The 57671-nt window shown below is 63.3% G+C and carries 51 protein-coding genes and 1 pseudogene (1 of these 52 running past the window's edge); 28 read left to right on the top strand and 24 right to left on the bottom strand.

Going from position 1 to position 57671, the window contains the following annotated elements:
- Positions 1–1040: the final stretch of a TonB-dependent receptor gene (locus APH25_RS22505; protein WP_060483455.1), read on the top strand. 1408 nt of this gene lie to the left of the window's left edge; 1040 of the gene's 2448 nt are visible here — the last part of the coding sequence; the start codon falls outside the window, past its left edge; it ends in the stop codon at positions 1038–1040.
- A gap of 38 nt (positions 1041–1078) precedes the next feature.
- Here APH25_RS22505 and APH25_RS22500 read toward each other — a convergent pair whose 3' ends face one another.
- Positions 1079–1621 (bottom strand): GNAT family N-acetyltransferase, encoded by a 543-nt coding sequence (locus tag APH25_RS22500; RefSeq protein ID WP_060483454.1) that lies wholly within the window; start codon positions 1619–1621, stop codon positions 1079–1081.
- 110 nt (positions 1622–1731) lie between these two features.
- On the opposite strand from APH25_RS22500, the gene APH25_RS22495 reads away from it, so the two are divergent.
- Positions 1732–2331 carry a TetR/AcrR family transcriptional regulator gene (locus tag APH25_RS22495; protein ID WP_060483453.1) on the top strand — a complete coding sequence of 200 codons (600 nt, stop codon included), beginning with the start codon at positions 1732–1734 and terminating at the stop codon, positions 2329–2331.
- A gap of 24 nt (positions 2332–2355) precedes the next feature.
- Positions 2356–2934 (top strand): cytochrome b, encoded by a 579-nt coding sequence (locus tag APH25_RS22490; protein ID WP_060483452.1) that lies wholly within the window; start codon positions 2356–2358, stop codon positions 2932–2934.
- Between the two features lie 79 nt (positions 2935–3013).
- On the opposite strand, the gene APH25_RS22485 is transcribed toward APH25_RS22490, so the two are convergent.
- On the bottom strand, positions 3014–3448 hold the full coding sequence (locus APH25_RS22485; RefSeq protein WP_060483451.1) for a hypothetical protein: 435 nt from the start codon (positions 3446–3448) through the stop codon (positions 3014–3016).
- Between the two features lie 174 nt (positions 3449–3622).
- On the opposite strand from APH25_RS22485, the gene APH25_RS22480 reads away from it, so the two are divergent.
- Positions 3623–4570 carry an AraC family transcriptional regulator gene (locus APH25_RS22480; protein ID WP_060483450.1) on the top strand — a complete coding sequence of 316 codons (948 nt, stop codon included), beginning with the start codon at positions 3623–3625 and terminating at the stop codon, positions 4568–4570.
- A gap of 22 nt (positions 4571–4592) precedes the next feature.
- On the opposite strand, the gene aceE is transcribed toward APH25_RS22480, so the two are convergent.
- Positions 4593–7262 (bottom strand): pyruvate dehydrogenase (acetyl-transferring), homodimeric type, encoded by a 2670-nt coding sequence (gene aceE / locus APH25_RS22475; protein ID WP_060483449.1) that lies wholly within the window; start codon positions 7260–7262, stop codon positions 4593–4595.
- A 128-nt stretch (positions 7263–7390) separates the two neighbouring features.
- On the opposite strand from aceE, the gene APH25_RS22470 reads away from it, so the two are divergent.
- On the top strand, positions 7391–7855 hold the full coding sequence (locus tag APH25_RS22470) for a MarR family winged helix-turn-helix transcriptional regulator (RefSeq protein WP_028634817.1): 465 nt from the start codon (positions 7391–7393) through the stop codon (positions 7853–7855).
- Here APH25_RS22470 and APH25_RS22465 read toward each other — a convergent pair.
- Positions 7840–8913, bottom strand: coding sequence for a hypothetical protein (locus APH25_RS22465; RefSeq protein WP_060483448.1), 1074 nt, complete (start codon positions 8911–8913; stop codon positions 7840–7842). The two genes, APH25_RS22470 and APH25_RS22465, sit on opposite strands and share 16 nt — an antisense overlap.
- A gap of 85 nt (positions 8914–8998) precedes the next feature.
- Here APH25_RS22465 and APH25_RS22460 point away from each other — a divergent pair, with 85 nt between their 5' ends.
- The 4 genes and pseudogenes from APH25_RS22460 to APH25_RS22445 all read left to right on the top strand — a co-directional run bounded on the left by APH25_RS22460 (position 8999) and on the right by APH25_RS22445 (position 11413).
- Entirely contained in the window at positions 8999–9631 is a 633-nt protein-coding gene (locus APH25_RS22460) for a glutathione S-transferase family protein (RefSeq protein WP_060483447.1), read from the top strand.
- Positions 9632–9666: 35 nt separating this feature from the next.
- Positions 9667–10365, top strand: a complete 699-nt coding sequence (locus APH25_RS25580) for a LuxR family transcriptional regulator (RefSeq protein ID WP_256217607.1) — start codon at positions 9667–9669, stop codon at positions 10363–10365.
- 54 nt (positions 10366–10419) lie between these two features.
- Positions 10420–11181 (top strand): annotated as a pseudogene (locus APH25_RS25575) (iron-containing redox enzyme family protein); the annotation flags it as partial.
- A complete protein-coding gene (locus APH25_RS22445; protein ID WP_060483445.1) occupies positions 11174–11413 on the top strand; it encodes a Rieske 2Fe-2S domain-containing protein in 240 nt (79 codons plus the stop codon). The pseudogene APH25_RS25575 and the gene APH25_RS22445, both read left to right, overlap by 8 nt.
- A 141-nt stretch (positions 11414–11554) precedes the next feature.
- Here the strand turns inward: APH25_RS22445 and guaA are convergent, their stop codons facing one another.
- The 4 genes from guaA to APH25_RS22425 form a co-directional block, all read right to left on the bottom strand.
- The gene (gene guaA / locus APH25_RS22440; protein WP_028631457.1) at positions 11555–13132 is read right to left on the bottom strand and encodes a glutamine-hydrolyzing GMP synthase; all 1578 of its coding nucleotides are present in this window, start codon (positions 13130–13132) and stop codon (positions 11555–11557) included.
- 126 nt (positions 13133–13258) lie between these two features.
- On the bottom strand, positions 13259–14728 hold the full coding sequence (guaB, locus tag APH25_RS22435; RefSeq protein ID WP_028631458.1) for an IMP dehydrogenase: 1470 nt from the start codon (positions 14726–14728) through the stop codon (positions 13259–13261).
- Positions 14729–14878: 150 nt separating this feature from the next.
- A complete protein-coding gene (locus tag APH25_RS22430) occupies positions 14879–15433 on the bottom strand; it encodes a hypothetical protein (RefSeq protein WP_060483444.1) in 555 nt (184 codons plus the stop codon).
- Between the two features lie 51 nt (positions 15434–15484).
- Positions 15485–16240, bottom strand: coding sequence for a sulfite exporter TauE/SafE family protein (locus APH25_RS22425; RefSeq protein ID WP_060483461.1), 756 nt, complete (start codon positions 16238–16240; stop codon positions 15485–15487).
- 114 nt (positions 16241–16354) lie between these two features.
- Between APH25_RS22425 and APH25_RS22420 the strand changes: the two genes are divergently transcribed.
- From APH25_RS22420 to leuA, 5 genes are all read left to right on the top strand, one after another.
- The gene (locus APH25_RS22420; RefSeq protein ID WP_060483443.1) at positions 16355–17242 is read left to right on the top strand and encodes a LysR family transcriptional regulator; all 888 of its coding nucleotides are present in this window, start codon (positions 16355–16357) and stop codon (positions 17240–17242) included.
- 50 nt (positions 17243–17292) lie between these two features.
- Positions 17293–18039 (top strand): transglutaminase family protein, encoded by a 747-nt coding sequence (locus APH25_RS22415; protein ID WP_060483442.1) that lies wholly within the window; start codon positions 17293–17295, stop codon positions 18037–18039.
- 79 nt (positions 18040–18118) lie between these two features.
- A complete protein-coding gene (gene xseA / locus APH25_RS22410) occupies positions 18119–19498 on the top strand; it encodes an exodeoxyribonuclease VII large subunit (protein WP_060483441.1) in 1380 nt (459 codons plus the stop codon).
- 3 nt (positions 19499–19501) lie between these two features.
- A complete protein-coding gene (locus tag APH25_RS22405) occupies positions 19502–20329 on the top strand; it encodes a M23 family metallopeptidase (RefSeq protein ID WP_060483440.1) in 828 nt (275 codons plus the stop codon).
- 340 nt (positions 20330–20669) lie between these two features.
- Positions 20670–22343 (top strand): 2-isopropylmalate synthase, encoded by a 1674-nt coding sequence (leuA, locus tag APH25_RS22400; protein WP_028631465.1) that lies wholly within the window; start codon positions 20670–20672, stop codon positions 22341–22343.
- 154 nt (positions 22344–22497) lie between these two features.
- On the opposite strand, the gene APH25_RS22395 is transcribed toward leuA, so the two are convergent.
- Genes APH25_RS22395 through zwf form a run of 3 tightly spaced genes read right to left on the bottom strand, consistent with a single transcriptional unit; the run spans position 22498 to position 25377 of the window.
- Positions 22498–23178, bottom strand: a complete 681-nt coding sequence (locus APH25_RS22395; RefSeq protein ID WP_060483439.1) for a bifunctional 4-hydroxy-2-oxoglutarate aldolase/2-dehydro-3-deoxy-phosphogluconate aldolase — start codon at positions 23176–23178, stop codon at positions 22498–22500.
- 17 nt (positions 23179–23195) lie between these two features.
- Positions 23196–23936, bottom strand: coding sequence for a 6-phosphogluconolactonase (pgl, locus tag APH25_RS22390; protein WP_060483438.1), 741 nt, complete (start codon positions 23934–23936; stop codon positions 23196–23198).
- Positions 23908–25377: a glucose-6-phosphate dehydrogenase gene (zwf, locus tag APH25_RS22385; protein WP_028631468.1), complete on the bottom strand. Its 1470-nt coding sequence runs from the start codon at positions 25375–25377 to the stop codon at positions 23908–23910. Before zwf ends, pgl begins: the two co-directional genes overlap by 29 nt.
- A 210-nt stretch (positions 25378–25587) precedes the next feature.
- Between zwf and hexR the strand changes: the two genes are divergently transcribed.
- Entirely contained in the window at positions 25588–26451 is an 864-nt protein-coding gene (gene hexR, locus APH25_RS22380; protein WP_169774905.1) for a DNA-binding transcriptional regulator HexR, read from the top strand.
- On the opposite strand, the gene APH25_RS22375 is transcribed toward hexR, so the two are convergent.
- The 11 genes from APH25_RS22375 to edd all read right to left on the bottom strand — a co-directional run bounded on the left by APH25_RS22375 (position 26444) and on the right by edd (position 39548).
- Positions 26444–27298, bottom strand: coding sequence for a D-hexose-6-phosphate mutarotase (locus tag APH25_RS22375; protein WP_060483437.1), 855 nt, complete (start codon positions 27296–27298; stop codon positions 26444–26446). The two genes, hexR and APH25_RS22375, sit on opposite strands and share 8 nt — an antisense overlap.
- A 117-nt stretch (positions 27299–27415) precedes the next feature.
- Positions 27416–28708 (bottom strand): carbohydrate porin, encoded by a 1293-nt coding sequence (locus tag APH25_RS22370; RefSeq protein WP_236403184.1) that lies wholly within the window; start codon positions 28706–28708, stop codon positions 27416–27418.
- Positions 28709–28810: 102 nt separating this feature from the next.
- Entirely contained in the window at positions 28811–29965 is a 1155-nt protein-coding gene (locus APH25_RS22365) for an ABC transporter ATP-binding protein (RefSeq protein WP_060483435.1), read from the bottom strand.
- A 3-nt stretch (positions 29966–29968) separates the two neighbouring features.
- Positions 29969–30814 (bottom strand): carbohydrate ABC transporter permease, encoded by an 846-nt coding sequence (locus APH25_RS22360; RefSeq protein ID WP_060483434.1) that lies wholly within the window; start codon positions 30812–30814, stop codon positions 29969–29971.
- Positions 30807–31715 carry a carbohydrate ABC transporter permease gene (locus tag APH25_RS22355; protein ID WP_028631474.1) on the bottom strand — a complete coding sequence of 303 codons (909 nt, stop codon included), beginning with the start codon at positions 31713–31715 and terminating at the stop codon, positions 30807–30809. Before APH25_RS22355 ends, APH25_RS22360 begins: the two co-directional genes overlap by 8 nt.
- 125 nt (positions 31716–31840) lie before the next feature.
- On the bottom strand, positions 31841–33127 hold the full coding sequence (locus APH25_RS22350) for an ABC transporter substrate-binding protein (protein WP_060483433.1): 1287 nt from the start codon (positions 33125–33127) through the stop codon (positions 31841–31843).
- 103 nt (positions 33128–33230) lie between these two features.
- Positions 33231–34481: an AGE family epimerase/isomerase gene (locus APH25_RS22345; RefSeq protein WP_060483432.1), complete on the bottom strand. Its 1251-nt coding sequence runs from the start codon at positions 34479–34481 to the stop codon at positions 33231–33233.
- 122 nt (positions 34482–34603) lie between these two features.
- Positions 34604–36058 carry an ATP-binding protein gene (locus APH25_RS22340; protein WP_060483431.1) on the bottom strand — a complete coding sequence of 485 codons (1455 nt, stop codon included), beginning with the start codon at positions 36056–36058 and terminating at the stop codon, positions 34604–34606.
- The gene (gene gltR / locus APH25_RS22335) at positions 36039–36764 is read right to left on the bottom strand and encodes a two-component system response regulator GltR (protein ID WP_028631478.1); all 726 of its coding nucleotides are present in this window, start codon (positions 36762–36764) and stop codon (positions 36039–36041) included. The genes APH25_RS22340 and gltR overlap by 20 nt, the downstream gene beginning before the upstream one ends.
- A gap of 1 nt (position 36765) precedes the next feature.
- Complete coding sequence (locus tag APH25_RS22330) at positions 36766–37725, bottom strand: glucokinase (RefSeq protein WP_060483430.1); 960 nt, start codon at positions 37723–37725, stop codon at positions 36766–36768.
- Complete coding sequence (gene edd / locus APH25_RS22325) at positions 37722–39548, bottom strand: phosphogluconate dehydratase (RefSeq protein WP_060483429.1); 1827 nt, start codon at positions 39546–39548, stop codon at positions 37722–37724. Before edd ends, APH25_RS22330 begins: the two co-directional genes overlap by 4 nt.
- Positions 39549–39811: 263 nt before the next feature.
- On the opposite strand from edd, the gene gap reads away from it, so the two are divergent.
- From gap to APH25_RS22295, 6 genes are all read left to right on the top strand, one after another.
- Positions 39812–40813, top strand: a complete 1002-nt coding sequence (gene gap / locus APH25_RS22320) for a type I glyceraldehyde-3-phosphate dehydrogenase (RefSeq protein ID WP_028631481.1) — start codon at positions 39812–39814, stop codon at positions 40811–40813.
- Positions 40814–40926: 113 nt separating this feature from the next.
- Complete coding sequence (locus tag APH25_RS22315; protein WP_060483428.1) at positions 40927–41439, top strand: RNA polymerase sigma factor; 513 nt, start codon at positions 40927–40929, stop codon at positions 41437–41439.
- Positions 41440–41525: 86 nt separating this feature from the next.
- Entirely contained in the window at positions 41526–42488 is a 963-nt protein-coding gene (locus APH25_RS22310; RefSeq protein WP_060483427.1) for a FecR domain-containing protein, read from the top strand.
- A 151-nt stretch (positions 42489–42639) separates the two neighbouring features.
- Positions 42640–45231 carry a TonB-dependent receptor gene (locus tag APH25_RS22305; RefSeq protein ID WP_060483426.1) on the top strand — a complete coding sequence of 864 codons (2592 nt, stop codon included), beginning with the start codon at positions 42640–42642 and terminating at the stop codon, positions 45229–45231.
- A gap of 137 nt (positions 45232–45368) precedes the next feature.
- Entirely contained in the window at positions 45369–45962 is a 594-nt protein-coding gene (locus tag APH25_RS22300; protein WP_060483425.1) for a biliverdin-producing heme oxygenase, read from the top strand.
- A gap of 52 nt (positions 45963–46014) precedes the next feature.
- Positions 46015–46428: a YbaN family protein gene (locus APH25_RS22295; RefSeq protein ID WP_060483424.1), complete on the top strand. Its 414-nt coding sequence runs from the start codon at positions 46015–46017 to the stop codon at positions 46426–46428.
- On the opposite strand, the gene arcD (APH25_RS22290) is transcribed toward APH25_RS22295, so the two are convergent.
- Entirely contained in the window at positions 46408–47835 is a 1428-nt protein-coding gene (gene arcD / locus APH25_RS22290) for an arginine-ornithine antiporter (RefSeq protein WP_060483423.1), read from the bottom strand. The genes APH25_RS22295 and arcD (APH25_RS22290) overlap by 21 nt on opposite strands.
- A gap of 439 nt (positions 47836–48274) precedes the next feature.
- Here arcD (APH25_RS22290) and arcD (APH25_RS22285) point away from each other — a divergent pair, with 439 nt between their 5' ends.
- The 7 genes from arcD (APH25_RS22285) to gltS all read left to right on the top strand — a co-directional run bounded on the left by arcD (APH25_RS22285) (position 48275) and on the right by gltS (position 56483).
- Positions 48275–49702: an arginine-ornithine antiporter gene (gene arcD / locus APH25_RS22285; RefSeq protein WP_060483422.1), complete on the top strand. Its 1428-nt coding sequence runs from the start codon at positions 48275–48277 to the stop codon at positions 49700–49702.
- Between the two features lie 33 nt (positions 49703–49735).
- The gene (gene arcA / locus APH25_RS22280; RefSeq protein ID WP_028631489.1) at positions 49736–50989 is read left to right on the top strand and encodes an arginine deiminase; all 1254 of its coding nucleotides are present in this window, start codon (positions 49736–49738) and stop codon (positions 50987–50989) included.
- A 65-nt stretch (positions 50990–51054) separates the two neighbouring features.
- On the top strand, positions 51055–52065 hold the full coding sequence (locus APH25_RS22275) for an ornithine carbamoyltransferase (RefSeq protein ID WP_028631490.1): 1011 nt from the start codon (positions 51055–51057) through the stop codon (positions 52063–52065).
- A gap of 121 nt (positions 52066–52186) precedes the next feature.
- Entirely contained in the window at positions 52187–53116 is a 930-nt protein-coding gene (gene arcC, locus APH25_RS22270; RefSeq protein ID WP_060483421.1) for a carbamate kinase, read from the top strand.
- 53 nt (positions 53117–53169) lie between these two features.
- Entirely contained in the window at positions 53170–53538 is a 369-nt protein-coding gene (locus tag APH25_RS22265) for a DUF5064 family protein (protein ID WP_060483420.1), read from the top strand.
- 71 nt (positions 53539–53609) lie between these two features.
- Positions 53610–55118 carry a sigma-54-dependent transcriptional regulator gene (locus APH25_RS22260; protein WP_060483419.1) on the top strand — a complete coding sequence of 503 codons (1509 nt, stop codon included), beginning with the start codon at positions 53610–53612 and terminating at the stop codon, positions 55116–55118.
- A gap of 165 nt (positions 55119–55283) precedes the next feature.
- Positions 55284–56483, top strand: a complete 1200-nt coding sequence (gene gltS, locus APH25_RS22255; protein WP_060483418.1) for a sodium/glutamate symporter — start codon at positions 55284–55286, stop codon at positions 56481–56483.
- A 117-nt stretch (positions 56484–56600) separates the two neighbouring features.
- Here gltS and APH25_RS22250 read toward each other — a convergent pair.
- Positions 56601–57671, bottom strand: a 1071-nt coding sequence (locus APH25_RS22250) for an acyltransferase (protein ID WP_156333255.1), incomplete at its 5' end; no start/stop codon positions are given.

The raw sequence follows: 57671 nt of genomic DNA, 5'->3' as shown, positions 1-57671 counted from the left end.
ACCCTGTCAGTGTTGACAACATCTTCAGCTTCAACCCGCACGATTATCCAAGCCTCAAGGGCCAGGGGTTCTATGACGGCAGCAACAAACTGCACCGGCGCAGTGACGGCTTCTATACCAACCTTCGCGTGCAACTGGCTGAACCACTGCACGTATTCATCGGCGCCAGCCTCACCCACTACCTTGATACCTACGCGTACACCACCCGGGAATCGGACGAATTCATCCCCACCCGCTACGAAGACCGCAATGTGCTGGTGCCCTACACCGGCCTCACCTATGCGCTCACGCCCGAGTGGACCGCCTATGGCAGCATCAGTGAAATCTACAAGTCCCAGGCCGATCGCCTGGCCGGCCCATTGCCAGGCAGCGGAGCGCTGGACCCGATCACCGGTCGCAGCCACGAACTGGGCCTCAAAGGCGCCCTGTGGGACGGCCAGGTCAACACCTACGTGGCGCTGTACGCCATCAAGCGCGAAGGCGAAGCGGTACGCGACCCGAACAGCGGCGCAGCCAGCGACCCCAATACCGGGGCCAGTTGCTGCTATGTGCGTGAAGGCGAGGTCACCAGCAAAGGCATTGATTTCGAAATCAGTGGCCAGGTGCTGGAGCGCCTGCAAGCGACGTTCGGCTACACCTACAACCACCTGGAAAAAAGCAGCAGCGCGCTGAGCTACACCTCGCTGACGCCCAGGCACCTGGCCAAGCTGTTTGCTACCTACCAGCTACCCGGGCAGTGGTCGGCGCTCAAGCTGGGCGGTGGCGTAACCACCCAGAGCGCGACTTACGTCGAGGGCACTGCATTGGTGCGCGGCAGCGACGGCAACCTGAGCCAAGGCCAAGACTACAGTTTCAGCCAGGCCGGTTACACGCTGTGGAACGCGTTCGCCAACTATAAAATCGACAAGCACTGGGATGTCGCTGTCAACGTGGAGAACCTGTTCGACAAACGCTACTACTCCACGGTGGGCTACTCGGATTACGCCAACTTCTACGGCGAACCCCGACGTTACATGGTGACGCTCAGCGGGCGCTTCTAACGGTTGCAGCGCGCCCATGCAAAGCGCGCTACAGGCCCTTAAAGCCCTGTGCGCGCCGCTGCCCATTCGTGGCGCAGCAAGGCGTACTGCTGGGTGTTTTCGTAGATCGGCAGCCCGTTCTGGTCGTTCATGAACGTCACGAACTCTTTGAAGATGCCTTCGCGGCGCATGCCGAGCTTCTCGCACAGACGCTCGGATGACCTGTTGGTGTCTTCCACATAGGCGTACAGCCGGCGCGCCGCGCGCTGCTCGAACAGGTGGGCGAACAACCGGGCAGCGGCCTCATAGGCATAGCCTTGGCCGCCGAAGGCTGGGTTGAAGTTCCAGCCCACCGAGAACGTATCGTCCTCCGCTTCAGCGAACAGATCGCCAATCAGCTTGCCGGAGGTACGCAAGCAGACCGCCAGGTACTTGCTGCCGGATGCCCGGTCCTGCGCTTCGCACTCGGCCGCCTGCAGGTTCGCGAGGGCGAGCGACAGGAAGCAGCTGGAGACGGGTTGATGCAGATACTCGAAAAGATCAGCCGCATCTTCCTTGGCGAATGGCCTCAAGATCAGCCGCTCGGTTGCAATGACTTCCATCTGCGTCTCCTGGCGCTCAACGGCGCACTGGGTGAGCTGACGATTATATTGACATGCGCCGCGTATGCAAATTAACGTACGCGGCGTATGCGATTTATTCAGGAAAGCCCATGACCCAGCCACAACGGCGCACCCGCTCCAGCATGATCGAGGAAACCCGTGCCAAGCTGGTGGCGATCGCGCGGCAGGTGTTTGCCAGCCAAGGTTTCGCCAATACCTCAATGGACGACTTCACGGCGCAGGTGTGCCTGACCCGTGGGGCGCTGTACCACCATTTCGGCAGCAAAGAGGGGCTGCTGATCGCGGTCATCGAGCAAATCGAAGCGGAAGTGGGCGAACGCCTGCAAGCTGTCTCCGACGCGGCCCCTACGCCCTGGGAGGGTTTCCGCCGCCGCTGCCGCACGTACCTGGAGCTGGCGCTGGAGCCGGAAATACGCCGGATCATTCTGCAAGATGCACGCGCGGTGTTTGGCGATGTGCCCCCCGCTGCGCGCTCGGTCGGCGTTGCCGCTTTGCAGCAGGCGCTGGACGGGTTGGTCGCCGAGGGCAGCGTGGCGCCCCTGCACACCGGGGTGACTGCGCGGATGATCTATGGCGCGGTCACCGAAGCGTCATTCTGGATCGCCGAGCCGGACGCCGAAATCGAAACACGCCTGGGCGAGGCCCTCGACAGCCTGGATCGCCTGTTGGGCAACCTGCTTACCCGCTGACGCCACCCTGCCAGGAGAAACACAATGCAATGGCGCAACACCGCCACCCGTTTTGGCGCCCTCGCCAAGTTCTTCCACTGGACCACCGCCGCCGCGTTCATCGCCGCCTACATCGTGGTCTATTACGTCATCTGGTTCATGGACGACACCTCGCCAGAGTCCTGGCCCGTGCTGAACGTGCATTGGGCGCTGGGTTTGCTGGTGGGCTTCCTGGTGCTGCCGCGGCTGCTGTGGCGCCTGCTGCAGGTACAGCCACACAGCCCGCCTGGCTCGAAGCTCGAGCACCGGCTGGCGCAGGTAGCCCATTGGGGGCTCTACGGGTTGCTGATCGTCATGCCGCTGACCGGCTACCTGGGCACAGGGGCGCCTACGGACTACGGCGTGTTCAGCGTGACAGGCTTCAACGAGACAGCCGCGTTTGCGTGGATCAGTGCCACGTATGGGGTGAGCTATGAAGCGTTCGAAGTCCCCATCGACGATATTCACCATTTCATCGGCAAATGGGTGGCGTGGGGGGTGGTCGGGCTGCACGTAGTGGCGGCGGTGTTCCACCATCGGGTACGGCGTGACGATGTACTGGTGCGTATGCTACCGGGTCACTGAGCCACAGGGCGTACAGGGGTGGCCTCTTCGCGAGCAGGATGCAGGCTTTCGAAGCAGGCATTACCCCTGCAAAGATTACTTATTTCTTGGCAGCCAGGTAATCGGTGAGGAAGGCTTCGGCATTACCCTGCTGTGACAGGCCTTCCGAATAGCCCACCGGGCGCGGCTGCGCTTCGCCGGGCAGGTACAGCTCGCCGCCCCATGTGCCCTGCACGATCAGCGCGACGAATTTCTTGCCGTCAACGGTGGTCCAGTAGCGCGTGTCCTTGCTGGTCTTTTCAACGTGCATTTTCTGAATGCGCATATCCCAGTCGTGGTCGATGCCTTCTACCTGCACCAACGCCTCGTTGGCGGTGCGGTCGCCAATACGCAGCGTCCAGACCTTGGCACCTTCAGTGCCCAGGTAAGCGACAACATGCTTTGCCACTTCAGGGCGCTCCTCGGCCTGAGCCTGGCTGAACCAAAAGCTGAAGCAAGCAGCCAGCAAAGCTGGCCATTTAAGATAACCGGTCATGATTTTGTTTCCTGATCTGCAACAAACGCGTATTGAAAGCCTCAATATGCACGCTGCCAAGTCACCTGCCCGACCCTCACAACAATCAGCCGGCTGATCACAACGGCCATTACCGAAAATGGGCGCGCGGTCCCATTTCTGCCCTACGCAACCCTAACGAGAACCACTGCCGCCATGCAATCGCTGACACCTTACCTGGACACCACCTTCAGTTTCGACAGCCCCGGCTCGCTGGCCCAGGCTGGCGTGCTGGATACGCGTGCAGCGCAGGTAATGGGCAGCGCCACAGGGCATTATCGGGCGCAGACGGTGCGGGAGGGTTTGCAGTACTTCGATTGCCATCTGCATTTTGCAGAACCGCTGCGCATCGACAAGGTGCTACCCGAAAGCCTGTGCATCGTGCAGGTGTTCGACGGGGTATGGCAGCACAAGGTAGATGGCACGCTGAACCAGTACGATGCCGGCCGTTTGCATGTGCTGGGCTTGAGCGAAAGCCTGGAAGCTCAAGACCAGTTGCCGGCCCACAGCCATGCGCGCATGGCGGGTGTGCGTATTGCCGGCGATGCGCTGCGCGAGCTGGCCCAGGACGATGAGCAGTTCAAGCCGCTGCTGGCGCTGATGGGCAACGGCATGCAGTTCAACCAACTGCCCCAAAGCCCCTCATTGAGCCGTCTGTTCCAGCAACTCTACCGCTCGCCCTACCACGGCAGCTTGAGGCGCTTGCACTATGAAAGCCTCAGCCTGGGGATCGTTGTGGAATTGGCCAGCCATCTGTCTGGCCTGATCCCAAAACCCACGCTGCACGAAGACCGCAGCCGCAGTGACCTTGCACTGGAAACACGCCGTTTGCTCGACAGCAGCCCTACTGCCCCGCCAACCGTCGCCCAGCTTGCCCGCCAGTTGAACGTGAGCGAAACCACCCTGCGCCGTACGTTCAACCAGCAGTTCGGGTATTCCATCCTGCAGCACGTACGGCGGCAGCGCCTGGAGCTCGCGCGGCTGCTCGTGCTGGAGCGCAAGTGGCAGATCTCGCAGATTGCCTACCATGTCGGCTATGCCAACCCGGCCAATTTCTGCCATGCGTACAAGGCCTATTTCGGGCACACCCCGGGCTCCGAATAAGGCCTTGCTCGCCGCGACAGCCTCACACGGTAACGGGGTCGACCTTATCCACGTCGATTTCCATGTCCGCCAGCGCCTTGGCTACCACATCGCGGCCAAGCACGCCGTCGTCCGCCAAGGCCTTCAGCGCTGCCAGCACCACAAATTGCCGGTCCACCTCAAAATGCCGACGTAGCGCCTCGCGGGTGTCGGACTGACCGAAGCCGTCGGTACCCAGCGCCACGAAGCGACGGTTGCCCACCCACGGCCGGATTTGATCGGCATGGATCTTCATGTAATCCGTAGCCACCACCACCGGGCCAGGGTGGCCTTCAAGCACTTGGGTCAGGTAAGGCACTTTGGGCTCATCCAGCGGGTGCAACAGGTTCCAGCGCTCGGCCTGCTGGGCATCGCGCCGCACCTCGGTGAGGCTGGTCGCGCTCCAGATCTCGCTGCTGACCCCGTAATCACGTGCCAGGATATCGGCCGCCGCGATGACCTCGGGCAGAATCGAGCCGCTGCCCATCAGCTGGACATGGCGCTTTTCGTTGCTGACGTGCTCGATGGGCAACCGGTACAGGCCCTTGAGAATGCCCGCCTCGCTACCCTGCGGCAGGTCGGGGTGCGGGTAGTTCTCGTTGAGCACGGTGATGTAGTAGTAGATGTCTTCCTGCTCGACGTACATGCGGCGCATGCCGTCGTGCACGATCACTGCCAGCTCATAGGCGTAGGTGGGGTCGTACGACACGCAGCAAGGCACGGTAGCCGACATCACATGGCTGTGGCCGTCGTCGTGCTGCAAGCCTTCGCCCATCAGCGTGGTGCGCCCCGACGTAGCGCCCAGCAGGAAACCACGGGCGCGCGCATCACCTGCGGCCCACAGCAGGTCGCCAACACGCTGGAAGCCGAACATCGAGTAGAAAATGTAGAACGGCAGCGTCATGACGCCGTGGTTGGCATACGAGGTACTGGCGGCAATCCACGAGGACGTGGCACCCGACTCGTTAAGGCCCTCCTGCATGATCTGGCCGTCTACGCTCTCTTTGTAGTACGACAGCGTACCGGCGTCCTGTGGGGTGTAGAGCTGGCCCACATGGGAGTGGATGCCGATCTGGCGGAACAGGTTTTCCATGCCGAAGGTACGTGACTCGTCCGGCACGATGGGCACCACAAGCTTGCCGATGTTCGGGTCCTTCAACAAGGTGCTGAGGATGCGCACAAAGGCCATGGTGGTGGAAATGGAGCGCTCGCCCGTGCCCTTGAGCTGAGCGTCGAGCGTGGACAACGGCGGGATTAGCAGCGGCTCCACCTGAGCGTGACGCGCCGGCACCTGGCCACCCAGGCTGTCGCGGCGGCCTTTGAGGTAGCGGGCCTCTACGCTGTCATCCGCTGGGCGCAGGTAAGGCAGCTCACCCAGTTGGTCGTCAGTCAGTTCCAGGCCAAAGCGGTGGCTGAATGCCTTCACCGCATCGGCGCCCATCTTCTTCAGCTGGTGGTTGATGTTCTGCCCTTCACCCGCCTCCCCCATACCGAACCCTTTGACCGTTTTGGCCAGGATCACCGTGGGCCTGCCTTTATGACGGGTGGCCGAGGCATAGGCGTTGTAGACCTTGACCGGGTCGTGGCCGCCGCGCGACAGCTTCCAGATCTGCTCATCGCTCAGGTCGCTGACCAGCTCCAGCAGCTCAGGGTACTTGCCAAAGAAGTGCTCACGCACGTAGGCGCCGTTCTGCGACTTGTAGGTCTGGTACTCGCCATCCACGCATTCCATCATGCGCTGGCGCAGCAAGCCGGTTTTGTCCTTGGCCAGCAGTGCGTCCCAGCCACTGCCCCAGATCACCTTGATAACGTTCCAGCCAGCGGCGCGGTACAGGCTCTCGAACTCCTGGATCACTTTGCCGTTGCCGCGCACCGGGCCATCCAGGCGTTGCAGGTTGCAGTTGACCACGAAGATGATGTTATCGAGCTTCTCGCGGCCGGCCAGCGAGATGGCGGCCAGCGACTCGGGCTGGTCCATCTCGCCATCGCCGAGAAACGCCCAGACCTTGCGGCCCTGATGCTCCTTCAGCCCACGGCTTTCGAGGTAGCGCATGAAGCGCGCCTGGTACGCCGCAGTGATCGGGCCCAGGCCCATGGATACCGTCGGGAACTGCCAGAAGTCCGGCATCAGGCGCGGGTGCGGATAGGAAGACACACCATCACGGTCGGTTTCGCGGCGGAAGTTATCCAGTTGCTCCTCGGTCAGACGCCCTTCGGTATAGGCGCGGCCATAGATGCCGGGTGCCGAGTGGCCCTGTATGTAGACCATATCGCCCGCAAAGGTGTCGCTGCGGCCACGGAAGAAGTGATCGAACCCCACGTCATACAGCACCGCCGCCGAGGCATAGGTGGCGATATGGCCACCAACGCCGGAATGCTTGCCGGCGCGCAGCACCATGGTTAGCGCGTTCCAGCGGATGTAGGCGTTCAGGCGTTTCTCGACATCCAGGTCACCCGGGTAAGGCAGCTCACGCTCGGGGGGGATGCTGTTGACATACGGGGTGGTCACCCGCCCGTGGAAGTCGCCGTGCACGGAAACGTCGAAGTCGAGCAGCTGGTCGATCAGGAAGTGCGCGCGTGGGCGCCCCTCGACCTCGACGACCGATGCAATCGAATCGATCCATTCGCGGGTTTCTTGAGGGTCTTCATCGCGAAGCGGATAGCCCTGCGCCATTGGTCACTCTCCTTGATGTGGCATCAGCTGGTCGTTGTTCAACCAACACTTAGTTGCACTTGCAATTAAATCTATCGTCAATGTCTGTATGATTGCAACTGCAATGAACAGCTCTCCTGGAAGAACCCATGACCATCCCGACGCCAGACCTCTGGTACAGCTTCATCCGTGCGCACCGCTGCCTCATCCGGGAAATCGAGCGGCGCCTGGCCGAACAGGGGCTGCCGCCCTACGCGTGGTACGACGCCTTGTGGGGGATCGAAAGCGGCGAAGAGGGCGCGCGGCGCATGCACGAGCTGGCCGACGTCATGGCCATCGAACGCTACAACCTGACCCGCCTGGTCGACCGCCTGGAGAAGGAAGGCTACGTGGCCCGGGAGAAAGCGGCCGAGGACGGACGCGGTGCAATTGCCCGTATCACAGACAGCGGCCGGGACCTGCGCAAACGGATGTGGGCGGTGTACAAGCACTCCGTCGAAGAGCTGTTTCTGGTGGCATTCGACGAGGAACAACAGCGCGTCTTCGCCAGTGCATTGGAGCAGGCGAGCGGTAACGCTCGCCTGTCGCCAACCCCCGGTCAGGCCAAGCGGTAGCGCGACAGCGCCTCGCTCACACTTGCAGTGCCCACTTCGCCACGCTCGGCCAAGGCGCGCAGCACCGTGACCACGATCCAGTGGCGATCGAGGTGCTGGTTAGGGTCCAGGCTATCGGCACCCAATGCCGTGAAGGGCGCCGCGACATAGGCGCCGAGCTGCGCTGCGACGAACTCGGCATAACCCGTGACCGCGACCACCGGCACCTCACTGGTACCCAGGCACTGTTGCAGGTGGCAACTGACAGGCGGCTCGGCGCGCTGCAGGCGCCTGGACCGGGCCTGCCGCTCGGCATCACGTGCCAGCCGTGTGTAGCTGGGGCAACTCCAGACCTCTGCATCAAGCCCCCACTCCCCGTGCAGTAAAGCCGCCGCCGCGCGCACCTCGCGCAGCATCAGCCCTGCTCCCAGCAAGCGCACCTGTGCCACGGCCCCCTCAGGTGCCGACGTCAGGCGGTACATGCCCAGGTGCGCGGCCGAACGGTCGCAGGCCAGCCCTTCGCCAGGGATATCGTGCAACGTCATGTAGCAGAAGCCTGGCGCGCCTTCCAGATACAGCTCGTGCAGTGCGCCGACCAGAATCGCCTTGGCTTCATCCCCGCAGGCCGGGTCGAACGGCGTGCACCTGCGGTTGGACGCCAGCCACAGAGGCAGCCAGGGATGCGCGCCCTTCGCCCAGCGCGACGGTGAGGACTCGATGTCATTGAGGATGATCCCGCGTTCAGCTGTCTGGGCAGTCAGCATGGACACCTCGGCCGACGTCGGTGCCTGGGTCATGTAGAAAAGCGGGCGCTCGTCGCGGCGCGACTGCTCGCTGAACCACAAGGGCCATGCGCTGATCGCCGTACCGCCCTGGGGGTCGGTGGCGCGGTCGTTGATCATCCAGAATTGTCCACTGGTCGTGGCACTGCCCTGCAGTCGCTTGAGCAAATCAAAGACCGTGAACAGCGGCGAGCCATGAGTGCCCGCCTTGTCCCGGTACCCCCGCTCGATCTCGGCGATGCAGGCTTGAGCGGCCGACATGGTATTGGGGGTGTGCTGTAGGCGCAGGTGGTCCATCCTTGAAACTCCTCATGCAGGTCTTGCGATCTGCAATAGGGATAATGCAGACTGATTGCAAATGCAACCACAAAGGAAGGATCCTATGGCTACGTCTGCATCGCTGCGCCTGTACACCGCCGACACCCCAAACGGCCAGAAAATCTCGATCGCTCTGGAAGAACTGGGGCTCGACTACGAGCAGACCGACCTCGACCTGGGCAAGGGCGACCAGAAGCAGCCCGACTTCGTGAAGCTCAACCCTAACGGCAAGATCCCCGTGCTGGTCGATACGGCACAGGGGCGCACCTTGTTCGAGTCAGCGGTAATCCTCACCTACCTCGCCGAGCAACAGGGGCAACTGGGCGGTGAGCAGGGCGTGGACAAGCTGCTGATCCAGCAATGGCTGAGCTTTCAAATCGCTAGCATCGGCCCGATGCTGGGGCAACTGTGGTGGTTCAGGCACGGCACCGATGTCAAAAATGCCCAGGCGCTGGAGCGTTATACCCGCGAGTCCTTGCGCCTGTACGGGGTGGTCGAGGGCGAATTGAGCAAGCACCCGTTCATTACGGGAGACCGCTACACCATTGCCGACATCGCGCTGTTCACCTGGCTACGCACCTATGAGGAGCTGGGCCTGGACATCGGCGCCTTTCCTGCCGTCAAGGCATGGCTCGACCAACTGGAACAGCGCCCTGCCGTGCGCCAGGGCCTGAAGAAATCCCGCGCCAACGCCTGAACACTTTCCCGCCTGATATAAAGAAGATGTTGATCATGAATATCAACGCTCACCTTCCCATCAGGCCTGGCCAGGACCCCAACCTGGCCAACCTGATCGAATTGCTGCCCTGCGAAATTGACTGCCCCTTCACCTACACCATCATCGACAAGCGCACGCTTGGCTTGTCGACGTTTCTCTCCAGCTACCCGCTGGCCTGGCAACAGGAGTACTGCAGCAAGGCGCTATACCGCGTTGACCCGGTAGTCGCCCACGGCGTGGAAAGCGTGGCGCCCTATTCATGGATCGAAGCCTTCCAGCGCAAACCGATTGCCGGGCAAGGCGAGTTCGAAGCGCTGATGCGCCAGTTCTCCCTGGACGACGGCTACACCTTCGTGGTGCATGACCCGCAACACAGAATGGGCCTGCTGAACCTGTTCAACCGCGAACACAGCCCAGACTTCCATGCCAGGATCGATGCGATCAAGGGCACCCTGCAACTGGCTTTGGTGGCTTTCCACAGCTCGCTCAACGTCAGCACGAGCATTGTATCGAGCATCGATCAGGCGCTCACACTGCGCGAGCAAACGATCCTCGGCTGGGTCGCCATGGGCAAGTCCTACAGCGAGATCGCCTGCATCTGCGATATACGCGAGCGGACGGTGAAGTTCCACATGGCCAATGTGGTGCGCAAACTCGACGTTCAAACCGCCAAGCAGGCAGTGTTCGAAGCATCGCGTCTAGGTATTGCCTGACGGCAGCACTACCCACCCAGCCTGCCCGACAGCCTGGCCTGTACCTAGGTACAGTTCGAGCGCGCCTGGATCGACAATGCGATCCGTGAAAGCCAGACGCAAGAACAGCCCGCAAGCTTTGCCGAGCTGCGCAAGATGCTGGCCGCGCTGGTGGAGCAGGACAAGGCCGACAAACCGCCCACGGCACGCTACGTGGCGCAGGACATGGACCTTGACGAGTTCAAGATCCTGGTACAGGAGTTTGCGCTCGATGGCCTGACCGAGGCACAGGTGTTCTACCACCTGATGCCACGCTTGAGCCTGGAGGCCCAGATGCCCATGCTGCGCATGATGATCGACGAGTTCGGCTCCGGTAACATCAAGCGCTCCCACACCACGCTGTACAAGGTGCTGCTCGACGAACTGGGCATGCCGACAGACCTCGAGAGCAATATCAAGGCAAACGGTGAGGCCGGCTGCTCGTTCCCCAACATGTTCTGCTGGTTGACCATGCGGGCCGATGATCCGTCGTATTTTGCCGGGGTGATCACGTACTTCGAGACCGTGGTGCCCTTCTTCTTTGGCTGCTACACCGCGCTGTGCGAGCGGCTGAGCATCAAGGCCCATACCTACTACACCGAACACGTACACATTGACGCTTTCCATGCCCTGGAAGGGCAACGGCTGCTCAAGGCCATGGATAATGACCGCGCACTCGACTACGTCAAGGCGTGGCAAGGCATCTGTATGGGCCGCCTGATCACCAATACCGCGTTCGATGAGGCGGTGTACAAAGCTCAAGCCTCCAAGGCGGGCAAGGAGGTGGCGCATGCTTGAAGAGGCGGACGTCGCCCTGCGCCCAGCCACCTTCACCGTGCAGGTAGGTGACCAGACCTACGAGGTGCCGAGCCTGTGCCCGCACAGGCAAGGGTGGCTGGAGCATGGCATGGTCAATCATGACCGTCGCACCATCATGTGCCCGCTGCACTTCTCGGTGTTCAGCCTGGAAACAGGCGAACAGTTGAGCGGCCCGGACTGCGGCAGCCTCGCCTGCCGGAAGCTCACTTGACCCACTGAGCCGCAGCAGCGGCCACTCGACTTAATGATGTGCTGCCTTGCCTAGTCAGCCCCAAAAAGCCGAAAGCCCGCAATTACGCGGGCTCCCGGGGTTTATCTGACCACGTGCTCCTGGCTTACACCGGACGTGGGATTATTCCCACTCAATCGTCGCAGGCGGCTTGCTCGACACGTCGTAGGTCACCCGCGAAATACCTTCGATTTCGTTGATGATCCGCCCGCTGACGGTTTCCAGCAGTTCGTACGGCAGGTGTGCCCAACGGGCGGTCATGAAGTCTACGGTTTCGACGGCGCGCAGCGCGACGACCCAGGCGTAACGGCGGCCATCGCCTACCACGCCCACCGACTTCACCGGCTGGAACACCACGAAGGCCTGGCTGGTTTTGTGGTACCAGTCAGCTTTGCGCAGCTCTTCGATGAAGATATGGTCGGCACGGCGCAGGATGTCGGCGTATTCCTTCTTCACTTCGCCGAGGATGCGCACGCCCAGGCCCGGGCCAGGGAATGGGTGGCGGTAGACCATGTCGTACGGCAGGCCCAGTTCCAGGCCGATCTTGCGCACTTCGTCCTTGAACAGCTCACGCAGTGGCTCGACCAGCTTGAGGTTCATCTCTTCCGGCAGGCCACCCACGTTGTGGTGGGACTTGATCACGTGGGCCTTGCCGCTCTTGGCGCCAGCCGACTCGATCACGTCGGGGTAGATGGTGCCTTGGGCCAGGAACTGGATGTTCGGCAGCTTGCTGGCTTCGGCATCGAAGATGTCGATGAAGGTGCGGCCGATGATCTTGCGCTTCTTCTCGGGGTCGGCTTCGCCGGCCAGGTTGTCGAGGAACTGCTTTTCGGCGTCGGCACGGATCACCTTGACGCCCATGTTCTCCTTGAACATGGCCATCACCTGGTCGCCTTCGTGTAGGCGCAGCAGGCCGTTGTCGACGAATACGCAGGTCAGCTGGTCGCCGATGGCGCGGTGCAGCAGCGCCGCAACCACCGAGCTGTCAACGCCGCCGGACAGGCCCAGCAGGACGTTGGCCGAACCCACCTGCTCACGCACCTGGGCAATGGCGTCTTCGACGATGTTGGACGGGGTCCACAGGGCTTCGCAACCGCAGATGTCCTGCACGAAGCGGGACAGAATGCGACCGCCCTGCTTGGTGTGGGTCACTTCCGGGTGGAACTGCACGCCGTAGTAACCACGGTTGTCGTCGAACATGCCGGCGATCGGGCAGCTGGGGGTGCTGGCCAGCACGTGGAAGTCAGCCGGCATCTGGGTGACCTTGTCGCCGTGGCTCATCCACACGTCCAGGCCCAGCACGCCGTCAGCGTCGATATGGTCTTCGATGCCATCGAGCAGGCGGCTCTTGCCTACCACGTCGACACGGGCGTATCCGAACTCACGCAGCTCGGAGCCTGCAACCTTGCCGCCCATCTGCTCGGCCATGGTCTGCATGCCGTAGCAGATGCCCAGCACGGGCACGTTCAGGTCGAACACTGCCTGCGGCGCACGGGGGCTGTTGGCTTCGTGAACCGACTCGGGGCCACCGGCGAGGATGATGCCGCGCGGGTTGAATTCGCGGATCGCTTCATCGTCCATGTCGAACGGGTGCAGTTCGCAGTACACACCGATCTCGCGCACGCGGCGGGCGATCAGCTGGGTGTACTGGGAGCCGAAATCGAGGATCAGGATACGGTGGGCGTGAATATCGAGGGCCATGGGGGAATCTCTGATTCAGCTGCGAGCTTGAAGCTGCAAGCTGCAAGTTGATCGGGGAAAACGCGGCAGCTGCTGAACGCAGCCACCGCTTGGAGCTTGAAGCGCGAGGCTTACTGCTGGCGGCAATCAGCCGACGCGGTAGTTGGGGGCTTCCTTGGTGATCTGTACGTCGTGCACGTGGGACTCGGCCATGCCGGCACCGGTGATGCGCACGAACTCCGGCTTGGTGCGCATCTCTTCGATGGTCGCGCTGCCGGTATAGCCCATGGACGAACGCAGGCCGCCCATCAGCTGGTGGATGATCGCGGCCAGCGCGCCTTTGTACGGCACACGGCCTTCGATACCTTCCGGTACCAGCTTCTCGGCACCGGCCGAGGAGTCCTGGAAGTAGCGGTCGGACGAGCCTTGCGCCTGCGCCATGGCCCCCAGCGACCCCATGCCGCGGTAGGCCTTGTAGGAACGGCCCTGGAACAGCTCGACTTCGCCTGGAGCCTCTTCGGTACCGGCAAACATCGAACCCATCATCACGCAGGACGCACCGGCAACGATGGCCTTGGACAGGTCACCGGAGAAGCGGATACCGCCGTCGGCGATCAGCGGCACGCCTGTGCCTTCCAGCGCAGCGGCAACGTTGGCGATGGCGCTGATCTGCGGCACGCCGACACCGGCAACGATACGGGTGGTGCAGATGGAGCCTGGGCCGATACCGACCTTGACCGCATCGGCGCCCGCTTCGGCCAGGGCCTTGGCAGCAGCGCCAGTGGCGATGTTGCCGCCGATTACCTGCACGTGCGGGTAGGTTTCCTTGACCCAGCGAACGCGGTCGATCACGCCCTTGGAATGACCGTGGGCGGTGTCCACCACCACCACGTCCACACCGGCAGCGACCAGGGCGGCTACGCGCTCACCGGTGTCCTTGCCAGTGCCGACTGCGGCGCCGACACGCAGGCGACCCTGGTCGTCCTTGCTGGCCAGCGGGTAGGCCTTGGCTTTTTCGATGTCCTTGACGGTCATCATGCCCTTGAGGCTGAACTTGTCGTCGACGATCAGCACCTTTTCAAGGCGGTGCTTGTGCAGCAGCTCGCGCACTTCGTTCTTGTTGGCGCCTTCGCGCACGGTGACCAGCCGCTCTTTGGGCGTCATCACGTCGCGGACCTTGGCGTCCAGACGGGTTTCGAAGCGTACGTCGCGGGAGGTGACGATACCGACCAGATCACCGTTCTCCAGCACCGGAACACCGGAGATGTTGTTCAGGCGGGTGAGGTCGAAGAGGTCGCGCACGGTGGCATCGGCTTCGATGGTGATCGGGTCCTTCACCACGCCAGCCTCGAACTTCTTGACCTTGCGCACTTCGCCGGCCTGCTGTTCGATGGTCATGTTCTTGTGAATGATGCCGATGCCGCCTTCCTGGGCCATGGCAATGGCCAGGCGCGCTTCGGTGACGGTGTCCATGGCGGCGGAGACCAGCGGAATGTTCAGCTCGATGCCACGGGTCAAACGGGTCTTGAGACTGACTTCATTGGGCAGTACCTCGGAGTAGCCAGGTACAAGGAGAATGTCGTCGAAGGTCAGGGCTTCTTGGCTGATACGCAGCATCGCGGGGGCTCCCGGGCGGGAAAAATGGAAGCGCGCCATTATACTGATGCACGGCGCGCCGCTCAATGTAAATCAAGCTTCAAGTTACAGGCGGCAGGCTACAGAACGGTGTGTGCCACAGGACCTAGGCCTTGACCGACTGGCACTGGCTTACGCCTTGGCGTTCACCTGCACCACTGCCACCGGCTGGTCGAGCCAGTCGGCGAAGTTATCGAGGAACGCCTGGGTGAAGCCGGCCTCGCCCCAGTTGTTGAACATGAAGCCTAGGTTCGAGAAGGCGCAGGGTTGCAGGAAGATGAAGCCATTGATGTCATCTTCGAACCCACACAGCGGGCAGGTGAAGTTGTCGCTGACCCCCGGCATCCACTCTTCGAGGCTTTCGAACAGCGGCTCGCCCACCTCGCGCCGGCATTCGGGGCAACCGGCTTCTTCAAGAAACCCCTCGGTGGGGGTATAGATGCAGCGCTTGAGCATCACTTCAAGGCCGTTCACCGCTGTGCCAAACGGTAGTTTTTCGGGGTGCAGGGCCACCTTGCGCGCCCCTTCGGCCAGGGCATGACCCATGCGGTTGCCGGCTAGCCCGCAGGTGGTCAGTTGCTCCTCGACGACCTTTTCCCGTACCAGCCAGCGCAGGATGGCACGGGCACGTGCCTCGTGCACGGGGACGGTAGACAGCCGGGGGACGATGATGCTCTGGGTATTCATGAACGGTACAGGCCTGGGAAGCTGCAAGGGTCGGGCTATTCTACCCCCTGCTCAGGTGCTCAGGTACCGGCCGATGAGCGCCAGGCCGCTGGCCAGTACCAGCCAGGTGACCAGCCGAACGAACGCTTCGCGCGACAAGCGACAGGCGAGCCTGCGCCCGCACCACAGGCCAACGAACATCACTGGCAGCAAGCACAGGGCAAGCAACAGCAACCCCTTGTCGGCATACACCCCGGCGAGCATGAACAGCGCCAGCCGTACCACCGTGCTGCAACTGATCAAGGCGCTCTGAGTGGCACGCACCTGCTCCTTGGCCTCCAGCCGCGCGCTCAGGTAGAGGGCGTAGAGAAACCCGCCACTGCCGAACAGCGCCCCGAACAAACCGCCCACCGTACCCATCGGCGCCGCCCACCATCCGGCCAGGGTGGCCGGCCGCACCTTTACCGCCAACCCGTACAGGGCATACCCCGTCACGAACAGCCCCATCAACAACAGCAGCACGTCCGACCTGAGCTTCAGCAGGAACACCACGCCCAAGGTACAACCGATGGCCATGAACGGCAGCAGCCGCAGCAACTCGCCACGCACTACATCGCGACGCGAAGGCAGCAGGTTGCCCAGGGCTGCCACGAAATCCAGCAACACCAGCAGGGGGATGAGCCGGGACAACGGCATGAAGTTGATCAGAATGGGCCCGGCCACCAGCGCGGTACCAAAGCCGGCAATGCCGAATACCACATAGGCCGCAGCCACCCCCAGCAGGATGAGCAGCCAGCCGAGCGGGCTGAACGGCAGTTGGGCGAGCAGGTCAGCGAGCATCCGGGCCACACCTTCTAGTCATTTCAACCTACCTTAACCAGACCACAGGCATGCCGGCTAATATCCAATATCGCCACCCGCCATCTCGAAACGGCATAGCCCATGATCTCTACCCGCCAATTACGCTACTTTGTGGAAATCGCCGAGAGCGGCAGCTTCAGCGCTGCTGCCGAACGCCTGTACATTGCCCAGTCAGCTCTCAGCCGCCAGGTCAAGGAACTGGAGCAACAACTGGGCACGCCGTTGTTCGAGCGCACCGCCCGCCTACCTCGCCTGACGGCCGCCGGCGCGGCATTTCTACCGCGTGCGCGCAACGTGTTGCAGGACCTGGAAAAAGCGGGTGACCTGGCCCGCGCGGTCGGCCAGGGCCTGCGGGGTAGCCTGCGGCTCAGCCATTCCAGCACCGTGCCGCTGACCGGGCTGCTGCTGCAACGCCTCAGTGGCTACCTGCAGGAAAACCCAGAGGTGTGCATGGAAATCGCCCAGCTGTCCTCTGAAGGCCAGCTAGAAGAGCTGGCCCACGGGCGCCTGGATATCGGAATGCTGCGGCTGCCGGTACTGCGCCAACACGAAGGGGTATGCATCGAGCCACTGTTCGATGAGCCGCTGTTATTGGCGGTGGCGGGCCACCACGCCCTGGCCAACCGGAAAAGCATTGGCCTGAACGAGCTGCGTGAGCAACCGTTCATCTCCCTCCCCCATCACCAGCGCGGCGGGTTGAGCTACCTGTCGGCAGAGCTGTGCATGGGCGCCGGGTTCTTCCCACGGCCGGCCCAGGTGGTTTCGCGCAAGACCACCCAGTTGCAACTGATTCAGGCCGGGTTCGGGGTGGCGCTGCTGCCGCAGTGCATGCAAGACATCGCCCCCGCTGCACTGCGGTTCATCCCTGTGAACGACCACGGTTGCGTCAGTACGGTGGCGGTTGCCTACCGTCGGGATGCCGGGGCGCTGGTCAGGCAATTCAAGGATCACCTGGGCGGCGGCGCTTGACCTTGAAGTAGCTACAGGGTCCACGCTAGGCAAAACACGGAGGTTTTGCAATGAGCATTCAACAGCATTATCTGCAGCCCACGCCGATACTCGACTTCGACGCGCCGGCAATCAGCCGCCTGATTGAAACCCGCGGCTGGCGACAGCTGCCGCCGCAGCGTGGCGCCCAGGCAGTCTACGAGTTTTGCCGCGACGAGATTCTGTTCGGCTACAACGCCGGTGCCGACAGCACACCTGCGTCAGTAACCCTCGAAGAGGGGCTGGGTCACTGCAATACCAAATCGACCCTGTTGATGGCCTTGCTGCGTGCCCTGGGCATCCCTTGCAGGCTACGCGGCTTCACCATCGACAAGCGCCTGCAAAAAGGGGCGCTGACAGCATTTGTCTACTGGCTGGCGCCTCAGGAAATCCTGCACACCTGGGTCGAAGTTTTGCTGGACGGCAGTTGGGTGGTACTGGAGGGAGTGATTCTCGACCAACAGTACCTGCAGGCCGTGCAGGCCCGGTTCAGCGATTGCCGACATGCTTTCGTGGGGTACGCGGTGGCCACTCCGTCCCTGGCCGAGCCACCTGTTCAATGGACCGGGCGCGACACCTACATACAACGCGAGGGCATTGCCCGCGAACTGGGGCTATATGCTTCGCCCGATGCGTTCTATCGCGAGCACAACACCAACCTCAGCGGGGTCAAAGGTTGGTTGTACCGGCACTTTTTCCACCGGCAGCTGAACGCTAACGTGCAACGGATTCGCGCAGGCGCAAAGGGTGAGCGGCCCTGCGACCACGCCGGTCGATGACCCGCTTGCAAGCACTCGGCAACTGGCAACTACCACACAGGCACGACACCCTGCCCCGCTATCCTTTATAGTGCCGCCCATGATCAGAGACCCTTTCGAACGCCTCGGCCTTGACCGGGAAGTGCTCACCGTCAGCCAACTCAACGGCCGCGCCCGGGTGCTGCTGGAAGACGTATTCCGCAGCGTGTGGGTGGAGGGTGAAATCTCCAACCTGGCCCGCCCTGCCTCCGGGCACATGTACTTCACCCTCAAGGACAGCGGCGCCCAGGTGCGCTGTGCGCTGTTCCGGCAAAACGCCACGCGGGTGCGACAGGCATTGCGCGATGGCCTGGCAGTGCGCGTGCGCGGCAAGGTTTCGCTGTTCGAGGGGCGCGGTGACTACCAGCTCATTCTCGACACGGTCGAGCCGGCCGGTGACGGCGCGTTGCGCCTGGCCTTCGAAGCACTGAAGGAAAAACTCGGCGCCGAGGGGCTGTTCAGCACCGAGCGCAAGCAACCCCTGCCGGCCCACCCGCAGCGCATCGGTATCGTGACTTCCCCCACCGGTGCGGTGATCCGCGACATCATCAGCGTGTTTGCCCGGCGTGCACCGCAGGTGGAATTGAACCTGATCCCCACTGCCGTGCAGGGTCGCGACGCCATCGCGCAGATCGTGCGGGCCCTGCGCCTGGCCGACAGCCAAGGCTTCGATGCGTTGATCCTGGCCCGCGGCGGCGGCTCGCTGGAAGACCTGTGGTGCTTCAACGAAGAAGCCGTGGCGCGGGCCGTGGCCGCCTGCCGCACCCCTATCGTGAGCGCCGTAGGCCACGAAACGGACGTCTCGATCAGTGACTTTGTCGCCGATGTACGCGCGCCAACCCCTTCGGCTGCCGCCGAGCTGCTGGCCCCCGACAGCAGCGGCCTGCAACATCGCCTCGATGGCCTGCAACGGCGCCTGCTGCTGCGCATGCAGAACCGCCTGGCCCATGACCGCCTGCGCGTCGAGTCGCTGGCCCGGCGCCTGCGCCACCCAGGCGAGCGCCTGCGCCAACAGGCCCAGCGCCTGGACGACCTGGACATGCGCCTGCGCCGTGCATTCATGCACACCCTCAACCAGCGCCGCGAACGCATGGTGCGCCTGGAAACCCGGCTGGCCGCGCAGCACCCCGGGCGTGCGCTGACGTTGCTCGGCCAGCGCCTGGACAGCCTGGCCGAGCGCCTGCCACGTGCCATGCGCGATGTGCTCAAAGACCGCCGGCAGCGTTTTCAGGCACAACTGCAGACCCTGCAGGTGGTCAGCCCGCTGGCCACCCTGGCACGCGGCTACAGCATCCTGCTGGACGAACGCGGCCAGGCTGTGCGCAGCGCCGAGCAGACCCACAACGGCCAGCGCCTGACGGCCCGCCTCAACGAAGGCGAACTGCACGTACGCGTCGAAGACAACCACCTGACCCCGGTCACGCTCTCTTTACTGGACTGACACATGCCACGTCTGCTCGCCCCCCTGTTTGCCCTTACCCTCACGCTGCTGGCGACCGGCGCCCAGGCCAGCTACATCACCCGCACGCTGGACAAGCCGGTGCCTGGTGGCGTTGCCGTGGTCGACCTCGGCCCGGCCGCCAGCGCCCCCAGTGCGCGCTTCGACGGCAAACCGGTACTGGTGGTGAAGGAGCAGGACAACTGGCTGGCGATCGTGGGCATACCGCTTACCCAGAAGCCCGGCAGCGCTGTGCTGCAGCAAGGCAGCCGCAACCTGCCGTTCACCGTCGGCACCAAGCAGTACCCCGAGCAGCGCATCACCCTCAAGAACACCCGCCAGGTGAACCCCAACCCGGCCGACCTCAAGCGCATCGACCGCGAGCTGGCCGAACAGATCAAGGCCTACCGCAGCTTCAGCCCTGGCCTGCCCAGCAACCTGATCCTCGACAAGCCGGTGAATGGGCCGCTGTCGAGCAAGTTCGGCGTGCGCCGCTTCTTCAATGGCGAAGAGCGCAACCCGCATGCTGGCCTGGACTTCGCCGTACCAGCCGGCACGCCGATCAAGACACCCGCCAACGGCAAGGTGATCCTGGTGGGGGACTATTTCTTCAACGGCCGCACGGTGTTCGTCGACCATGGGCAGGGCTTCATCAGTATGTTCTGCCATATGTCCAAGATCGATGTGAAGGTTGGCCAACCGTTGCGGCGCGGGGACGTGGTGGGGCGCGTGGGCTCGACCGGGCGTGCTACCGGGCCGCACATGCACTGGAATGTCAGCCTGAACGATGCGCGGGTGGACCCGGCCATTTTCATCGGCGCGTTTCAGCCCTGAGATCGACGGCGCGGCGAGCATGCCCCTACTTCCCTCGATTTGCGCCATCGAAAAATACCCAGCAAAAATACAAAAGCCTGAGCCGGATTAGTGCCATTAAATCTCGCAAAATGGCTTTTTTTAAGCATTCCTCTCAATTTTTTTCAAGCGCTTGCCATCCCCCACCCCACTGGTTAGGGTTGAGGGCATGAAAACCTTCAGCACCCTCATTCTGCTCCGACAACATCGCAGCCTTTGCCTGGTCAGCGCTCGACTACCAGGCTGAATCGCGTCGCCTCGCCCCTTACCTCGTTATTGCCCGGCAGGCCCGACCTCGGCCGCACACAAAAGGATTGCTTCCATGACCATGCTCAAAGACCCTTCGAAGAAATACCGCGCGTTCCCGACCATCGACCTGCCTGACCGTACCTGGCCGTCGAAAACCATCACCGCCGCGCCCATCTGGTGCAGCTCGGACCTGCGTGATGGCAACCAGTCGCTGATCGAGCCGATGGACGCGGAGAAGAAGCTGCGTTTCTGGAAGACCTTGGTGCAAGTCGGCGTGAAGGAAATCGAAGCCTCGTTCCCGTCCGCCTCGCAGACCGATTTCGACTTCGTGCGTACGTTGATCGAAGACGGCCACATCCCGGATGACACCACCATTCAGGTGCTCACCCAGGCCCGTGAAGACCTCATCGCCCGTACCTTCGAGTCGCTGCGCGGTGCCAAGAAGGCCATCGTGCACCTGTACAACGCCACCTGCCCGGCCTTCCGCCGCATCGTCTTCAACCAGGACAAGCAGGGCGTGAAGGACATCGCGGTGAACGCGGCCAAACTGTTCGTCAAATATGCTGCCCAGCAGCCGGAAACCCACTGGACCTTCCAGTACTCGCCCGAAACCTTCAGCGCGACCGAAATGGAGTTCGCCAAGGAAGTGTGCGATGCAGTGATCGAGGTGTGGAACCCCACCCCTGAGCACAAGCTCATCCTCAACCTGCCGGCCACCGTGGAAGTTGCCACGCCGAACATCTACGCCGACCAGATCGAATGGTTCTGCCGCAACATCAACCGCCGCGACAGCGTGATCATCAGCCTGCACTGCCACAACGACCGTGGCACCGGCATCGCCGCCACCGAACTGGGGCTGATGGCCGGCGCCGACCGTGCCGAGGGCTGCCTGTTCGGCAACGGCGAGCGTACCGGCAACGTCGACCTGGTCACCCTGGCCCTGAACCTCTACACCCAGGGTATCGACCCGTTGCTGGACTTCTCCGACATCGACGGCGTGCGCAAGGTCGTGGAAGAGTGCAACCAGCTGCCGGTTCACCCACGCCATCCGTATGTGGGTGACCTGGTACACACCGCCTTCTCCGGCTCGCACCAGGATGCTATCCGCAAGGGCCTGGCCAAACAGCAGGAAGGCGCATTGTGGGAGGTGCCTTACCTGCCGATCGACCCGGCCGATATCGGCCGCAGCTACGAGGCCGTCATCCGTGTGAACAGCCAGTCGGGCAAAGGTGGCATCACCTACCTGCTCGAACAGGAATACGGCATCAGCCTGCCGCGCCGCATGCAAATCGAGTTCAGCCAGGTGGTACAAGGCGAAACCGACCGCCTGGGCCTGGAAATGACCGCCCAGCAGATCTACAGCCTGCTGCACAAGGAATACCTCCAGGCCAACGCGCCTTATGCCTTGGTCAGCCACCGTCTGCAGGAAGAAAACGGCCACAGCGCCGTGGAAGTGGAAGTTGCCGGCGAGGGCGAAACCACCCTGCACTGGCGCGGCAAGGGCAATGGCGCCCTGGAAGCCCTGGTGGCAGGCCTGCCAGTGGCCGTGGAAATCATGGACTACAACGAGCACGCCATTGGCGCGGGCACCAATGCCAAGGCCGCGGCGTACATCGAGCTGCGTGTGGCCGGTGGTCGCCCGGTGCACGGTGTGGGCATCGATGAAAACATCACCACAGCCAGCTTCAAAGCCCTGTTCAGCGCGCTGAACCGCTCGCTGAGCCAGCAGCAAGCCAAGGCGGCCTGATCAGCCATTACGAGCAAAGCTCGCTCCGCCGAATGCCCCACTTACCGGCAGGAGCGAGCAAAGCTTGCGATGCACCGCCTGCGGCGCACCTTCCCCAGGCCAAAAAAAAGGGCGCCGACCAAGCGCCCTAAAAGCCGTAAAGCACACAACAAATTCAGTTGCCTTCAACCAGGGCCATCGCCTCAGCGCTGCAGGCCTGGATCCGCGCCCAGTCGCCGTTCTTGACCCAGCTGCTGTCCAGCATCCAGGTGCCCCCCACGCACATCACATTCGGCAGCGCCATGTAATTGCGCACATTGGCCGGGTTCACGCCGCCTGTTGGGCAGAAACGGATATCGCCGAACGGCCCGCCGAAGGCCTTGATCGCGGCAACCCCGCCACTGATCTCTGCCGGGAACAGCTTGAAGCGGCGATAGCCCAGCGCATAACCCATCATGATCTCGGACGGTGTGCTGATACCCGGCAGCAGCGGGATCTCGCTCTCCACACCCGCCAGCAGGATGTCCTGGGTAATGCCCGGGGTCACCACGAACTGGGCACCGGCAGCCTCGACCGCGGCAAACATTTTACGATCGAGCACGGTACCTGCGCCCACGCACAGCTCTGGGCGCTGCTCACGCAGCACCTGGATGGCCTTCAGCCCGTGCTGCGAGCGTAGCGTTACTTCCAGGGTACGGATGCCACCTGCTGCCAGTGCGTCAGCCAGTGGCAGGATGTCTTGCTCGCGGGCAATGGTAATCACCGGCAGGATGCGCGCCGCTTCGCAGATGGCGTCGACCCGGTCGGCTTTCCCGGCCATGGAAAGCAGGGGCTGTGGGCGTTCGAGGGTGGTCATGACTGTGGATCCTTGGCTCATGGGCACCAGTAGATGTCCAGGGGGGCATGTAGAAAGGCGCGAATCGGCATTTGCGCGAGGTCGTTGCCAGCCAGCGCGGCGCGCAGGGTAGCGAGTTTGCCCTGCCCTTGCACGGACAGCGCAGTGAAAGCGGCGCCCGCCAGCAGCGAGCGGGTCATGGACAGCCGCTGGTGCGGTACCACCGGCGCGAGCATTGGCAAACAGCGACGCGGGTGGGTGGTGTCCAGCCCCAAGGCCAGGTTGGGGCTGCCGGGGAAAAGCGAGGCGGTGTGCCCGTCATCCCCCATGCCCAGCACCAGCACGTCGATCGGCGGCAGCTCGGCCAATGCCTGGTCGGCCAGCTCGGCGGCCGCCTCGAGGTTGGGCGCCTGCTGGTACAGGCCGAGGAAGCGGGCCTTGGCAGCAGCCCCCTTGAACAGATGCCGGGCCAGTAGCCCGGCGTTGCTGTCCGCATGTTCGACCGGCACCCAGCGCTCATCGGCCAGGCTGACCGTGACGTTGTTCCAGTCCAGAGGCTGGCCGGCCAGTTGTTCCAGGAAAGCCACCGGGCTGCGCCCACCCGACAACACCACGCAGGCATGCCCATTGGCAGCAATGGCGGCGCGCAGGCGTGCAGCCACGTCTTCGGCCAGGGTGGCAGCCAGGGTACGGGCATCTGCCAGGGCGTGCGCTGTAGCGCTCGCGGGCAGTTGCAGTTCAGATATCGCCTCAGATGTCGCCATACCAGGCCCTCCCATCGCGTGTGATCAATGCAATCGAGCTCATCGGCCCCCAACTGCCGGCCGCATAAGGCTTGGGGGCGTCACCGGCGTTACGCCAGCCGGCGATCAGCTGGTCGCACCACTGCCAAGCGTGCTCGATCTCATCCTTGCGCACGAACAGGTTCTGGTTGCCACGCATCACTTCGAGCAACAAGCGCTCGTAGGCATCCGGAATCCGCGCACTGCGCCAGGCATCGGAAAAATTCAGCTGCAACGGGCCGCTGCGCAATTGCATGCCCTTGTCCAGCCCCTGCTCCTTGGTCATGACCCGCAACGAAATACCTTCGTCAGGCTGCAGGCGAATGATCAGCTTGTTCCCCACCTGCAAACGTTGTTCCGGAGCAAAGATATAGTGGGGCGTCTCCTTGAAGTGGATGACGATCTGCGACAGTTTTTGCGGCATGCGCTTGCCGGTACGCAGGTAGAACGGCACACCCGACCAGCGCCAGTTGCGGATGTCGGCGCGCAAGGCCACGAACGTTTCGGTGTCGCTCTGGGCGTTGGCGTTGTCTTCTTCAAGGTAACCGGGTACCGGCTTGCCATCGCTGTAGCCGGCAATGTACTGGCCACGCACCACGCGGGTGCTCAGCCCATCGCCGGTGATCGGGGCCAGTGCCTTTAGCACCTTTACCTTCTCGTCGCGGATAGCGTCTGCAGACAGCTCGCTGGGCGGGTCCATGGCGATCAGGCACAGCAGCTGCAGCAGGTGGTTCTGGATCATGTCGCGCAGCTGCCCGGCCTTGTCGAAGTACCCCCAGCGGCCTTCGATGCCGACCTTCTCAGCCACGGTGATTTCCACGTGGGAGATGGAGTTCTGGTTCCACTGGGTTTCGAACAGGCTGTTGGCAAAGCGCAGGGCAATCAGGTTCTGCACCGTTTCCTTGCCCAGGTAGTGGTCGATGCGGTACACGCGGTTTTCAGGGAAGAACCGCGCCACGGCATCGTTGACCCGGCGCGACGACTCAAGGTCGTGCCCAATGGGCTTTTCAAGCACCACACGGGTGCGCGCACTGAGGCCTGCGTTGTCCAGGTTTTCGCAGATCGCCCCGTACACCGCGGCGGCCGTGGCAAAGTAGGCAATCAACGGCTGCTCGCCCGGCACCTGCTCGGCCAGGGCCTGATAGCCCTCGGGCTGAAGAAAATCCAGGTGCTGGTAATGCAGCCGGGCCAGGAAGCGTGCGAGTGCCACTGGCTCCAGGTCCGCTTGCGCCACGTGCTGGCGCAGGTGCGCCTCGATGGTGCTCAGGTGGTCCTGGGCGCTGCCCGCCTCACGGGCCAGCGCCAGCAGGCGCGTCTGGGGGTGCAGCAGGTTGGCCCGGTCGAGTTGGTACAGCGCAGGAAACAGCTTGCGCAGCGCCAGGTCGCCCAAGGCGCCAAACAGGGCAAAGGTGCAAGGTTCGACACTGATTGCAGCCATGATGTTGGTTCTTTCCTAAAGTTGGACTAGGAATACCGCTTTCACATACGGTTTTCAAGGGCTAATGTAGTAAAAACCACAACATTAGACAGAAGTACGACAGACAAGTGGTGCGCAACTCGCACCGCCAGTACGATAGACGACCGTGCAAAAGGCCTGCTGCTCCCACAGCCGCCTGTCTTCCCGACCCAAGGACACCCCATGGACCGCGTGAGAAACCTTCTGGAACAGATCCAGGGACGCCTCGACGAGCTGAACAAGGCCGAACGCAAAGTCGCCGAAGTCATTCTGCTCAACCCGCAACAAGCCACCCGTTTCAGCATCGCTGCACTGGCCCAGGCGGCCAAGGTCAGCGAGCCTACCGTCAACCGCTTCTGCCGTTCGTTCGGCGTCAGCGGCTACCCCGAACTCAAGCTGCAACTGGCGCAGAGCCTGGCCAGCGGCGCCGCCTATGTCAGCCGGGCGGTGGAGGCCGACGATGACCCAGCGGCCTATACCCAGAAGATCTTCGCCAGCGCCATCGCTTCGCTCGACAGCGCCTGCCAGCAGCTCGACCCGCAGCAAGTCAGCCGCGCCGTGGACATGATGATCCAGGCCCGGCAGATCCATTTCTTCGGCCTGGGCGCCTCGGCCCCGGTGGCGCTGGACGCCCAGCACAAGTTCTTCCGCTTCAACCTGGCCGTGTCGGCCCACGCCGACGTGCTGATGCAACGCATGCTGGCCTCGGTGGCGCATACCGGCGACCTGTTCGTGATCATTTCCTACACCGGGCGTACCCGCGAACTGGTCGAGGTGGCGCGTCTGGCGCGGGAAAACGGCGCCTCGGTACTGGGCCTGACTGCTGCCGGTTCGCCGCTGGCCAATGCCTGCAGCCTCAGCCTGCACATTCCGCTGCCCGAGGACACCGACATCTACATGCCCATGACCTCGCGCATCATCCAGCTGACCGTACTCGACGTACTGGCCACCGGCATGACCCTGCGCCGCGGTGTGGACTTCCAGCCGCACCTGCGCAAGATCAAGGAAAGCCTCAACGCCAGCCGCTACCCCATCGAGGACGACGAGCTCAACTGAGCCGGTGCGCCTGCAGGCTCAGGTGCGCGCGCTGCCCCGGTGCCAGGCTCAGGCCTTCGTCACTGCCGCTGGCCGCTTCGACGCACACGAAGCGCTGGCACTCGCGGCCCGTCACACCCAGTAAAGGCCGGCTGCCCGGGTGCCAGACCACCGTGTCATCGCTGTCACCGGTGTCGATGCACAGCTCGCGCTGCCAGGCCGGGTCCTGCAATTGCACCCGGGGTATGCCCGGGTACACCCGCTGGCAGCCGCCCTTGAGCTTCAAGGCGCCACCCTGGCGGCAGGCCTGACGGCTGAGCCGGTCATAACCTTCGATGTCTTCGAGCCCGGACAGCGCTATCTCGGACACGTCACTGATACGCCAATACGCCAGCAGCGCATGGCTCAGCTGGCAAGGCTCGCTGTCCTGGTGCTCGGTGCTCAGGCTCAGTTCCATGCGGCTGCCCAACTGGGCGTGCAGGTCCACCTGCCAATCGCACAGTTCCAGCCGCCACCTGAGGCTGACCCCCTGCTCGTCCTCCTGGCTGTCCATCAGCTTCCAGTCCAGCAACCGCGCCCAGCCATGGGCTGGCCACAAATCCTCGCTAGGGTGGCGGCCATACCACGGCCAGCACACCGGCACACCGCCGCGGATGGCACCCACCTGCGGCCACTGCTCGGCGCACCACAGCCAGGGCCGTTCCCCTGCTGGTTGGAAGTGCAGCAGTTGCGCGCCCTGGCGGCTGAACACCGCCTGGCAGCGGGGGTGATCGATGACCAGCACATCACGCTGCTGGTAACGCTCCCACTCGAACGTCGGCCGCGGCCGCTGCGAGGCAAAGAAGCGATGAAGCGGATGGTCCGGCATGGTTCAGGGCTCTTGTTGTTTGAGGTAGCGCTGTCTCGGCCTGTCCCCGCTACCCACTGCTGGGCAGTGGGTAGCGGGCGCCAAAAAGGGATTGGCGTAAATTTACAACAAATGGCGTCAGAATGACGACTGAATCTTCAGGCCTGCGACCAGCGCGTTATCCACTTCGTCCACCCCGCCCGGGCTCTTGATGTACTGCAGGTTGGGGCGCACGGTCAGCCAGTTGGTCACGTGGAAACCGTAGTACAGCTCGGCGTTGTACTCGGTGCGCTGCAGCGGCACGAAGCCCGGGTTGTCGTAATCGTCGATGCCGCTTTGCGCGTTGAGCTGCTGCGCGCGCTTGCGCACATCGTCGTTGACATGGATACGTGCGATACCAAAGCCGATGTCGTCTTTGGGGCGGGCATCGAACGCGCCTTTGTACACCATGCCCACCTGCTGGTAGTTGTCCACCACGTTGGTGGCCTTGTCATGCACGGTGAAGTTGGCGAACAGGCTGAGGCCACGGTTGACGTCCCCGGCCTGGGCCGTGACTTGCTGCTGCGCCACCACCCACCAGCCATGCTTGCTGGAATGGGACTTGAAGCCCGACCCGCTGATGCCCTGGGCATTGCCGTTCACATCCTTGTAAACGTCCTGGGCGTCGGCAGTGCTGTAGTAGTAACCCAGGCGGTACTCGCCCGGCAGGCCGTTGACCTTGGGCGACCAGACCATTTCCACCGGCAGGATCGCCCCCTTGGTGCCGCTGCCGCTGAGCTTGAAGCCATTGCCGGTTTCCAGGTTGGAGGGGTTCTGCTCGTAGGCGCCCACCTGCACGAAGAACTCCGGCGTGATGTTGTACTTGACCCGCAGCGCCCACTGGCTCACCGGCCAGTTGTACCAGATGCCGCCCACCCAGTTGCCCACCTGGGAGCCGCAGAACGACAGGTTCTGGAAGTCGCACGGGAAGCTGTTGAAGTCCTCGCCCTCGCCAAACCGGCCGAATTTCACGTCCAGTGCGCCATCGAAGTACTTCTGCTTGACCCACATCTGGGTCAGGCGCCAGGTCTGGCCACGGCCCCATACTTCCTGCACCGAGCTGAACTGCCCGGCACGCGGGTCGCTGATGCGGTCGTTGGACAGGTTGCGGCCGCTGCGCTCGGTGATCGCCAGCTTGAACTCGGCATCGTGCCAGCCAAGAATCTTTTGCAGGTCCAGGTGTGCGCCCAGGGCAAACTGATCGCTGTAGCGCGCCGTCTTGTCGTGGTTGTAGCCGCCGCGCAGGTTACCGGCCACCTCCCCCACGTAGTCGACGGTGAAGTCGTAGCCCTTGTCGAGCAGCTCGGTACGGGTGCCACCCCAGTCCCCGGTCATCCATTTGGATTCACTGGAAAAGGCCTCGGCAGCTTGAGCGGCAGTGCTGCAGGCCATTGCCAGCGGTGCCAACAGGGCCAGTGAGCCCCAGGCGGTGGTGCGTTTGCGCTGTTCCATCCCTTTACGTCCTCTTTTTTCTTATTTGATGGTGTTGACGAGTCAACGGCCCGTACTGGCAGCCGCGTTGTCCATTACGCTTGCGGTGGTGCTGGCCAGGCGCAGCCGTTCGCCGCTTGCAGCGTCGAACAGCAGTACCCGTGCCGGGTCGAATTGCAGGGCAAGCGTGTCACCCACCCGGCACGCCACATCCGGCGCCAGTCGGCAACACACCTTGGTCTGGTTGAGGGTGACGAACACCAGCAGGTCGGGGCCGGTGGGTTCGGTAACCTGCACCTCGGCGCGGATGCCGGGCAGGCCATTGCCCTGCGCACCGCCCAGGGCGATCTGCTCGGGGCGGATACCCAGTATGACCTCGCGCCCTTCCAGCTCGGCAGCAGCGCCGGGCAATGGCAATTCGCAACGCGCCTGGCCACTGTCCAGCACGGCCACCAGGCAGCCGCTCTGCGCCGTCACCCGCACGGGTACGAAGTTCATGGGCGGCGAGCCGATGAAGCTGGCGACGAACTGGTTGGCCGGGTCGTTGTAGATCTGCTGCGGGGTGCCGAACTGCTGGATGATGCCGTCCTTCATCACCGCCACCTTGTCACCCAGGGTCATGGCCTCGATCTGGTCGTGGGTGACATACACAGTGGTGGTCTTCAGGCGCTGGTGCATCAGTTTCATTTCGGTGCGCATCTCTACGCGCAGCTTGGCATCGAGGTTGGACAGCGGCTCATCGAACAGGTAGATCTTTGGCCTGCGCGCCAACGCACGGCCCATGGCCACACGCTGCTGCTGGCCGCCCGACAGCTGCGCGGGCTTGCGCGCCAGCAGGTGCTCGATTTGCAGCAGCTTGGCCACCCGCGCCACCTCTTCGTCGATGGCCGCCTGGGGCATCTTGCGGATCTTCAGGCCGAACTCGATGTTTTCCCGAACGCTCATGGTGGGGTACAGCGCATAGGACTGGAACACCATGGCGATGTCGCGGTCCTTGGGGCTCATGCCGCTGACGTCCTGCTGGTCGATCAGAATGGCGCCGCCAGTGATCTGCTCAAGGCCAGCGATGCAGTTCATCAGCGTGGATTTACCGCAGCCTGAAGGCCCTACCAGAATCAGAAACTCCCCGTCCTTGATGGCCAGCTGAATGTCCTTGAGGGTGTCAGGCAGGCCGCTGCCGTAGGTCTTGTTCACATTGCGAAGTTCGAGCGTTGCCATGACTTACCCCTTGACTGCGCCGGCCGCAAGCCCGCGCACAAAATATTTGCCTGCCACCACATAGACCAGCAGCGTCGGCAGCCCGGCGATCATTGCCGCGGCCATGTCGACGTTGTATTCCTTGGCCCCGGTGCTGGTGTTGACCAGGTTGTTCAGGGCCACGGTGATCGGTTGCGAGTCGCCGCTGGAAAACACCACGCCAAACAGGAAGTCGTTCCAGATCTGGGTGAACTGCCAGATCAGGCAGACCATGATGATGGGCGTGGACATGGGCAGGATGATGCGCCGGAAGATGGTGAAGAACCCGGCACCGTCCAGCCGTGCGGCCTTCACCAGTGCATCAGGGATGCTCACGTAGAAGTTGCGGAAGAACAGCGTGGTAAACGCCAGGCCGTAGACCACGTGCACCAGCACCAGCCCGGTGGTGGTGCTGGCCAGGCCCAGCTTGCCCAAGGTAAACGAGGCCGGCAGCAGCACGGTCTGGAACGGCAGGAAGCAGCCGAACAGCAACAGCCCGAAGAACAGCTGCGAGCCGCGGAACCGCCACATCGACAGCACGTAGCCGTTCAGCGCACCGATGGCAGTGGAAATGGCCACCGCCGGCACGGTGATCAACATCGAATTCCAGAAATAGCCACTCACCGTGCCCCAGGCCTTGACCCACCCCACGGTGGTGATCGCCGTCGGCCAGCTCAGCAGGTTGCCGGTGCCGATGTCTTCGGGGGTTTTGAAGCTGGTCAGCAGCATCACCACCAGCGGTACCAGGTACAGCAGTACCGCCACCAGCAGCACGGCATGGATGGCCAGCCGCGCCGGGCTCAAGGCCGGTTTGTCCACAGCGCTATGCATGGCGTTTGCTCCGCAGTTCGGAATACAGGTAGGGCACCAGGATGGCCAGCACGGCGCCCAGCATCAGAATGGCACTGGCCGAGCCCATGCCCATCTGCCCACGGCTGAAGGTGAACGAGTACATGAACATGGCCGGCAGGTCGGACGAATAGCCCGGGCCACCTGCGGTCATCGCCGCCACCAGGTCGAAGCTCTTGATGGCAATGTGCGACAGGATCATCACGGCGCTGAAGAACACCGGGCGCAGGCTGGGCAGCACCACCTTCCAGTAAATGCGCGGCAGGCTGGCACCGTCGATCTGCGCCGCACGGATGATCGACGGGTCGACGCCGCGCAAACCCGCCAGGAACATCGCCATGATGAACCCGGAGGCCTGCCACACCGCAGCAATCACCAGGCAGTACACCACCCGGTCAGGGTCGATCAGCCAGTCCAGGCGAAACCCCTCCCAGCCCCAGTCGCGCAGCAGCTTGTCCAGGCCCATGCCCGGGTTCAGCAGCCACTTCCAGGCCGTACCGGTAACGATCATCGACAAGGCCATGGGGTACAGGTAAATGGTGCGGATGAAGCCTTCGCGGCGGATGCGCTGGTCCAGCAGCACCGCCAGCAACACGCCGATGGCCAGGCTGATGGCGATGAACAGGCCACCGAACACCAGCAGGTTCTTGCTCGCCACCCACCAGCGGTCGTTGTCGAACAGCCGCGCATATTGGGCCAGCCCCGCCCACTTGTAAGTGGGCAAGAAGGTCGAGGTGGTGAAGGACAGCACGAAGGTCCAGAGGATGTAGCCGTAGAACCCTACCAGCACGATGAACATGCTGGGCGCCAGTACCAGTTTAGGTAGCCAGCGCTGCAAGGCGTCCAGGGGGGATGCCCGCAGTTTCGCGGTTGCTGTAGTCATGGTGTGATTACCCGGGGCCTGGGCAGCCCCTTGTACAAGTCAGTCCCGGCCCTGCCGCCAGCCAGCCCGCGCCACACAGGCATGCCTGCAGGCACCGGCTGGCCGGCGATACGGCCATGAGCGCGTTACTTGGCCGCTTTGATCGCCGCCGCCAGCTTCTTCGCCGCATCGGCCGGGTCGGCCTTGGGGTCGTTGATGTAGTTGGTCACCACATCGAAGAAGGCCCCCTGCACGGCCAGCGTGGTGGCCATGTTGTGCGCCATGCTTGGCTGCAGGCCGCCATTTTTGGCGTCGGCCAGGAAGTCCTTGGCCGATGTCTGGGCGCAGGCATCGAAACCGTACTTGCCCATGTCGGCGAGCATGTCGTTGCGCACCGGGATGGACCCCTTGTTGGTGCTGAACACCTTCTGGAATTCCTCACCCATGACCTTGCGCGCGATGTCCTGCTGGCCTGCGGCGGTGCCGGCATCCTTCTGCTTGAACACCACCAGCGAATCGATGTTGTAGAGGAAGGCCTTGTCGGTACCCGGGAAGGGTACGCACTGGTAATCCTTGCCGGCGGTTTTCTTCGCCAGGGTCCACTCGCTCTTGGCCCAGTCGCCCATGATCTGCATGCCGGCCTTGCCGTTGATGACCTTGGCGGCCTCCAGGTTCCAGTCCTGGCCTTTGCCGTCCGGGTCCATGTAGGTGGCAAGCTTCTTGAGTTCGGCCAACGCCTTGATCATTTCAGGCCCGGTGAGGGTGGCGTTGTCCAGGTCGACGAAGGCCTTCTTGTAGCCATCCGGCCCCATTACCGACAGCACCACAGTCTCGAACACCGTGCTGTCCTGCCAAGGCTGGCCGCCGTGGGCGAGCGGGATGATGCCGGCGGCCTTGAGCTTGTCGGCGGCTGCGTAGAATTCGTCGAGGGTAGCGGGCGCCTTGTCGATACCGGCTTTCTTGAAGGCTTCGGGGTTGATCCACAGCCAGTTGATGCGGTGGATGTTCACCGGCACGGCCACGTAGTCACCGTCGTACTTGACCGTGTCGGCGACTTTTTTGTCGAGCAGCGAATCCCAGTTCTCTTGCTTGGCAACGTCCTTGAGCACGTCGCTGTCCAGCAGCCCGGTGGCGGCCCAATCCTGGATGTCCGGCCCCTTGATCTGGGCCACGCCCGGCGGGTTGCCCGCTACGGCACGGCTTTTCAGCACGGTCATGGCGGTGGCACCACCACCACCGGCAACGGCGCCATCCTTCCAGGTGAAACCGTCTTTTTCGACCTGGGCCTTGAGCACATCGACGGCGGCTTTTTCACCCCCGGACGTCCACCAGTGCACCACTTCGACAGTGCCTTTGGAGTCGGCAGCTTGGGCAGCGAGAGGGGTTAGCGAGGCCAGCGAGATAGCGGCAGCGAGACGAAGGTAGGAAGTCATTGAAACACCTTATTGTTGTTATGCCGTGCAAGTCGGTCGCTTGCGTTGCATGGAGTCTAAACAGCGTGCGCGCCCCGCCAGGTAACGAAGCGATGCGCGATTGTCATCGTTTGGTTACATTGCCGGCCAACGCGGTGGCCAGGCTCGGGGCAAGCGGCAGCCCTGGCAGCAGCAAGGCCTGGTAGGCGTGGTAGAGGTCGGGCTTGCCAGGCCAGAGGGTGCCGGCCGGGCAATTGTGCGGGTCGAGTTCGTGGTGCCAGCTGCCGCCTTGCAGGTCGATGAAATGCTCGGCGATGAAGTCCCAGCAGCGGCGGTACCACAGCTCGTAGCGCAGGTCTGCGGTGCGCTGCAGCAAGGCAGCCGCACAGGCGCAGGCTTCGGCGTGCACCCAGTGCAGGCGGGCCCGTACCAGCGGCTGGCCAGCCCAGTCCAGGGTGTAGGCAAACCCTGGGCTGCCATCGGCCTGCCAGGCCTGCTGGCAGGCTGCCTCGAACAGCGCCTGGGCGCTGTCCAGCAGCCAACCCGGCGCCGGCAGGCCAAAGCGCTGCAGGCTGGCCTCCAGGTGCAGCAGCAGCCGCGCCCACTCCAGGGAGTGCCCGGGGGTAGTGCCATAGGGGCGGAAGTGGTCGGCCGGGTGGTCCTGGTTGTAGTCCTTGGCCGGCTGCCAGAAGGCGTCGAAGTGTTCGATCACCCGGTAGCCACTGGCGGCCGCATGGGTGTGGATGATGCGTTCGGCGATGCGTAGGGCCCGCTGCAACCACAGGCTGTTGCCGGTGACGTCGGCCAGGGCCAGGAACGCCTCGGTGCCGTGCATGTTGCTGTTGGCCCCTCGGTACGGCTCGGGCAGTTGCCAGGCGCGGGAAAAGGTTTCCTGAAGGGCGCCCTCTTCTTCATTCCAGAAATGCTGCTCGATGACCTGTATGGCGGAGGTGAGCAGCGCCTGCGCACCGGCAACGCCGGCTACCACTGCCGAGCTGGCAGCCAGGGCAACGAAGGCGTGCAGGTAAGCGTCCTTGCCACTGTCTTCACGCCCTTCTGCATGGGCGAACCAGCCGCGGTAATGCTCATCCCACAGCGGGCCGCGCAATGCGGCCACGCCGTGTTCGGCATAGGCCAGACAACCCGGGGTACCCTGCAAATGGGCCAGGGCAAAACAGTGGGTCATACGCGCGGTGGTCAGCGTTTCTGCGCAAGCACCCGGCGCAAGTTGGCCGTTGGCCTGCAGGTTGCCGAAGCCACCGGGCAGCCTTGCCGCCTTGGCGAAGGCCAGCAGCCGTTGGCCTTCGGCCAGGCGCCAGGCAGTATGCGCCGGGGCGTCCAGCCAGCTGTTCGAAGCGGTGTTGTGGTTATTCATGGCCAGCTCGATCCTTGCCAGTCGTGGGGCGATTCTAGCCAGCGGGGCTGGGCGGGGTGTCACGAACGGGGGCAGGTTTGTCACCAGTCAGTGACATGCCGACGCCAACGGCGGCACGGGGCTCAGTCCATGCCCCGGGGCAGGTACAAGGTTACGCGCAGGCCACCCTCTCGCAGGTTCAGCAGGCTTACCTCGCCGCCATGGCTATGGGCGATGTTGCGCGCGATACCCAGGCCCAGCCCATACCCCTGCTGGTGCCCGGCAAGCCGCACATGGGGCTCGAACACTTCCTCCAACTGCTGCTGCGGCACGCCAGGGCCTTGGTCATCGACCTGCAGCACGAAGCCGGCCGCACCGTCGATGATGCGCAGCCGCGCCCGCTCGCCGTACTTGATGGCATTGTCGATCAGGTTGCCGATACAGCGGCGCAGCGCCAGCGGCTTGCCTGGGTAGGCCGCCAGTGCCCTGCCTTCCAGGGTGATGCGCCCATCGCGCAGATAGGGCTCGGCGAGAATCTCCAGCACCTGGTTGAGGTCCACCGGCTCGATGTTTTCATGGATGTCGGTATCTTTCACGCACTGCAACGCGCCCTTCACCAGCAGCTCCAATTCGTCCAGGTCCTGGCTGAACTTGGCTTGCAGGTGCTCGTCCTCCAGCAGCTCCACCCGCAGCCGCAGACGGGTAATGGGGGTGCGCAGGTCGTGGGAAATGGCACTGAACAGCTGGCTGCGTTCGGTCAGGTAGCGGCTGATGCGCTCGCGCATGCTGTTGAATGCCCGGCTGACTTCGATCACTTCGATGCCGCCCGCCTCGGCCACCGGCGGCACGTCCGCCCCCAGCGACAGCTCACGCGCCGCACGGGCCAGGCGCTTGAGTGGCCAGCTTTGCCAATGCACCAGCAAACCAATGAACAGCAACAGCAACGCCGTGGTCAGGACGATGAAGCCAAGCTGCTGGCGCGGCAGGCGCTGCGCCTCAAGGCTGGTGTAGGGCTCTGGCAGCAACGAGGCGATATACAGCCACTCCCCTTCGCCCAGGCGGATCTGCGTGACCAGCACGGGCGGCTTGAGCGGCTCCAGGGTCAGGGAATAATGGGCCCAGGAACGCGGCAGCTCGTCCAGCTTGAGCCCGCTATTGAAAATACGCAGGTCGTCCGGCCCGACGAATTCGACTGACACCTCCATCTGCGAACCCAGCCGTTCGTGCAGCACTTGCTGGAACACATCGATCACCGCCTGCTTGCGCGGCGTAACCGGCAGCACCGGCATGTCCAGCGGGCGGGCGTTGAGCGACACGAAGAAGCGTGTGCCCCCCATGCTGCGCAACTGGTCGAGCACCATTGGCCGGTAGGCCACCGGCAACGAGCGGAAGTAACTGACACTGGCGCTCATGGAGTGGGCCAGGCTGCTGGCACTGGCACGCAGGCCTTGCAGTTGGCTGGCGCGCAATTGCGCCACCCAAATGATGCTCGACAAGCCTTGGGCCAGCAGTACCACCAGCAAGGTCAGCAGCAGCATGCGCCCCAGCAGCGAGCGCGGCAGCAGGCGCCAGCGCCGTTCAGGGCGCATTGCAGACATGCGCCGCCAGCAGGTAGCCGCTGCCGCGCACCGTGCGGATCAACCGGGGAGGTTTGTCAGTATCGCGCAGCCGCTGGCGCAGGCGGCTGACCGCCATGTCGACGATGCGGTCCAGCGGCATGGGCTCGCGGCCCCGCGTGGCATTGCCGATGGTGTCGCGGTCGAGGATCTGCTGCGGGTGGTCGAGAAACAGCTTGAGCAGGGCAAAGTCGGCGCCAGACAAGATCACTTCTTCACCGTCACGGTGGAACAGGCGATGGCTGACGGTGTCCAGGCGCCACTCGTCGAACGCCAGCACGGCGGTGCCCGGCGCAGCCTGGCCAAACTCTGCACGGCGCAGCAGGGCCTTGATGCGCGCTTGCAGTTCACGCGGGCTGAAGGGTTTGCCCAGGTAGTCGTCGGCACCCAGTTCCAGGCCGATGACCCGGTCGGTTTCGTCGGAGCTGGCCGTGAGCATGATGATCGGCACGCGGGCCTGGCGCGGGTGCTGACGCACCCAGCGGCACAGGCTGAAGCCATCTTCGTCGGGCAGCATCACATCCAGGATCACCAGGTCGCAGGGGGTGGTTTCCAGGGCGTGGCGAAACCCTGCACCGTCGGCCTGGGCATTGACCTGGAAGCCCGAGCGGCTCAGGTAGGTTTGCAGCAGTTCACGGATTTCCTGATCGTCGTCCACCATCAGGATGGATTTGCCGGCAGCGCTCATGTCAGTGGTCCAGCGCCTGCTGCAGGTTCACCCCGGCCCCCAGCAACCCGGAAAACTCCGCCGTCACCAGCCACACCGGAATGCCGGGGAAGTACCCGCTCATGCAGCCCTTGTCGGCGAAGCTGGCCGCAAACCCGCTGTGCAGGAACAGCTCGGCAAAGCGCGGCACCACGCCACCGACGATGTACACACCGCCACGGGCGCCCAGGGTGAGCACGTTGTTGCCGGCCACGCGGCCCAGAAAGCGGCAGAACTGCTCGACCACGGCCCGTGCCCGCGGCTCGCCACCCAGTGCCGCATCGGTAATGTGCGCGGGGGTCTGGTGTTTGGGCGTGTCGCCATCCAGCGCACACATGGCCTGGTACAGCCGCACCAGGCCACCGCCACTGAGCACGGTTTCGGCGCTGACATGGCCAATCTGCCCGTGGATATGCTGGTGAATCGCCGCTTCCCGGGCGTTGCCCACCGGCAGGTCGACATGACCGCCCTCCCCTGGCAAGGCATGCCAGCGCCGCTCGCCCAGGCGCAGCAGCGAACCCACGCCCAGGCCCGTGCCAGGGCCGATCACCAGCGCTGGCCGGGACGGGTCTGCCTGGCCCGCGCACACCTCGCGAAACTCGCCGTCGCGCAGCCGGGTCATGCCCAGGGCCATGGCGGTGAAGTCGTTGATCAGCAGCAGCTGGCCAACCTGCAGCCGTTGGCAGAACGCGCTGCGGCTCAGGCGCCAGTGGTTGTTGGTGAAACGGAATTCGTCGCCATTGACCGGGCCGGCCACCGCCAGGCAGGCAGCAGCAAGCCCGCCGCGTGGAATGCCCAGGCCTTCCAGGTAGGTTTCGATGGCCTGCTCCGGGCTGGTGTAGTCCTCGGTGGCGAAGACCCGCACCTCGTGCAACTGGTTGTCACGCCACAACGCAAAACGGGCATTGGTGCCGCCGATGTCGCCGACCAGCAGGTCCTTCATTTCAGGTTCTCCAGGGCAGAGGTAAAGGCGCTGGCGCCCTGCTCTGCCGGGCTGAACGCCATGCGCATGAAGCCGAACAGCTCACGCCCGCACCCCAGGTCGTTGCCTTGGGGCGCCGGCGGCAGGTCGCGGCTGGCCAGCACATCGGCCGTCACCATGACCTGTAGCGTACCTTCAGCGCCATCGACACGCACCCTATCACCCTCGCGCACCCGTGCCAGCGGCCCACCGTCATAAGCCTCGGGGCATACATGGATGGCGGCCGGGATCTTGCCTGAAGCACCCGACATGCGCCCGTCGGTCACCAGTGCCACCTTGTAGCCGCGGTCTTGCAGCACACCCAGGAACGGCGTGAGCTTGTGCAGCTCGGGCATGCCGTTGCAACGCGGGCCCTGGAAGCGCACCACGGCAACGAAATCGCACTCCAGCTCGCCGGCCTTGAAGGCATCGGCCAGCGATTGCTGATCGTGGAAGATTCGCGCTGGCGCCTCGACCACGCGGTGTTCAGGGGCCACGGCGGACACTTTCATCACCCCGCGGCCCAGGTTGCCCTCCATCACCCGCAAGCCGCCTTCGGCCGAGAATGGCCGGGCCACCGGGCGCAGGATACTTTCGTCCAGGCTCTGCTGCGGGCCTTCGCGCCATACCAGCTTGCCGTTGTCGAGGAAGGGTTCCTGTGTATAGCGGCGCAAGCCATGACCCGCCACCGTGTTGACGTCTTCGTGCAGCAAGCCGGCATCCAGCAGTTCGCGGATCAGGAATGCCATGCCACCAGCGGCCTGGAAGTGGTTGATGTCGGCCTTGCCGTTGGGGTAGACGTGGGACAGCGTCGGCACCACGTCGGACAAGTCGGCCATGTCCTGCCAGGTGAGCTGAATGCCAGCGGCCTGGGCGATGGCGGGGATATGCAGGGTATGGTTGGTGGAGCCCCCGGTGGCATGCAGGGCCACGATGGCATTCACCAAGGCCTTCTCGTCGACGATTTCGCCCAGCGGCATGAAGTTGCCGCTGGCCTTGGTCATGCGGGTGACCTGCTGCGCCGCCTCGGCGGTGAGCGCGTCACGCAGCGGCGTATAGGGGTTCACGAATGACGCACCCGGCAGGTGCAGGCCCATCACTTCCATCACCAGCTGGTTGGTATTGGCGGTGCCGTAGAAGGTGCAGGTGCCGGGGCTGTGATAGGACTTCATCTCCGACTCCAGCAGTTCCTCACGGCTGGCCTTGCCCTCGGCGTAGCGCTGGCGCACGTCGGCCTTCTGCTTGTTGGAAATGCCCGACACCATGGGCCCGCCCGGCACGAACACGGTGGGCAGGTGGCCGAAGCGCAGGGCGCCCATCATCAGCCCCGGCACGATCTTGTCGCAGATACCCAGCATGAGCGCAGCGTCGAACATGTTGTGCGACAGGGCCACGGCGGTGGACATGGCGATCACTTCACGGCTGGCGATGGCCAGTTCCATGCCAGGCTCGCCCTGGGTGACGCCGTCGCACATGGCCGGCACGCCACCTGCAAACTGGCCGACCGAACCCACCTCGCGCAGGGCCTGCTTGATCTGCTCGGGGAAGTGCAGGTACGGCTGGTGGGCCGAGAGCATGTCGTTGTAGGCCGAAACGATGGCCACGTTGGCTGCATTCATCAGGCGCAGGGTCTGTTTGTCTTCAGTGCCGCACCCGGCCACCCCGTGGGCGAAGTTGGCGCACTGCAGGCTGGCACGCATCGGGCCCTCGCTGGCGGCGCCACGAATCAGCTGCAGGTAGCGTTCGCGGGTGGCGCGGCTACGCTCGACCAGCCGTTGGGTGACCTCAAGGATGCGCGGATGCATGTACTGGACTCCAGGCTAATTGTAAGGGCGGTTTACCAGGCGCCGGCGCCCCGCCGATTGCAGCCTAGGCTCATGGTAGAGCGTCGCGCGGCATCGGCAAGGCCAAGGGCCAAACCACTCGTTGTAGGTTTAAACAAAATACTGCCACTAAAAAGGCTTGTTTTCTATCTGCAAGTGAATAATCTTGTAATTCCAACAACAAAACCGTTTCAGTGAAGCATCTTTGTGCCACAGGTTTCACTCGGACTGCCAGAGGTATCGCCATGACCCTTCGCATCGCCATCAACGGATTCGGCCGCATCGGGCGCAACGTCCTGCGCGCACTCTACACCCAGGGCTACCGCCAGGACCTGCAGGTGGTCGCCATCAACGACCTGGGCGACAGCACCATGAACGCCCACCTGCTCAAGTACGACAGCGTGCACGGCACCTTCGACGCCACGGTCGAAGCCGACCACGAAAGCCTTACGGTCAACGGTGACCGCATTGCAGTCAGCGCCATCCGCAACCCCGCCGAACTGCCCTGGAAGGCCGAAGCCGTCGACGTGGTCTTCGAGTGCACCGGGCTGTTCACCGACCGCGCCAAGGCCGCTGCACACCTGGCGGCAGGCGCTGGCAAAGTGATTGTGTCAGCCCCCTCCAAAGGTGCGGATGCCACCGTGGTGTACGGGGTCAACCACGACGTGCTGCGCGCCTCGCACCAGGTCATCTCCAACGCATCGTGCACCACCAACTGCCTGGCGCCGATCGCCCAGGTGCTGCACCGCGAGTTCGGTATCGAGCAGGGCCTGATGACCACCATCCACGCCTATACCAACGACCAGGTGCTGACGGACATGTACCACAGCGACCCGTACCGCGCCCGCTCCGCCACCCAGTCGATGATCCCGAGCAAAACCGGCGCTGCCGAGGCAGTGGGCCTGGTGCTGCCGGAACTGGCAGGCAAGCTGACCGGCATGGCCGTGCGGGTGCCGGTGATCAACGTGTCGCTGGTGGACCTCACCGTCAACCTCAAGCGCGAAGCCACTGCCGAGCAGGTCAACCAGTTGTTCCTCGAAGCCAGCCAGCACTCCAGGGTACTGGGCTACAACGCCCTGCCGCTGGTGTCCTGCGACTTCAACCACAACCCGCTGTCTTCCATTTTCGATGCCAACCACACCCGGGCCAATGGGCGCATGCTCAAGGTGCTGGCCTGGTATGACAACGAGTGGGGCTTCTCCAACCGCATGCTGGACAACTGCCTGGCCCTTTGCCAGGCGCGCTAGGTGCCGCGCCGTGTCTGCGGGCACGGCGTTTACCTTTTCATGACATTTAACCGCTTGACCTGCGAAGGTGATGATAAGCATTATCATTAACCCTTCGTCGGCCAGGTTTCCCCGTGAGTCAGTCCCGGTTCAACTCCGTCTTTCTCGTTCAGCGCCTCTCCCTGCTGCGCACCTTGCAGCGCATGGTCGGTAACCGCAGCACCGCCGAAGACCTGCTGCAGGAAACCTACCTGCGGGTGACCCGCGCGCTGGGTGAGCGGCCCATCGAGCACATCGAGCCCTTCGTGTTCCAGACGGCCCGCAACCTGGCACTGGACCACCTGCGGGCTCGCCGGGTGCAGGCACGCATGCTGGTGGACGATGTGCCAGAAGCCGTGTTGCACAACGTGGCCGCCCCGGCCAGCAGCAGCGAAGACGCCGCCCACGCCGAACAGTTGCTCAAGCACCTGAGCGTCAGCCTGAACCAGCTGAGCCAGCGCCAACAGCGCATCTTCCTCCTCAACCGCCTGCACGGCGCCACCTACCTGGAAATTGCCGAGCAGTTGGGGGTGTCGTCCAGTACGGTGCAAAAGGAACTGAAACTGATCATGGCGATCTGCTTGGGTGTGGCCGAGCGGCTCGAATGAGCGTTACGGGCCCGTAGCAAACCCAGCCACTTGCCACGCCGTGCCGGAGCCCTGATCATCCGGAATCAACCACGCAAGGACTCACCGTGACAGACCACCCCGCCCCTCGCCCGTCACCTGCCGGGCCCAGCCCCCGTGCACGTGCCCAGGACGAGGCGCTGGACTGGCTGGTGCGCCTGCAGTGCGCCGACGCCGCCGACACCCAGGCGTTCGAGGCCTGGCTAAGCGCCGCGCCGGAAAACGCAGAGGCCTACATTGCAGCAGAAGCCTTGTGGAACGGCGCAGCGGTGCACCAGGCCGCTACCCAGCTGCACCGGCAACAGCGCCGCAGTTGGCGTGGCCGCGTACGCAGCCACTGGAAACCCCTGGCCACGGCAGCCTTGCTGGTGGCCGGGCTGTTCACGTTCGGCAACCTGCCCCTGCGCCTGCAGGCCGATCACCTCACTGTGGTGGGTGAACGCCAGCGTGTGGAGCTGCAAGGTGGGGCCAAGGTGCTGCTGAACACCAACTCGGCCTTTGCCAGTGACCGCAAGGGCGGGCGCGAAGTTGCCCGCCTGCTGCAGGGCGAAGCCTACTTCCAGGTACCCGAGGGCGCGCCGCAGCCGCTCGAAGTGCAGGCGGGGCCGTTGCGGGCACAGGCACGCGACACCGATTTTGCCGTGCGCTACCTGGGTGGTGAGGCACTGGTCAGGGTACAGCGCGGGGATGTCGACCTGCAGGGCGAACGTGATCAGCGCATCCGCCTGCGCGCGGGCGACAGCATCAGCGTGGGCCCGCAGGGCTTTGGTACACCCCAGCGCCTGGACATGCGCAAGGACCTGGCCTGGGTCGACGGCCGCCTGGTATTCGAGAACTGCCCACTCAGCCAGGTACTGGCCGAAGTGCGCCGCTATTACCCAGGCTGGATCATCAACCGCAACGCGCGCCTTGAAGACGTTGCGGTCACCGGCAACTATCGCCTGGACCAGCCGCTGGAAACCTTGCGCGCGCTGGCACATATCACCTCCGCACAGCTACATGAATACCCCGCGCTGGTCATCCTGAACTGACCGCTTTTGACCCGCAGCAGGCGCCGTGCGCGAATTATTTTTACGCACTCTGAAGGGCTCGTCCGTCTCGTCATAGCCAATGCAACTGATTCTTGTTCAAAGCAAGAGCAGCTATCACCTATTACAGACCGCGCGTCAGGGAGCGCTTTCGATGTCCACAGGTACCCATTGCCCGTCCACCCGCCCTCACCGTTCGGGGCGTCTGTCTCTGCTGACCCTGGCGCTGCTCGCCTGCGGGGCCTGTAGCCTGCCGGCCTGGGCGGACCAGCCAGCTGCCAGCGCCAGCACCTCGCGCATGGGCGACTACCGCTTCAGCATCCACCAGCAACCCCTGGTATCGGCGATTAACACGTTCAGCCAGGTCACCGGTTGGCAGGTGGGTTTCAACGCCCAACTGGCCGACGGCGTCGCCTCCCCAGGGGTGCAAGGCTCCCTGCTACCAGAGGCAGCACTGGAGCGCCTGCTGCGGGGCACGGGCCTGGCGTATCGCAAGATCAGCAACGGTAACGTGGTACTTGAAAGCAAAGCCGGTGGCAGCGTGGTCGCCCTGCAGCAGATGACCGTCAGTGCTACCCGCAGCGCCCAGGACGTGGCGCAGGTGCCCAGTACGGTCAGCGTGCATACCCGCGAGCAACTGGACCGCAACAACATCAACAGCATCCAGGACCTGGTGCGCTACGAACCCGGTGTCTCGGTAGCCGGCACCGGGCAGCGCAGCGGCCTCAACGGTTTCAACATCCGCGGCATCGATGGTGAGCGAATCCTCACCCAGATCGACGGGGTGTCGATCCCGGACAGCTTCTTCTACGGCCCATACGCGCAAACCCAGCGTAATTACGTAGACCCGGAAATCGTCAAGCGCGTGGAGATCCTGCGCGGGCCTGCGTCGGTGCTGTACGGCAGCAATGCCATCGGCGGTGCCGTGAGTTACTTCACGCTGGACCCGGAAGACATCATCAAGCCCGGCCAGGACGCCGGCGCCCGCCTGAAGGCCGGCTACAGCTCGGCAGACGAAAGCTGGCTGACCTCCGCCACCGTCGCTGGGCGCCAGGGTGACGTAGATGCCCTGCTGCACCTGAGCCAGCGCAACGGCCACGAAACCGAGAGCTACGGCAACCATGGCGGCACCGGCCTGTCGCGCACCGAAGCCAACCCCATGGACGCGCGCACCACCAACGTGCTGGCGAAGGTAGGCTGGAACCTGGCGGATGACGCACGGCTGGGCCTGACCTACGAGCGCTACAAGGACGACCGTGACCAGAACATTCTGAGTGCAGTGGGGGGCCCGTTCATTCCCGGCTTTGGCGCCATGAATTCCTACCGCATGCGCACCGGCAACGACACCATCACCCGCGAGCGCTTTGGCATCAACCACCAGTTCGCGCTCGACAGCGTGCTCGCCGACCAGGTCAAGTGGAGCCTCAATTACCAGATCGCCAAGACCGACCAACGCACCGACGAGTTGTACGTGGCCTCCGGGCGGCAGGTGCTGCGCGACCGTCAGACCACCTACAAGGACCGCCAATGGGTATTCGACGCCCAGCTGGACAAAGCCTTCAGCCTGGGCGAAACCGACCACCTGCTGACCTACGGTACTACCCTCAAGCACGAGAAGATCACCGGGTCACGCAGCGGCACCGGCACTTGCGTGAACATCGGCGGCACCTGCCGTGGTATCGGCCAGGACAGTGCTCGCGATGGCCAGGCACTGGTCAGCGATTTCCCGGACCCGACCGTGAACACCTACAGCCTGTTCGTGCAGGATGAAATCCGCTGGCACAACTGGACCTTCCTGCCCGGTGCCCGCTACGACTACACCCGCATGGAGCCGCGTTTCACCGAACGTTTTCTGCGCGGGTTGGAAGCCACCGGTACGGCGCCTACCACCCAGGACGATTCTGCCCGCAACTGGCACCGGGTTTCGCCCAAATTCGGCCTGACCTACGCGTTCGACGACCACTACACCGCCTATGGCCAGTACGCCGAGGGCTTCCGTACGCCAACCGCCAAGGCCATGTACGGTCGCTTCCAGAACCTGGACCAGGGTTACCGGGTTGAGGGCAACCCAAACCTGGAACCAGAAAAGAGCAAGAGCTTCGAAACCGGGCTGCGTGGCAATTTCGATGCTGGCCACTTCGATGTGGCGGTGTTCTACAACAAGTACCGCGACTTCATCGACGAAGACGCCGTGCAGAGCAGCAACCTGGAGCAGACCTTCCAGGCCAACAACATCAAGCACGCCACCATCAAGGGCGCCGAGGTCAAGGGCCGCCTGAACCTCGATCAGCTTGGCGCTGCGCCAGGCCTGTATGCGCAGGGCTCGCTGGCCTACACCTACGGCCGCAACGATGACAGCGGCCAGCCGCTGAACACTGTCAACCCGCTCAAAGGCGTGTTCGGCCTGGGCTATGACCAACAGCACTACGGTGGCCTGCTGAGCTGGACGCTGGTCAAGCGCAAGACCCGCGTCGACGACAGCACCTACTACGCCCCCGATGGCTCGGCATCGAAGTTCCGCACCCCCGGCTACGGCGTGCTGGATTTGACCGGGTACTACAAGGTGACCGACGACGTCACCATCAACGCGGGCCTGTACAACCTCACCGACAAAAAATACTGGCAGTGGGACTCGGTGCGCAGCTATGACGGCCAGGGTGAAGCAGCAGTGACCCAACCCGCCAACATCGACCGCCTGAGCATGCCGGGCCGCAATTTTGGCATCAACGTCGTCTGGGATATCTGACAGGCCCTCGGTGGCGCGAGCGTTGCTCGCGATGCGCCGCCCACGCGGCGCCCCACCAGCCGGTCATCACTTTTTTTACGCACCCGCCCCCACTGCTTCGTCTTGTATTCAAACACCCCTCATCCAAGGATTGCCCCATGCCCGACCGCCCAGCCCTGCGCTCCCAGCGCCTGAACCAGGTCACCCACGCCCCACACGCCGAGCTGGATGCCCTGGTCAAGGCCCACGCCCCCTTCGACAGCCGCGAAAGCTTTGCCCGCTTCGTCGTTGCGCAGTACCTGTTCCAGGCCGAACTGCAGCCCTTGTACAACGACCCCAACCTGGTCGCCATTGTCCCCGACCTCGCCCAGCGCTGCCGCGCCCAGCAGGCACTGCTGGACCTGGCCGACCTGGACATGCAAGCACCCGTTGCCCTGCGTGGTCCCCTGCAAGCCCCCAGCCTGGGTGAAGCGATGGGCTGGATCTTCGTCTCCGAAGGCTCCAAACTGGGGGCTGCGTTTCTGATCAAGCGCGCCGCTGCGCTGGGGCTGTCCGACAGCTTTGGCGCCCGCCACCTGGGCGAGCCGCTAGGCGGACGGGCCGAGGGCTGGAAGCAGTTCACCCGCATTCTTGATGGCCTGGACCTTACGGCCGAGGAAGATGCGGCGGCAGAGCGCGGCGCAGTGGCTGCCTTTGCGCGTTTCACCGAACTGCTGAAACACGCCTACGCGGTGGACGCCCAGTTGGTCTGATACGCTGTACTTGGCACCTGACCGGTGGCCGAACCGTTTTTGCAGTGAGACCATGACCCAACCTGCCCGCTCGAAACTCGCCCGCCTGCTGTATGGAATCCTGGCTTACGTAAGCCTTGGGGTGGGCTTGGTCGCCATCGTCATTCCTGGCCTGCCGACCACCGAATTCATCCTGTTGTCGGCCTGGGCGGCGACGCGCAGCTCGCCGCGCCTGTCAGCCTGGCTGGAAAACCACCGCCTGTTCGGCCCCATCCTCTACAACTGGCGTAACGGCAAGGTGATCAAGCGGCGGGCCAAGGTCAGTGCCACGGTCAGCATGTTGCTGTGCGCAGGGTTGATGCTGGTGTTTCTCGAGCATCACTGGCCCGTGTTCCTGGCCATCGCCGGCATGACCCTGGGCAACCTGTGGATCTGGTCCCGGCCAGAACACACCTGTACGGCCCCGTCACAGGCTCAGCAGCCCTGAATACAGCGCGAACGCGGCCAGGCCTGCGCCTGCCAGCACGGCTGCGAATATCAGCTTTTCCCATGTGCTGAACAGCGCCAGCCCCCGTTCGTGCCTGGCCTTGGCAAACAGGATGACACCAGGCGCATACAGCAACGCCGACAACAGCAGGTACTTCAGGCCACCGGCGTACAGCAGCCACAGGGCATACAGCAAGGCCACCAGCGCCACCGCCAGGTCCTTGCGGCGCACAGCGGGCTGCCCTGCGTAAGTCTCTGCGCGTAGGGCCAGCAACACCGCGTAGGCTGCCGACCACAGGTAGGGCACCAGAATCATCGACGATGCCAGGTAGATGAGGCTGGTATAGGTGCCAGCAGACACCAGCGTAATCAGCAGGAACCCCTGGATCATGCTGTTGGTCAGCCACAAGGCGTTGACCGGCACCTGGTTGTTGTTCGCCCTGGCGAGAAAGCGCGGCATGGTGTGATCACGAGCCGTGGCATAGAGGATCTCGGCGCACAACAGCGCCCACGACAGCAAGGCACCCAACAGTGAAACCGTCAGGCCAAGGCTGATCAACAACGCCCCCCACGGCCCGACGACATGCGCCAGTACCGCAGCCAGCGAGGGGTTCTGCAGCCCGGCCAGCTCGGGCTGGGCCATGATGCCCAGCGACAGCACGTTGACCAGCACCAACAACGCCAGCACACCGACAAAGCCGACCACCGTGGCCTTGCCCACGTCCGCCCGGTGCCGGGCCCGCCCGGAGTAGACACTGGCCCCCTCGATGCCGATAAACACAAATACCGTCACCAGCATCATGTTGCGTACCTGTTCCAGCACACTGCCCAGCTGTGGGCTGCCCTGGCCCCAGATATCCCGGGTAAAGATATCGGTGCGAAACGCGCAGGCCGCGATCACCACGAACAGCACCAGCGGCACCACCTTGGTCACGGTGGTGACCAGGTTGATGAACGCGGCTTCCTTGATGCCGCGCATCACCAGAAAATGCACGGCCCACAGCAGCATCGACGCGCAACCGATGGCAGCAGGCGTATTGCCTTCGCCGAACACCGGGAAGTAAAAGCCCAAGGTGCTGAACAACAGCACGAAGTAGCCGACATTGCCCAGCCAGGCACTGATCCAATAGCCCCAGGCCGACGAAAAGCCCATGTACTCGCCAAACCCGGCCTTGGCGTAGGCATAAACCCCCGAGTCGAGCTCAGGCTTGCGATTGGCCAGGGTCTGGAACACGAATGCCAGCGCCAGCATACCCACCGCAGTGATCGCCCAGCCGATCAGCACCGCGCCGGCACCGGCACGCGCTGCCATGTTCTGCGGCAATGAAAAGATGCCGCCCCCAATCATGGAGCCCACCACCAACGCGACCAGCGCACCCAGCGGAAGTTTCTGCGTGTTTTCGCCCATGCTCCAAGTCACACCCTATCGCTGCACTGTCACACATAGGTAACCACATTATTGTTTATATAACCCATTGCATGTAGCGCGCCTCCCACGCCGCCGACCTGCCCCATTCATAACCCAATTGTCTATGCAGCGCGCTTGTAAAAACCTCGCGTTTGCCAACCCCTTCACACTAAACCGTTAAAACTTTTAATTTCAGCAAAAATTTGCGATCACGACAAAACCGTCTAGTTTCAACCCTCGCAGGCCATCAAGAGCCACTGCTCTGGAATGACATGGAGGTGCCAGCACACAAGGCCTGCAGCCGAAGCAGTCGGCACTCTCCAGGAGCCCCGTGAAGTTTTTTTGCGACTTCACACTGCCGTGCACTGATCCACATCAGGGCATGGCCACGGCGTCGGATTTAATCTGATGTCAACTTTCTCCTGGCAGGAGTTGTTAAATGTCTGATGGTTCGGGAAAACTCAAACTCGGTGCACTAGTTGCACTTGTGGTCGGCTCCATGATTGGGGGCGGCATCTTTTCACTGCCGCAGAACATGGCCGCCAGCGCAGGTGTTGGCGCCGTCCTGATCGGCTGGGCCATTACTGCCGTGGGCATGCTGACCCTGGCGTTCGTGTTCCAGACCCTGGCCAACCGCAAGCCTGACCTCGACGGCGGGGTGTACGCCTACGCCAAGGCCGGGTTTGGCGACTACATGGGCTTTTCCTCGGCCTGGGGCTACTGGATCAGCGCCTGGCTGGGCAACGTCGGTTACTTCGTGCTGCTGTTCAGCACACTGGGGTACTTCTTCCCGCTCTTCGGCGAAGGCAACACACCTGCCGCCATCATCGGAGCCTCGGTACTGCTGTGGGCGGTGCATTTTCTGGTGCTGCGCGGCATCAAGGAAGCCGCCTTCATCAACCTGGTCACCACCGTGGCCAAGGTCGTCCCATTGGTGCTGTTCGCGCTCATCTGCCTGTTCGCATTCAAGCTGGATGTGTTCACGGCCGACATCTGGGGGGCTGGCACGCCCGAGCTGGGCAGCGTGATGAACCAGGTGCGCAACATGATGCTGGTGACCGTGTGGGTGTTCATCGGCATCGAGGGCGCCAGCATCTTCTCGTCCCGCGCAGCCAGGCGCGCCGATGTGGGCAAGGCCACGGTGATCGGCTTCATTACCGTGCTGCTGTTCCTGGTGCTGGTCAACGTGCTGTCGCTGGGCATCATGACCCAACCCGAGCTGGCCGGCCTGCAGAACCCGTCGATGGCGGCCGTGCTGGAGCATGTGGTTGGCCACTGGGGCGCGGTGCTGATCAGCGTCGGGCTGATCATCTCGCTGCTGGGGGCGCTGCTGTCGTGGGTGCTGCTGTGCGCCGAGATCATGTTCGCTGCCGCCAAGGACCACACCATGCCGGCGTTCCTGCGCCGCGAGAATGCCAACCAGGTACCCGCCAACGCCCTGTGGCTGACCAACGCCATGGTGCAGGTATTTCTGGTGATCACGCTGTTCTCCAACAGCACCTACCTGTCCCTGATCTACCTCGCCACCTCGATGATCCTGGTGCCTTACCTGTGGTCGGCTGCCTACGCCGTATTGCTGGCCGTGCGCGGGGAAACCTACCAACAGGCCCTGCGCGAGCGCCGCAAAGACCTGCTGATCGGTGGCATCGCCCTGCTCTACGCCATCTGGCTGCTGTACGCCGGCGGGGTGAAATACCTGCTGCTTTCGGCCCTGCTCTACGCCCCTGGCGCGATCCTGTTCGCCAAGGCCAAGCGGGAACTGGGCCAGCCAGTGTTCACCCGCGTGGAAAAGCTGATCTTCACGGCCGTGGTCATCGGCGCCCTGGTGGCAGCCTTTGGCCTGTACCGCGGTTTCCTCACGCTGTGACCCACGTTTTTAATCGTATGGAGGATAGAAACCATGTCCGCTGAGAAACAGAAATACGGTGTGCATTCCGAAGCCGGCAAGCTGCGCAAGGTGCTGGTGTGCGCCCCGGGGCTGGCCCACAAGCGCCTTACCCCCAGCAACTGTGACGAACTGCTGTTCGACGATGTGATCTGGGTGGACCAGGCCAAGCGTGACCATTTCGACTTCGTCACCAAGATGCGCGAACGCGGGGTGGATGTGCTGGAAATGCACAACCTGCTGACCGACATCGTGCAGCAACCTGAAGCGCTGAAATGGATACTGGACCGCAAGATCACCCCCGACACCGTCGGCGTGGGCCTGACCAACGAAGTGCGCAGCTGGCTCGAAGGCCTGGAGCCGCGCCACCTGGCCGAATTCCTGATCGGCGGTGTGGCGGGCCAGGACCTGCCCCAGAGCGAAGGGGCCGAAGTGGTCAAGATGTACAACGATTACCTGGGCCATTCGAGCTTCATCCTGCCGCCACTGCCCAATACCCAGTTCACCCGTGACACCACGTGCTGGATCTACGGTGGCGTCACGCTCAACCCCATGTACTGGCCGGCACGCCGCCAGGAAACCCTGTTGGCTACCGCCATCTACACGTTCCACCCGCAGTTCACCGGCGCCGATTTCCAGGTGTGGTATGGCGACCCGGACAAGCAGCACGGCCAGGCCACCCTCGAAGGCGGCGACGTGATGCCGATCGGCAACGGCATCGTGCTGATCGGCATGGGTGAGCGCACCTCGCGCCAGGCCATCGGCCAACTGGCCCAGAGCCTGTTCGCCAAGGGCGCGGTACAGAAGGTGATCGTGGCTGGCCTGCCGAAATCCCGCGCTGCCATGCACCTGGACACGGTCTTCAGCTTCTGTGACCGCGACCTGGTCACGGTTTTCCCGGAAGTGGTGAGTGAGATCGTGCCGTTCATCATCCACCCCGACGAGAGCAAGCCCTATGGCATGGACGTGCGCCGCGAACACAAATCGTTCATCGAGGTGGTGGGCGAGCAACTGGGCGTGAAGCTGCGCGTGGTCGAAACCGGCGGCAACAGTTTTGCCGCCGAGCGCGAGCAGTGGGACGACGGCAACAACGTGGTGGCCCTGGAGCCGGGCGTGGTGATTGGCTACGACCGCAACACCTACACCAACACCCTGCTGCGCAAGGCCGGCGTGGAGGTGATAACCATCAGCGCCGGCGAACTGGGCCGCGGCCGCGGCGGTGGCCATTGCATGACCTGCCCGATCGTGCGCGACCCGATCGACTACTGACTCCCTCACCCCGGCCGCCCCACCCGGTGGCGGCCGGCGCGTTCAGCACTCCAAGGAGAACCGTCATGGCGTTCAACATCCGCAACCGCAACCTGCTCAGCCTCGAACACCACACCACCCGCGAGCTGCGCTACCTGCTGGACCTGTCCCGTGACCTCAAGCGGGCCAAGTACACCGGCACCGAACAGCAACACCTCAAGGGCAACAACATCGCCCTGATCTTCGAAAAAACCTCCACCCGCACCCGCTGCGCATTCGAGGTTGCCGCCTACGACCAGGGCGCCAACGTCACCTACATCGACCCCAACTCGTCGCAGATCGGCCACAAGGAAAGCATGAAGGACACTGCCCGCGTACTCGGGCGCATGTACGACGCCATCGAGTACCGGGGCTTCAAGCAGGAAATCGTCGAAGAACTGGCCAAGTTCGCGGGCGTACCCGTATTCAACGGCCTGACCGACGAATACCACCCCACCCAGATGATCGCCGACGTGCTGACCATGCGTGAGCACAGCGACAAGCCGCTGCACGACATCAGCTACGCCTACCTGGGTGATGCGCGCAACAACATGGGCAACTCCCTGCTGCTGATCGGCGCCAAGCTGGGCATGGATGTGCGCATCGCCGCGCCCAAGAGCCTGTGGCCCCACGATGACCTGGTGCAGCGCTGCAAGCAGTACGCCGAGGAAAGCGGCGCACGCATTACCCTCACCGAAGACGCCAAGGCTGCGGTCAAGGGCGTGGACTTCATCCACACCGACGTGTGGGTGTCGATGGGCGAGCCGATCGAAGCCTGGGGCGAGCGCATCAAGCTGCTCAAGCCCTACCAGGTGAACCCTGAGCTGATGAAGGCCAGCGGTAATCCACGGACCAAGTTCATGCACTGCCTGCCGGCATTCCATAACAGCGAAACCAAGGTAGGCAAGCAGATCGCCGAACAGTACCCGGACCTGGCCAACGGCATCGAAGTGACCGACGACGTGTTCGAATCGCCCGCCTGCATCGCGTTCGAGCAGGCCGAAAACCGCATGCACACCATCAAGGCGATCCTGGTATCGACCCTGGCTGACCTCTAAACGCTTACAGCTGCAAGCTTCGAGCTCCAAGCCACAAGAAAAAGCGGCCCATTACGCGCCCCCGCCTCTCCTTGAAGCTTGAAGCTTGAAGCTTGTAGCTTCCCTAACAAGGACATCTCCCATGCGTATCGTGGTTGCATTGGGCGGCAACGCCCTGCTGCGTCGCGGTGAACCGATGACCGCCCAGAACCAGCGGGCCAACATCCGTACCGCCACCGAACAGATCGCCAGGATCCACCCGGGCAACGAACTGGTGATCGCCCACGGCAATGGCCCGCAGGTAGGGCTGTTGTCCCTGCAGGGCATGGCCTACAAACCCGACGAAGCCTACCCGCTGGATGTGCTGGGTGCGGAAACCGAAGGCATGATCGGCTACATGATCGAGCAGGAACTGGGCAACCTGCTGGACGCCGAGGTGCCTTTTGCCACCTTGCTGACACAGGTGGAAGTGGACGCTGACGACCCTGCCTTCAATGACCCCACCAAATTCATCGGCCCGGTGTACAGCCAGGCCGAAGCCCAGCGGCTGGCGGCAGAAAAAGGCTGGGTGGTGAAGGCCGACGGCGACAAGTATCGGCGTGTGGTCGCCAGCCCCGCGCCCAAGCGCATCTTCGAGATCCGCCCGATCAAATGGTTGCTGGAAAAAGGCACCATCGTGATTTGTGCCGGTGGCGGGGGCATCCCCACGCTCTACGATGAAAACGGCAGGCTCAAGGGCATCGAGGCCGTCATCGACAAGGACCTGTGCTCGGCGCTGCTGGCCGAGCAACTGGAGGCCGACCTTCTGGTCATCGCCACCGACGTGGATGCGGCGTACATTGACTTTGGCAAGCCAACGCAGAAGGCCATTGCCCAGGCTCACCCCGATGAGCTGGGCAAGCTCGGGTTCGCGGCCGGGTCCATGGGGCCGAAGGTGCAGGCAGCCTGTGGTTTTGCCCGGCATACCGGCAAGGTGGCTGTAATCAGTTCACTGGCCAACATCGAAGACATCGTCAAGGGCACTGCCGGCACCCGCGTTTCAACCGCAACCCCCGGGATCAGCTACCGTTGATTGCAGTCGGCGGGCGTGCAGCGCCCGCCATAACCTTTGCGTAGGAGACCCCCATGGCCAAGTACGAGCCCGGTCACGTACACATCGAGCGCACGGCGCTCAACAAGAACGACCACAGTTATGACCTGAAAGTGGACTACGAGGCGTCTACCGACCCCACTGAGGGCCGTGGCATCCAGTTCCGCATGCACGGCAGCATCGAGGGCAAGCCGGTGGATGAGGCCTTCTTCCTGCCCAAGGACCAGGTACTGCCCAGCTTTCTCATGCAACTGACGCGCAGGGCCCAGGCCTACCTGGCTGCGCCGAAGAAATTCGAAAGCCTGGCTTCGCCCCACCGCATCTACGACTGGATGTTCGAAGACATCCGCGCAAAACTGGATGTGAAGTCTGGCGACCCGATCAAGCCCGAACACCTGGGGTAGGCCGGGGCCGTCACGGGCGCGGCGATGTTGAGGCATACTAGCGCCCTCCCCGGCCATATCCGATTGCCCCAATGCGTATCCACGTCAGCTTCATCGACCGTGTCGGCATCACCCAGGAAGTCCTGGCCCTGCTCGGTGCCCGCCACCTCAACCTGGATGCGGTGGAGATGGTGCCGCCAAACGTCTACATCGACGCCCCCACCCTGAGCCCGGCGGTACTCGAGGAGCTGCACGATGCCTTGTTCGACGTCGCAGGCGTACAGGCCGTAGAGGTGGTCGACATTCTGCCGGGCCAACGGCGCCACCTGCAGCTCGATGCCCTGCTCACGGCCATGAGCGACCCCGTGCTGGCAGTGGACCGGGCGGGCAAGGTGCTGCTGGCCAACCCCGCCTTGATCGCCCTGTGCGGCCGCGAGTCCACAGGGCGGTCGGTGGGCGAGCTGTTCGGCGACCCGGCCTTGCTGCCCACCCTGCTGGAAAGCAACTTCCACCTGCCCATGCGCGAAATGCAGCTCAACGGCCAGAGCCTGCTGCTCGATGCCATGCCGATCACCCACACTGGCGGCCTGCTGACCCTGTACCCGCCAACACGCATGGGCGAGCGCCTGTCGGCCCTGCGCCACGACCACGCCGAAGGGTTCGATGCACTGCTGGGCGAATCGCCTGCCATTCGCACCCTCAAGGCGCGGGCCCTGCGGGTGGCGGCGCTGGACGCACCGCTGCTGGTGCATGGCGAAACTGGCACGGGCAAGGAGCTGGTGGCCCGCGCCTGCCATGCCATCAGCAGCCGCAGCAGCGCCCCGTTCCTGGCCCTCAACTGCGCCGCGCTGCCCGAGAGCCTGGCCGAGAGCGAACTGTTCGGCTACGCCCCAGGTGCGTTTACCGGCGCACAGCGCGGCGGTAAGCCGGGGCTGATGGAGCTGGCCAACCAGGGCACGGTGTTCCTCGATGAAATCGGTGAAATGTCGCCGTACTTGCAGGCCAAGCTGCTGCGTTTTCTGAGCGATGGCAGCTTCCGCAGGGTGGGTGGGGACCGGGAAGTAAAGGTGAATGTGCGCATCATCAGCGCCACCCACCGCGACCTGGAGCAAATGGTGGCCGAGGGCACGTTCCGCGAAGACCTGTTCTACCGCCTGAACGTGCTCAACCTGCAGGTGCCGCCGCTGCGCGACCGGGGGCAGGACATCATGATGCTGGCGCACTTCTTCATGCAGCAAGCCTGCACGCAAATCCAGCGCCCGGCCTGCCGGCTCACCCCGGAAACCCATTCAGCACTGCTGGCCAACCCATGGCCGGGCAATGTGCGCCAGCTACAGAACGTGATATTCCGCGCTGCGGCCATCTGCGAGAGCAACCTGGTGGATATCGGCGACCTGGATATCGCCGGCACCTCGGTCGCCCGTGGCCACGACGGCGACGTGGCCAGCCTGGCGCAGGCGGTGGGCGATTTCGAACGCGAGCTGCTGCAACGCCTGTACGCCAGCTACCCCTCAACCCGTCAACTGGCGGCGCGCCTACAAACCTCCCACACCGCTATTGCCCAGCGCCTGAAAAAGTACGGCATTCCGGGGAAAGGCTGATTTTGTCGGCAATTTCCCTGAAATGTTCAGACTTTTCCTAGGAGTTCGCCAGATACGCTCTGACGTGTGCCTCGTAGAATGACAGCAGTGCAATCCTGCCTGTCACTCCGCTAAACCGCCCAAGAGCGGTCTGTGGTTCGCTACTGGATATAACGAGAGTACCTGATGTTCGAACTCGATTTTTACGGCACGCTGGTGGCTGCCTCCCTGGTGTTGCTGCTGGGGCGCGGCCTGGTCGCGCGCATTGGTTTTTTGCGCACCTACAACATTCCCGAGCCGGTGGCCGGTGGCCTGGTGGTGGCCATCGCGCTGCTGGCGCTGCGCAGTTTCGACCTGCACGTGCAGTTTGACACCTCCCTGCAAACCCCGCTGATGCTGGCCTTCTTCGCCACCATCGGCCTGAGCGCCGACTTCGCCAGCCTGAAAAAAGGCGGCAGGGCGGTAGGTGTGTTCCTGCTCGCGGTCACCAGCCTGCTGGTGGTGCAGAATGCGCTGGGCATCAGCCTGGCTACAGCGTTGGGCCTGGACCCGCTGATGGGCTTGCTGGCCGGCTCCATCACGCTGTCGGGTGGCCATGGTACAGGTGCCGCCTGGGGCGCGACGTTCTCAGAAACCTACGGCCTGGCTTCAGCGTCGGAACTGGCCATGGCCTCTGCTACCTTCGGCCTGGTACTCGGTGGCCTGATCGGCGGCCCGGTTGCCCGCCTGCTGATCAAGCGGGTTACCCCACCCGGCCTTGCGGGCGATGCCCCCCAACTGCCCACGGGTTTCGAGCAACCTGAAAAAGAACGCCTCATCACGTCCTTTTCCTTCATTGAAACCCTGGCCCTCATTGCCGTGAGCCTACTGGCAGGTACAGTACTGAACGGGCTGCTGAAAGGCACGCCCTTCGAGCTGCCGAACTTCGTGTGCGTGTTGTTTGTGGGCGTGGTGCTGCGCAACGGGCTCTCGGCCTTTGGTTTCTATCAGGTGTTCGAGCGGGAAGTATCGGTGCTGGGCAATGTCAGCCTGTCGCTGTTCCTGGCCATTGCCCTGATGTCGTTGAAGCTGTGGGACCTGTCAGCCCTGGCCCTGCCATTCTTCGTCCTGCTAGCCGCGCAGACCCTGGTGATGGCACTGTTTGCCATCTTCGTGACCTTCCGCGTGATGGGGCGCAACTACGATGCCGCCGTACTCGCTGCCGGGCACTGCGGCTTCGGCCTGGGCGCTACGCCAACGGCAATCGCCAACATGCAAGCCGTGACCCAGCGTTTCGGGCCGTCCCATGTGGCGTTTCTGGTGGTGCCGATGGTAGGGGCGTTCTTCATTGACCTGATCAATGTGGTGGTGATCAAGCTGTACCTGGCGTTGCCGTTTTTTCAGTGAGCCAAGCTGGCTTATGACGCTGCGGGTTATGCCGTGAACAAGCCCCTCACCCGGGTACGGGTGGGGGGCTTCAGGTGAGGTCAGGCGGCGCCCCGAGAACACTTATGACGCTCATTCTCAGCCGAGCGCAGCCGGGCGACGTTGACGCAGATAGCGCTGAACAGGGCGTTCAAGCCAGCGGTGGCTTACCAGGCTCAATGGAATGAGGATGGCAAAAAACAGCAGCATCACCCATTCCTGGTAGAACACCGTCCGCGGAAAAGCAAAAGCATCGAGCGCTAGGGCAAAGATGATCTGCAGCGGAAAGTGAATGAGGTAGGACGCATAACTGATATCCCCCAGCCAGCCCCAACGCCGTCCGAGCCCTTGCCAACGAAAGCCCAGCCCCGCCAGCGCCGCCACCAGGAGCGGATAGCACACATATAAAAGCAGGTTACCGTTCAATGCATCGGCCCCATGGATCAACCACCCCCACGCAACGATGCACAACGGCACCGTAACCCACACGGCGCCGGTATCGCCTGCCCAGCGCCTGATCTGTTGCAGCAATCCATAGGTCACACCGCCGATGAAAAAGCAGAGCACGCCGCTGCCGAGCTTGTACACCTGCGGGTAAAGATAGCTTCCCAATGCCAGTGCTAACACGGTCAGCGGCCATCTCCCGCGGCGGCTCAGGCAGACCAGAAAGAATACGGCATACAACAATATCTCTACTGACACGGACCAGATCGGCGCATTGAACGACCAACCTTTTTCCAACCCCCATGCAGGCATCATCAACAGATTGAGTACGGCGTGGTAGGCATCATTGAAGGGGTAGACGAAATAGCCCTCATGGCTGTTCGAATAGGCACTTTGTAACCCAGCCACTGCCAGGAAGGTCACCAGGTGCAAAGGATACAACCGAGTCAAACGATCCCAGGCGAAGCGCGCAGCAGGAAGGGAGCGGCTGGCCACCTCGTTAGCGAAAAGCCAATAGAAAACAAACCCGGAAAGCGTGAAGAACAGCTGAACTGCCAGGCCCCCGTGCTGGTACAGCAGCGTAAAAGGCTTGAAGAACGGCTGCTGGGCAGGATCGAAATTGACAGGCGCGCCGCCGTCGTAGAAAAAATGCTGCCAATGCCAGAATACGACGCACAAAGCAGCCACGCCACGTAGCACGTCTAGCGTGTAGAGCCTGTTTTCACG

The organism is Pseudomonas sp. NBRC 111119 (genome assembly GCF_001320125.1).
GTDB lineage: Bacteria > Pseudomonadota > Gammaproteobacteria > Pseudomonadales > Pseudomonadaceae > Aquipseudomonas > Aquipseudomonas parafulva.
This window is presented reverse-complemented; position numbering and strand designations above follow the sequence as displayed.

Excerpts from the sequence above, each read along its gene's own strand:
- APH25_RS22500 (WP_060483454.1), bottom strand. The coding sequence starts at position 1,621 with ATGGAAGTCATTGCAACCGAGCGGCTGATCTTGAGGCCATTCGCCAAG.
- APH25_RS22495 (WP_060483453.1), top strand. The coding sequence starts at position 1,732 with ATGACCCAGCCACAACGGCGCACCCGCTCCAGCATGATCGAGGAAACC.
- APH25_RS22490 (WP_060483452.1), top strand. The coding sequence starts at position 2,356 with ATGCAATGGCGCAACACCGCCACCCGTTTTGGCGCCCTCGCCAAGTTC.
- APH25_RS22485 (WP_060483451.1), bottom strand. The coding sequence starts at position 3,448 with ATGACCGGTTATCTTAAATGGCCAGCTTTGCTGGCTGCTTGCTTCAGC.
- APH25_RS22480 (WP_060483450.1), top strand. The coding sequence starts at position 3,623 with ATGCAATCGCTGACACCTTACCTGGACACCACCTTCAGTTTCGACAGC.
- aceE (WP_060483449.1), bottom strand. The coding sequence starts at position 7,262 with ATGGCGCAGGGCTATCCGCTTCGCGATGAAGACCCTCAAGAAACCCGC.
- APH25_RS22470 (WP_028634817.1), top strand. The coding sequence starts at position 7,391 with ATGACCATCCCGACGCCAGACCTCTGGTACAGCTTCATCCGTGCGCAC.
- APH25_RS22465 (WP_060483448.1), bottom strand. The coding sequence starts at position 8,913 with ATGGACCACCTGCGCCTACAGCACACCCCCAATACCATGTCGGCCGCT.
- APH25_RS22460 (WP_060483447.1), top strand. The coding sequence starts at position 8,999 with ATGGCTACGTCTGCATCGCTGCGCCTGTACACCGCCGACACCCCAAAC.
- APH25_RS25580 (WP_256217607.1), top strand. The coding sequence starts at position 9,667 with ATGAATATCAACGCTCACCTTCCCATCAGGCCTGGCCAGGACCCCAAC.
- APH25_RS22445 (WP_060483445.1), top strand. The coding sequence starts at position 11,174 with ATGCTTGAAGAGGCGGACGTCGCCCTGCGCCCAGCCACCTTCACCGTG.
- guaA (WP_028631457.1), bottom strand. The coding sequence starts at position 13,132 with ATGGCCCTCGATATTCACGCCCACCGTATCCTGATCCTCGATTTCGGC.
- guaB (WP_028631458.1), bottom strand. The coding sequence starts at position 14,728 with ATGCTGCGTATCAGCCAAGAAGCCCTGACCTTCGACGACATTCTCCTT.
- APH25_RS22430 (WP_060483444.1), bottom strand. The coding sequence starts at position 15,433 with ATGAATACCCAGAGCATCATCGTCCCCCGGCTGTCTACCGTCCCCGTG.
- APH25_RS22420 (WP_060483443.1), top strand. The coding sequence starts at position 16,355 with ATGATCTCTACCCGCCAATTACGCTACTTTGTGGAAATCGCCGAGAGC.
- APH25_RS22415 (WP_060483442.1), top strand. The coding sequence starts at position 17,293 with ATGAGCATTCAACAGCATTATCTGCAGCCCACGCCGATACTCGACTTC.
- xseA (WP_060483441.1), top strand. The coding sequence starts at position 18,119 with ATGATCAGAGACCCTTTCGAACGCCTCGGCCTTGACCGGGAAGTGCTC.
- APH25_RS22405 (WP_060483440.1), top strand. The coding sequence starts at position 19,502 with ATGCCACGTCTGCTCGCCCCCCTGTTTGCCCTTACCCTCACGCTGCTG.
- leuA (WP_028631465.1), top strand. The coding sequence starts at position 20,670 with ATGACCATGCTCAAAGACCCTTCGAAGAAATACCGCGCGTTCCCGACC.
- APH25_RS22395 (WP_060483439.1), bottom strand. The coding sequence starts at position 23,178 with ATGACCACCCTCGAACGCCCACAGCCCCTGCTTTCCATGGCCGGGAAA.
- pgl (WP_060483438.1), bottom strand. The coding sequence starts at position 23,936 with ATGGGAGGGCCTGGTATGGCGACATCTGAGGCGATATCTGAACTGCAA.
- zwf (WP_028631468.1), bottom strand. The coding sequence starts at position 25,377 with ATGGCTGCAATCAGTGTCGAACCTTGCACCTTTGCCCTGTTTGGCGCC.
- APH25_RS22375 (WP_060483437.1), bottom strand. The coding sequence starts at position 27,298 with ATGCCGGACCATCCGCTTCATCGCTTCTTTGCCTCGCAGCGGCCGCGG.
- APH25_RS22370 (WP_236403184.1), bottom strand. The coding sequence starts at position 28,708 with ATGGCCTGCAGCACTGCCGCTCAAGCTGCCGAGGCCTTTTCCAGTGAA.
- APH25_RS22365 (WP_060483435.1), bottom strand. The coding sequence starts at position 29,965 with ATGGCAACGCTCGAACTTCGCAATGTGAACAAGACCTACGGCAGCGGC.
- APH25_RS22360 (WP_060483434.1), bottom strand. The coding sequence starts at position 30,814 with ATGCATAGCGCTGTGGACAAACCGGCCTTGAGCCCGGCGCGGCTGGCC.
- APH25_RS22355 (WP_028631474.1), bottom strand. The coding sequence starts at position 31,715 with ATGACTACAGCAACCGCGAAACTGCGGGCATCCCCCCTGGACGCCTTG.
- APH25_RS22350 (WP_060483433.1), bottom strand. The coding sequence starts at position 33,127 with ATGACTTCCTACCTTCGTCTCGCTGCCGCTATCTCGCTGGCCTCGCTA.
- APH25_RS22345 (WP_060483432.1), bottom strand. The coding sequence starts at position 34,481 with ATGAATAACCACAACACCGCTTCGAACAGCTGGCTGGACGCCCCGGCG.
- APH25_RS22340 (WP_060483431.1), bottom strand. The coding sequence starts at position 36,058 with ATGTCTGCAATGCGCCCTGAACGGCGCTGGCGCCTGCTGCCGCGCTCG.
- gltR (WP_028631478.1), bottom strand. The coding sequence starts at position 36,764 with ATGAGCGCTGCCGGCAAATCCATCCTGATGGTGGACGACGATCAGGAA.
- APH25_RS22330 (WP_060483430.1), bottom strand. The coding sequence starts at position 37,725 with ATGAAGGACCTGCTGGTCGGCGACATCGGCGGCACCAATGCCCGTTTT.
- edd (WP_060483429.1), bottom strand. The coding sequence starts at position 39,548 with ATGCATCCGCGCATCCTTGAGGTCACCCAACGGCTGGTCGAGCGTAGC.
- gap (WP_028631481.1), top strand. The coding sequence starts at position 39,812 with ATGACCCTTCGCATCGCCATCAACGGATTCGGCCGCATCGGGCGCAAC.
- APH25_RS22305 (WP_060483426.1), top strand. The coding sequence starts at position 42,640 with ATGTCCACAGGTACCCATTGCCCGTCCACCCGCCCTCACCGTTCGGGG.
- APH25_RS22300 (WP_060483425.1), top strand. The coding sequence starts at position 45,369 with ATGCCCGACCGCCCAGCCCTGCGCTCCCAGCGCCTGAACCAGGTCACC.
- APH25_RS22295 (WP_060483424.1), top strand. The coding sequence starts at position 46,015 with ATGACCCAACCTGCCCGCTCGAAACTCGCCCGCCTGCTGTATGGAATC.
- arcD (WP_060483423.1), bottom strand. The coding sequence starts at position 47,835 with ATGGGCGAAAACACGCAGAAACTTCCGCTGGGTGCGCTGGTCGCGTTG.
- arcD (WP_060483422.1), top strand. The coding sequence starts at position 48,275 with ATGTCTGATGGTTCGGGAAAACTCAAACTCGGTGCACTAGTTGCACTT.
- arcA (WP_028631489.1), top strand. The coding sequence starts at position 49,736 with ATGTCCGCTGAGAAACAGAAATACGGTGTGCATTCCGAAGCCGGCAAG.
- APH25_RS22275 (WP_028631490.1), top strand. The coding sequence starts at position 51,055 with ATGGCGTTCAACATCCGCAACCGCAACCTGCTCAGCCTCGAACACCAC.
- arcC (WP_060483421.1), top strand. The coding sequence starts at position 52,187 with ATGCGTATCGTGGTTGCATTGGGCGGCAACGCCCTGCTGCGTCGCGGT.
- APH25_RS22265 (WP_060483420.1), top strand. The coding sequence starts at position 53,170 with ATGGCCAAGTACGAGCCCGGTCACGTACACATCGAGCGCACGGCGCTC.
- APH25_RS22260 (WP_060483419.1), top strand. The coding sequence starts at position 53,610 with ATGCGTATCCACGTCAGCTTCATCGACCGTGTCGGCATCACCCAGGAA.
- gltS (WP_060483418.1), top strand. The coding sequence starts at position 55,284 with ATGTTCGAACTCGATTTTTACGGCACGCTGGTGGCTGCCTCCCTGGTG.